This window comes from Luteolibacter sp. (assembly GCF_039920825.1).
GTDB lineage: Bacteria > Verrucomicrobiota > Verrucomicrobiia > Verrucomicrobiales > Akkermansiaceae > Luteolibacter.
The window spans coordinates 1-47,008 of the sequence record NZ_JBDSCX010000037.1 but is presented as its reverse complement, the minus strand read 5'-3'; the positions used below and the strand labels follow the sequence as shown (position 1 = coordinate 47,008).

Genomic DNA, 47,008 nt, shown 5'->3' with positions numbered 1-47,008 from the left:
GAATCGGGTCCCCGGGAGTAGTTAATTCCCGGGTCCCACACCACCCTGCGTACGGCTCCGTACAGGGCGGTTCCAATCAGCTTGGGGCCTGTGCCCCGTAGTGAAGAACGATCCAGATGGCTTCCATGTCCGGAACTCCTTGCTCCTCTAACCAACGATTGTTCAGCGCGTATCGCACAATTTCATTCTGACTCATCCGCCAATAGCCTTTGCGACTCCGCGTCGCCATGTGCACCTTGTCTGGATCGGCACCCAGAGCTAACAAGTTGCGACGACGCGTGCGCGGCTGCTTCCACTGCTTCCAGTAATACAACCTCACCCGCCGCCTGACCCATGCCGACAAGGCTCTGACTTCACCAAAGGTGGAGCTGAGCTGGTAGGGGTTGAGCCAAGCCAGGCCGGATCCGCATCAATCCATTTCGATGCGGTAGCGCTGGATGGAGGGATCGATTTCCCGGCTCCATGCGTCGATTCCGCCTAGCAGGCCGTAAGTTTGGTTGAAGCCGTGGCCGCGGAACCAGGCGACCTGGTCGAGGACATTTTTCCCGCTGTGGTCGTAGAGAAGGATGCGGGTATTGGAATCGCCGGCGAAGAGTTTCTGTTGGAGTTCCTGGGTGAAGAATTCCGACCCGGGAATAACAACAGCTTCGTGTTCCTCACGGGTCCGCAGGTCGATGAGGCGCAGGGAGGAAATTTCCGCCTTAGCGGTGGCGGGCTCCATCCACATGGCGGAATCATGGACGTGGCTGGCGAGGAGATGGGCGAGCACTTCGTCGACGGGGATCTCGGAGCGGGCGCAAAGTTCGGCGAGGGTTTCCTCGTTGGAAAACGCGCAGCTCTGGCAGCCGCCGAGGTGGTAGCGGGCGAAAATGGCGCGACGCGCTCCGGGCAAGGTTTCGAGAATCACTCCCATCGGGGATTCGGCGGTCAGGTCGGCAACTTGCATCGGCGGGACGGTAGCCGCCCTGCCGGGGAAAACAACCATGTGATCCGGGGTCGGCGCGGAGGGTGGCTGTGATGGAGAGGGACACGAGGAGCGGCGATCTCCGAATCGCCGAGGCCCATGGAAAGGCGATGAGATGTGCTTCGCGATGCACTTGATCATTTCACGGGCACGGCGCATCGGAGTCCGCCGATCCTTGGGATTCCTCGTTAGCGGGTTTCCTTGGCGAGGAGGGCGGCTTCTTCTTCGTGCGAGTGGATTTGCAACAAGGCCTGGACGCCGTGGGTTTCGGCCCGCGCTTTAAGGATATTGCGGATGGCGGCGGCGGTGGTGCCGTCCCTGCCGATGAGGGTGGCGACATCCCTTTTCACCATGATGAGCTTGAAGCGCAGGCCGGTGGGACCCATTTCGATGACTTTGATCTGGGCGTGGTTCGGCTCGTCGATGAGGCTCAGGGTGACGAACTGGAGGAAGTTTTTCAGGCTGAGAGTGATCGCCTGCATTTCCTCCGAGCTGATGGTTTTCCGCTCTGGCCGGGGCGCGGGTTTCGGTACGGGTTTGGACTCCGCGGGCAGAACGCTGCGGAAATCCCAGTCCATCACTTTATATTCGGCGGTCCGCTTCAGGAAGCTGACGACATCGACTTCCTGGTTCGCGGTTTTTTTCACCGCAGGCAAGACGGTCCTGAAATCCCAGTCCATGACGTGGAGATTCCCCAACCGCCGCAGGGATTCGGAGATTTCAAGTTCGTTGAGCTCGGTGTTGAGGAGCGCCATGAAATCCCACTCGTTCACTTGGATTTCTCCGAGCTGTTTGAGGGAACTGGCGATTTTAGAAACTCGATTGGCCATGGAAACGTCCGTAATATAAACATATGGAAACCTTCGCTCAAACGAAAAATCCAGACTGATCGCAGGATCGGGTGCCCGGGCGCGGGCCGACACGGGCCGGGAGCGAATTTTTACGCTGTTTCCAAATCCCCTGCCGTGAAATAAGCTCCTGCCATGCCGAGGGAACGCGATCCTGACGAACCGAAAATCTATTTTCTGCCGAACCTGATGACGGCACTGAATCTGGCGTGCGGATTTTTCGCGGTGCTGATGATTTTCAAGGGTCTCATCGAGGTGCAGAAGAATACCGGTGAGTTGCCGCTGTCGGCGAAGGAGTATTACGAAATTTCCCGGCGCTACTACGAATACGCGATCCTGCTGATTTTCGGATCCTGTTTATTCGACCTGCTCGACGGTCGCCTGGCCCGGCTCGGCGGTCAGGAATCGCCGTTCGGGCGTGAGTTCGATTCGCTGGCTGACATCATTTCCTTCGGCATGGCTCCGGCGATGTTGCTTTCGAAGGCGGTGCTTTTCCCGTTGGGCAACGCCGGCTGGGCGATCGCACTGGTTTATCTGGTCTGCGGTGCGATGCGGTTGGCGCGTTTCAACTGTCTCGCGGCCCTGCCGAAAAAGCCGGGTGCCTCGAGCGATTTCCGCGGCCTTCCGATCCCAATGGCGGCGGGGTTCATCGCCTCGCTGACGTTCCTGCTCATCGACCTTTACAAAAGCGACCACGAGCTCCAACTCGGCATCTGGAAATACATCCTTGCAAGCGCGATGCTCGGACTTTCGCTACTGATGATCAGCGACGTGCGCTATCCGAGTTTCAAAAGAGTGGATTGGAAAACGCGCGGGACCTTGGGAGCCATCGTCATCGCGTTGTTGTTGGTATTCGCCACCGTGCAATTCCGCTATGTCATGCCGGTGGTGCTTTTCAGCCTGTTCCTGCTTTACGGTTTCATCCGGCCTTGGGTTTCCCAAAAGCTGCGGAAGGAAATCGAGGTGGAAACGGACGATGAACCGTCGGCAACTCTGCCAGACGAAGAAGTGCGAAAGGAAGTATGAGCATGGCCTTTGCGAAACTCTCCCGCAGGGTCCCCGTTCTGCTAGTGATTCTTCCGCTGTGGTTGTTAGCGTCCGGCGGCGGGGCGATGTGGTATTATTTTCATCGGGAAAAACAGCAGGCGCTGGTGGAGCAGGAGCGGTTCTCGAAAAACGTTTCAGCTCCCCTGCTGGCGGATGATCTGCGGAAAATCGTGGAGGTCATCGGCGAGAGAAACGCATCGTCTGAGACGGCCGCCACGAATCTCTCGCGCACGGCGTCGATGATCGAAGGCGTGCTCGGTCCCTCGAATACCGGCTATCCGGTAAAGAAAACCCACGGCCCTGCGAAGTGGCCGATTCTTCAAGTGACGCTGATCGGGAAAGATCCGGGCGCCGCGCCGGTCTGGGTGGTGACTTCCTACGACAGCCGCCAGGGATCGAAAGGCGCGGAGGCCAATGCCACCGGCCTCGCCGCGACGCTCGCCGCCGCCCAAGCACTGGCTCGCGACAAGCCGAACCATCCGGTGCATTTTATTTTCCTACCACACTCGAACGATGTCGAATCGTCGGTTCTTCAAACCGCCACAAAATTTCACGAACTTGCCAAGCTGACTGGCAAACCCCACGCGCTGCTCTGCGTGGAAGCGATGGGTGCGGGCGAAACGCTGTGGCTGACGTCCCGCGATGTTTCCGCCGCACCGCTCGGCCGGATTTCCGGGCTGGGCGCGGTTTACGGCGCGGAAGTCGTTTGCCTTAGGGATGATACGGATTTAGCGAGCATGCTTTTTGAAATGGATTTGCCCGCCGTCCGGGTGGCAACGCGCGCGCAACTGACTGACGAGGATGAGGATGATCGGCTTCCGTTCGCGCCGACGGTGGCCGCTTCCACCGGGCGTTTGATCGAACTCATCCGCCGCTGCGCTGAAAAATGACGAGGGCCCGGCTAACATTCCCGGTTGCGCAATTCCCGATGCGGTCCAAAATCACAACTTATACGAAGTCGGCGGAACGCTCCCGATGCATTCCCCGATCCCAGCCCCACTTCTAAATGCGCCCCACCGACCTTGACCCCACCTTCATTTCCCATGCCCCCGGCTATTGGTCGGACGACGCCACGGAAAACTGGGATGACCACCGCTGGCAGTTGAGAAACCGCGTGGATTCCCTCGCCGATCTCGAACTCCGACTGAACCTGACCGATGTGGAGCGCGCCGGCGTGCTGCTCGCCGGAACCAAGCTGGCGATGGCGATCACGCCGCACTTTTTCAATCTCATCGACCGCGATGACCCGGATTGCCCGATCCGCCGCCAGGTCATTCCGCGGATCGAGGAAGGCTGGAACGCACCCGAGGAAATGGCCGATCCGTGCGGTGAGGATTCGCACATGCCGGTGCCCGGATTGGTGCACCGCTATCCGGACCGGGTGTTGTTTCTCGTGACCGACCGCTGCGCGTCGTATTGCCGCTATTGCACCCGGTCGCGGGTGGTCTCGGGTGTCGGCGAGCAGCATTTGGAAACGCAATGGGAGCCGGCTTTTAAATACCTCGAAAAGCACACGGAAATCCGCGACGTCCTGCTTTCCGGCGGCGATCCCCTGCTCTTTTCGGACGACAAGCTGGATAAAATCCTGACGCGTCTCCGCTCGATCCCGCACATCCAGTTTATCCGGATCGGCTCGCGGATTCCGATTTTCCTGCCGCAGCGGATCACTCCGGAACTTTGCACGATGTTGAAAAAGCATCATCCGCTTTTCATCTCGATTCACACGAACCACCCGCGCGAACTCACCACCGAAGTCCGCGACGCTCTCGGCCGCCTCGCCGACGCCGGCATCCCGCTCGGCAACCAAAGCGTGATGCTGCGCGGCGTGAACGACAGCGTGGAAGTCCAGAAGGCGCTCGTTCAGAAGCTGCTGATGTGCCGGGTGAAGCCGTATTATCTCTATCAGTGCGATCTTATCAATGGCTCGTCCCACCTCAGAACTCCCGTGGCGGAAGGCGTGGCGATCATCGAAGGCCTGCGCGGCCACACCACCGGTTACGCGATTCCTCAGTTCGTCATCGACGGCCCGGGCGGTGGCGGAAAAATCCCGATCAATCCGAACTACGTCGTCGATACCTCGGAAGGACGCATCACGTTGCGGAACTTCGAGGGAGAAATTTTCGAATACCCGGATCCGACGCCGATCCCGGCTGCGGAGTTGGAAGAGCTGCACCAGAAGGCCGTGTGCCGGTGTTCGTGAATGGAAGATTCCCGGCATTCACTGAAATTTCACGAAAAGAAGCTTTCTCCCACCCCATCCAGCCGTTAGTTGATTGGGGATGCTCCCCGGCCGATGGTTTTACGCCTCCGCGTTCCTGCTGTTCGCACCGTGGTGCGTGGCGGAGGAGTCCGCACCCGTCGATTTTTCCCAAGGCTTCAAACAGCTCGCCGCACTCGGCCTGCCGCCTCTTCCCAGCGGAACGAAATGGTCCGTTCTGCCGGAATCGATGACGGAAAACCAAAGGGAAAACGGACAGTTGCCCAAAGGGATGAAAGGCAACGCGTGGCTCCTTCCACCGACGGCGGAAGGAAAACGCCAGGTGGTATTGTTCGGAACGCTGACCGCGACGGAGTTGCAGTCAGATGCGGAAAAGCCCGCCGAGTCCACCGGGGCCATTGGAAAACTGCTGGGCGGAGGGCCGAAAAAGGAACCGGCCCCCGTGGAGGCGGATCTAGCCAAGGACGTCAAATCACTCCTGCCGGAATTGGAAAAACAAGCGAAGAAAAACAGCCTCAGCGACTACGATTCCTACGACGGACGCCAGAATGGCATGGCTCCCGGGCCTTTGCTGCTTTTCGCCACCCAGATCTATCAGACAGGTGACACCCGGCTCGCCAATGATCTTGCTTCCGCGCTGCTTCAAACCACTCCCGACCGGGAATCCGTCGTCGATGGAGCCATCAACCATCTCGGCCAACAGCAATACAAAAGCGCTGCCGACGCTTTTTTCCAGACCAAGGATTGGAAGGCCTATCACAAGGAGGTCGTCGCGCTGGTGGCGAGATTCCCGCGCGGATGGAATGATCGCGAAGCCGCGGCCCTGCTGGTCGACCCGTTGTCCAAGCGGGCGTCCGGCGCATCGCCGCCACCACTCAAACTCGACGGCGTCGAGCTGGATCCCCGCGCGGTCGAGTCGATCCACTGGATGGTCGAAGAGCCTTCGGCTCAGAAATCAGGCCCATCTATCCCACCGGAGATCGCCAGGCAGCTCGCTGGGATCCCGGCGAGATACCGCGCGGAATATCTCAGGCAGATGTCAATGGAAGATGGGGGTTCGCTCGGCCGGGCGGGCACCTGGCTGTTGGTGAAAAAACCCGCCACTCCCGAAGAAAAGCCTGAAGAAAAATCCGAGGAGAAACCCGACATCACCCAACCCACCCTCCAGCTGGGAACCGCCGCCCTGCCGGTGCTCGCCGCCCTCATCGACGATCCCTACCTGACGATCCACCCCAATCCCGAAGCAAGCGGCTACTCCTACCACGACTCGGACGACAGCCCGGCCGACCGCATCCTGAAGAGCTATCACGACATGAACCGCCCCGCCAGCCGCGGCGACCTTGCCAAAAACCTGTTAGCCTCCACGTTGCCCGATCCTGATGGGGAAATCTCTTCCGCCGACGCCCAGACCATCCGCGACCTGACCCTGGATTTCTGGAAGCAACATCGCGACGATTCGCCGGACGACCTCGCCCTCGCATTTCTGCGGGAAGGGTCGTCCGAACAGAAAAGTGAAGCCGCGGAAATTCTAACTACCTCCGGCAACCCGGAAGTCCTGAAAGCGCTGGAAACCCACATGCTCGAGGACCCCTCCCCGGCCAGCCAGATCACGATCGCCCAATCCTACGTCAAGACCCGCAAGTCCGCCGCGAAGCCGTTTCTCGATCTCTATGTGAAAGCGCTGCGGCAGGAGTTGGGACCAGGCACGGATTGGGACGAAATCCGGGGTCTTCCCTATGACATCCGCAATGCAAAGAACATCGAGCCTTTCATTAAACAACTCGAAAGCCAGGTCTCCGGAAAATCCCCCCAGGCAAGGGCGCGGGAGATCGCGAAAGAAGATCCGAAAGCCGCGACCGCCTCGATTGCGGCGTTCGCCCAAAGCCTGTCGGACGCCCCGCCCCGCCGCCTGCTGCTTGCACTGCTCGCCGGTGCTGTCGCGGCGGAAGATCCCGTCATCCGCGGAACATTCATCTCATACACCATGCGGAGCTCGTATGGACCGGATGAAGAAGATGGAGGAGATGGGAAAAAAACCAACACCATCCGCACGGTTCCCCCCGGAGAGACCAAGGCTTGGCAGACTCTTCTAGCAGACGTGCGCGAGCTGCCGGAAGCCGTCTCACGGCGGAGCACCGGCTCTGGAAAAACACTCGGCGACTACGCGGCCATTGCCTTTGAATCTTCCGTGGATAGCGAACTCCGCGAAAAGCTCGTGCCGGCGGCCGCCGTCACCGGAAAGAGCTACGCCGAAATCGTGATTCCCAGAGGCAGGGCCCGTCTCGCCGGCGAGCCGCTCCCTCCGCTTCCCGACGCCTCTAAGGTTCCCCCGCGGCGTCTCAAGGAAATCGTAGCCACTGCCGCTACCAAGCAGCCTCTGGAAATTCATCCCTATCTGAAAACACTCACCGATGACGAACGGGCGGCCTGGCTCGCCTGGTACGAGGAACCCGGCGAGCTCGCCATTCCCGACGGCGTCCGCCAACCGGCACTGACCGTTATCGGAAGGGACGCGGAACAATACAACCACAAGGACATGCCCGGAGTCATGGGCGTGGATGTCGGTTTTCAAATCAACAAAGAGTCACTCGAAAAGCACCTTCAGCATCTCGCTGGCGATGTTTCCAGGAACAGCCGCTGCTTCATGAATATCAGCCCGTCTCCTTTTCCGCCCGGGCTCGAGGCATTCGCCTTCAAAATGGACCTCCCTGAGAAGAAAGCGAAGCCTGCGGACGGCGATGAGAATGACACTTCCAAGCAGGAGGAAATGTCCGAATCCTATAATTCACCTAAATCGGTTTTCTCCGCCTGCATCCAACTTTTTCAATTCACCGGAGTCCCGGAAAACGCGACCGGCGTCATCTACGGAACCATTTCATCCGACCGCGGTTCCGGAGCGGCCACCGTCTGGTGGATCATCGACGGCAAGGCTGTCCCCGTGAAGCCCGAGAACGATCATCCGGATCTGTTGACGGCATTGGCCCAAAAGGAGGCGGAAAAAACCGCCGTCAGCCTCAATCTCCAGATCCTCTCCCGCGCCGATGCGGATGCCCTCAAAGAGTCCGAGTAACCCTCATTCCAACCACCGCAATTCCATGTCAGAACAAGCCGCCGCCCGCTGGGACCGCCTCCAGGAAACCGTCACCCAAGTCCGCTCGGAAACCGCCCGCGTCATCGTCGGCCAGGACGAGATCGTCGAGCAGCTCCTCACTTCCCTCATCTGCAAAGGACACTGCCTGTTAGTCGGAGTGCCGGGGCTGGCGAAGACGCTGCTGGTTTCCACGCTCGCACGGATCCTAGGGCTCAAGTTCCAGCGCATCCAGTTCACTCCCGATCTCATGCCCACCGACATCGTCGGATCCGAGATCCTCCAGAATTCCCCGGAGGGAGAGCGCTCGTTCAAGTTCGTACCCGGCCCGATTTTCGCCAACCTCATCCTTGCGGATGAAATCAACCGCACGCCGCCGAAGACACAAGCCGCGCTGCTGGAGGCGATGCAGGAAAAACAGGTCACCGTCGCCGGACAGACCCGCAAGCTCGACGAACCGTTCACGGTTTTCGCCACCCAGAACCCGATCGAACACGAAGGCACCTATCCGCTGCCCGAGGCCCAGCTCGACCGCTTTTTCTTCCAGCTCAACATCGGCTACCCGACCATCGAGCAGGAGGCGGAAATCATCCGCCGCACCACCGGCCGGTCGGCGGAGCAACCGGCGATTTTGTTAGATTCTGCCAGGGTGCTCGATCTGCAGGAGGCCGCGGTGGACGTGCCGCTTCCGGAATCGGTCATCCAGACGATTCTCAAGCTCGTTCACTCAACCCGTCCGGATTCGGAACATGCCACTGCGGACGTGAAGAACTACATCGCCTACGGTGCCGGCCCGCGCGCCTCGCAATGCCTTGCCCGCGCCGCCCGAGCGCTCGCCCTGCTGCGCGGGAATTCCTCCGCCTCGACCGACGAGGTCAGGGCGGTCGCCCTCCCCGTCCTGCGCCACCGGATCATTCCCAACTACAATGCGACCGGCGAGGGAATCGGCACGGATGAGATCATCACGAAGCTGCTTGAAAAGATCTAACCGCCGTTACGGCTCATCCCGTTTCATTTCATGCCTTCCTTCAGGTTCCTCGATCCCGCCGACATCCGCCGTCTCAAGAACTACGAGTTCGGAGCCAAGGCGATGGTGGAGGGCTATCTGTCGGGACGCCACCGCTCCCATCAGCGCGGCTCGTCCATCGAGTTCCACGAGTTCCGCCAATACACTCCCGGCGATGATCCGGCGAAGGTCGATTGGCGGGTCTTCGCGCGCAACGACAAGATGTTCCTCCGCACCTACGAGCAGGAGACGAACCTGGAATGCCATGTCTTCCTCGATTGCTCCGCGTCCATGGGATTTCCCGAAAACTCCACGCGCCTTTCCAAGCTCGAATACGCGTCGTTCTACGCCGCCTCCCTCGCGTGGTGGGTCATTTCGAAAAACGACCGCGTTTCCCTAACACTCTTCGACGAGGGCATCCGGAAATTCCTCCCGCCAGGCTCGACCCGCAAGCACCTGCACGACCTGCTCGGGCTGTTGGAGAACAACCGCCCCGGCTCAGGCACCTCGATCACCGAGACCCTCGCCCGCGCCCAGCCGCTGCTCAAGCGCAAGGGAACGCTTGTCGTTCTATCGGATTTTTTCTGCGACCCGGCGGATCTGTTCAAGGCGCTCAATCCCTATCTCCACCGCGGCTTCCGGGTCCATCTGTTCCATCTGTTGGATCCCGACGAACTGAAACTGAAGGATCGCGGCCTGTCGCGCTTCGTGGACATGGAAACCTCCGCCCATCTTACCGCCCATCCCCACTCGATCCGCGAATCCTGGGATGCGGAAATCCTCAGCCACTCCCGCGCCCTCCGCTCGCTGGCCGCCAGCCGCAACGCGGACTACGCTCTCTGCTCGACCACTGACAGCTACTTCACCCTCTTCGATCGCCTCCGCACCCACTGATCGATGAGCCTCTTCTTCCAATACCCCGCGCTGCTCGGCCTCTTCGCACTCGCGGGGCTGCCGTTGCTGGTGCATCTGTTATCTCGGGCGAAACCGCCGGAATACCGCTTTTCCAACATCGACTTCCTGCGGCGCGTCATCCGCCGCACCGCGCGCATCCGCCGCCCGAAGGACCACTTGCTGCTCGCGCTCCGCACGCTGGCCCTCATCGCTCTCGCCGCCGCATTCGTCTCGCCGTTTTTGGTCTCGAAGGATGCGCCACTGCCCGGAGAGAAATCCACTGTCGTCATCATGATCGACCGGTCCGCCTCGATGGTCGCCCGCGAGGGGGCCGGCAGCCGCTTCGAAACCGCCTGCGCGCAGGCCTCGCGTTTCCTCGCGGAGGCGCGGCCCACCGCCGCCAACCTGGTGTGGATCGATGCCGAACCGGATGCGGCGTTCCCCGAGCCAGGTCCGAATCTCGATTTCCTAACAAACCTGCTCAACAAGGCGGTTCCCAAGCCCGAACCCGGCGCGCTGGCCGCCGCCTTCGACCTGGCGCTCCGCCAGCTTGCTTCCGTTCAGGGCCGGCGAGAACTGATCGTTCTATCCGATTTCCAATCGTCCGCATGGAAGGATTTCCAGCCCGCACTACCGCCGGACATCAAACCGAAAACCTTCCGCGTCGCCACCGGAGCGCCGCCGAATCTGGCAGTCACCCGTTTGCTTTCCCAACCGACACAGCCTGTTGCCGGCCAGGAAACCACCCTGCTCGCCAGTGTGAGAAACTTCTCCCCGGATCCCGTCCGCACCCAGCTCACGCTCGATGCCGACGGTTCCCGCCAGTCGCAAGCCCTCGATCTTCCGCCGTGGGGCGAAACCGAAACCGCATTCATCCTCCGCCCCGCCAACCCGGGACCGCTTCCGGTGACCGCTTCCATCGAGGCCGACGCTTTTCCAGGAGACGATTCGCGCCATTCGGTCATCCGGGTTCTCGACGCCATCCGCATCAGCGATTCCCCGCCGGCCGCGGAGGTGATTTCAAAAGTCATCGCCGCATTGCCCTGGCTCGAAGCCATCGACACCCCGGGCCCCGGCGACATCCGCGTCGTTTCCTCATGGACGGATTCCAAATCGCTCAAAGCGGATGCGGAAAGCGGCATCACCGTGCTGGTTCATGATTCCGCGTCCGTTCCCGAAGCCGCACTCCGCGAATTGTTAGCGGAGTCCGCCGGCAACACGCCGACTCTGGAAACCTCCGCCACGGGTTGGCAGATTCTTCCCAACGAGGCGCATCCCGCGATTCAACTTTTTCGTTCGGGGGATTTCGGAAATCCATTCTCCGGCAATTTCCGCGAGCGCCTCCGGCTGCCCGCCTCACTCGCCGAAATCCGGTTGATCGCTTCCTACTCCGACGGAGTTCCCGCCATCTTTGAAATCCCCACCGGACAGGCACCGATCCTCTTTTTCAACCTTTCGTTAGATCCCGCGAAATCCGATTGGCCAACCCAAGGCGGATTCCTTCCGGCCTTCGCGGAAATCATCCTCCGCACCCGTCCGAATTCCGCCGCCGGGCTCCCGCAGGCCCTTCCCGGAGCGCTGCTTTCAAAGGTCTCCACCGACCCCGCGCAAGGCGGCGCGATCAAGCTCATCGGTCCGGATGGCTCTGCCGTGGAAACCATGGAGTCCACCACCACGGACGGGATGCTCCTGCAATCCCGCGTCCCGGCGGTTCCAGGAATCTACCGTTGGGAAATCTCCGGCCAGGCAATCGATCTAACGGCCATCAATTTCCCGGAATCCGAATCCGACCTCCGGCCCATGGAATCGGCACCCGCATTCGGGAACAGCGCCGCACCCGGCGAATCGCTCGCCCGCCAGGCGGCTCTATCTCGCGGCATCCCACTCTGGCCTTGGCTGGCGCTCTCCGCCATTTCCTGCCTGCTCGTCGAGAGCTTCGTCAATCTCCGCTCCAACCGGCCCGTCTCCGCGTGAACCCGATTTTCCCACTTCCGCTGCTGGTTCCGCTCGCGCTCGCCGTCATCGGCTTCGCGGGCTTTGCCGCGTGGCGCGGCTCCGTCGGGTTGCCGGCGGGAACACGATCGCTGCTGGCCGTCCTTCGCTTGTTAGGAATCGCCGCGTTGCTCGCCATCCTGTTCAATCCCGGGAAATGGGTGAATCCGGTCGAGGAACAGGCCCGGCCATGGGTGATCCTAACCGATGTCTCGTCCTCCATGGCGCAGAAGACGGAGGGAAGCGACACCCGCGCGTCGGCGGCCGCCGCCCTCGTCCGCCTAACTGCGGATCGCGCGGAATCGGTGGGAGTTCCGCTGCGGATTCATCCGTTTTCAGATTCCGTAGCCGCCTCCACGTCCGCGGATTCGCTGCCCGCAGCGGATGGCAAGGGCACCCACCTGATTCCCTCCATTTCACAGGTGCTGCAGGATGCCGCGGCCGCAGGTGAATCGCTCGGAGGGATGATCGTCCTCAGCGATGGTCGCGAAACACTCAACTCCTCCCCTGCTGAAATCGACGCCCTCGCCCTCCGCGCCCGCAGCCGGAATACAGCGGTGCACACGGTGGTCATCGGCGCGGGAAGTCCGCCGCCGGATCTGGTTCTCCATCAGTCGCGCGCCACGCTCACCGCATTCCCCGGCCAGCCGCTGCACATCCCGTTCTCCCTGCAATCGATCGGCCTCGATCCGCTGCACGCCGTTGTAACCCTGCGCGACGAAAACGCGGCGGAGCTCAAAAGCCTCACGCTCGACATCCCTCCGGGAAAAACCGTGGCCGCCTCGTTCGATCTAACCGCCCCTTCGGCTTCCGTCCGCTGGACCATCGAAACACCGGCGGTTCCGAACGAAGTCCGCCAGGCGAACAACCGCGCGGCCCTTGCCATCCGCGTGATCCATTCCAAGACACGGGTTTTCCTCGCCGAGGGCGCGCCCTACTGGGATAGCAAATTCCTCGCCCAGTTGCTCCGGCAGCAGCCGCAGATGGATGTCCACTCCGTGCACCGCTTGTCGGAAAAGCGCTATTTCCGGATCGACAGCGGCACGGACGAACCCTCGGAAACCGACCACCCCGTCTTCCCCGCCACGCTTGAGGAACTTTCCCGCTACGACCTGATCATCTTCGGCAAGAATACCGATCCATTCCTAACACCCGAGCGCGCCGAGGCATTGAGAACCTACGTCCGCGACCGCGGCGGCGCGGTCCTGTTCGCCCGCGGCAAGCCGACCACCGGAAATGTTCCTGAGATCGAACCGCTGGAACCGGTCGTCTGGGCGTCCGCCAGCGCCTCGGATTTCCGTTTCATGCCGACGCGCGACGGCGAGGCCGCGGGCCTTTTCGGCGAAGCCCTGCCGGCACCGGATTCAGCGTTGTGGACTTCCCTGCCCACCCTCAGGGACGGGCGGCAGATCTCGCAGGTGAAGCCCTTCACGAGGGTGCTCGCGGAAGGGATGCCGGAAGGAACCACCTCACTATCAGGCAGATTCCCGGCATTGCTTGTCCGGCGGTATGGACAGGGAGTGGCGGGTCTCGTCAACGGCGACGGCCTGTGGAAATGGGATTTCTATCCGGAAGCGCGCGAGCTCGGAAATTGTTATGAGGATTTCTGGACCCAGTTGATCCAGTGGATGGCATCCTACTCGGAGTTCCTTCCGGGGCAGGATTTCTCGCTCCGCCTCCCTTCCTACCGCGGACTGTCGGGCGTGCCGGTGGCGGCGGCCATTTCCTACCGCGGCCAGCGCCCCGTGCCGCAGCCGGTCATGCAGGTCACCTCGCCATCGGGCACGTCCTCCCGCATTCAACCCGCCACCCTAACCGATCCATCCGGCCGGCCGTCGTGGCGGGCATCCTTCACTCCGGACGCTCCCGGCGATTGGAAACTCTCCCTCGTAGATCCGCGGGAAAAAGCACCGCCTGCGCCGGAGGTGACGTTTTCCGTTCCCCTGCCTCCCCGCGAGATCGACGACCTTTCGCCGGATCCGGAGTTCCTCAAATCCATTTCCACGGCCACCGGCGGACAGTCCGTCCTCCCCGCAGACTTCGCCGCATTTCTCAATCGCGAGATGGTCGCGAATCCTCCCGCCAGCCGCGAATCCGGAGCGGTCTGGAAGCCTGTCTGGAATCACGCGATCGTCGCCCTGCTCATCGCCGCCCTGCTCGGCGCGGAATGGTTCTTCCGCCGGAGACAGGGATTGGCTTAAATCGTCCCTCATGTAACTTCATCCACTCTCCATGTCCGACTTTTCCCAACAACTCCGCCGCGTCCGGCTGCTCCTCGGCACGGGTCGCGCCGCGGCCGCCGTGCTGGCGCTTGCCGCCGTCGCGGGATTGTTGTGGCTGATATTCGGACTGGCGGACTGGGCCGCCGGTTTCGAGACGGGCGGACGGAAGGCGATCACGCTTTCCCTCCTGGCACTCACCGGAGCCGCCGGACTAACAGCACTGATCCGCGCCCTGACGGTGGGCTCCGCCGAGGCAGCGGCAAAGGCGGATGCCGCTCTGGCAGATCCACGGGAGCCGGCCGCCGCAGCCCTCTCGCTGGATCCCGCGGCCGCCGCGACACCGCTTGCGGAAATGCTCACCCGCCGCTCGCTGGAAGCAGCGTCAGCCTCGCTCAAGCAACTTCCGTTAGGGAAAATTTTCCCGTGGCGGTTGATTGGCAGGGCGATGGTCGCCCTCGCCATTCCGGTGATCGCCATCGCAATCTTCCGCAGCTCGGCGCCTGCGGCGTTCTCGACGGTTTCCCAGCGTTTGCTGCATCCGGATACGGATATCCCCCCCTACAGTCCGCTGGTTTTTAGAATCGATCCGACCCAACCTTCCGCGGTCTATGGCGGAGACCTTCAGCTCGTCGCGGAAATCACCGGAGGAACGATCGACCATCCGGTGGAATGCCTGATCCGTCGTTCACGAAGTGGAGAGGTGCTGCGCCTGCCGGCATTCCGCGAGTCACCCACACGGTTTTCACGACGGCTGGACGGCCTAACGGAATCCATGGATATCGCGACCGCCTGTGGCAAGGCGCGTTCGCACTGGGTGCCGGTTGAAATCCTGCTGGAGCCTAAAATCCTCTCGGGAGTCGTTAGAACCACTCCTCCCGCCTACACCGGATTGGCCGCCCGCTCCTTCCCGTTGGACACGAATGAAATCGCAGCGATCGAGGGCTCCACGGTTTCACTGGAGCTCACCAGCAACCGTCCGCTGGCATCCGGCAAATTGATTTTCACCCCCGCCGCCGCGCCTGGCGTCGAAGCCGTTCCCCGGACCATCGAGGGCACGATTTCCTCATCCCACCAAGCGACTTTCACCTGGACCGCCACTCTTGCCGGACGGATTTCAGCAACGGTCAGCGACCTCCGCGGGACTCCCGCACCGCAGCCGTTAGACCTCGCCCTGCGGATCCTCCCTGACCGCGCGCCGGTGGTCGAGCTGACGTCGCCACCGCATCAGCTGCTGGCCACACCGAAGTCCGTGATTCCCATCGCGGGAACCGCCGAGGACGATTTCTCACTGTCCCGCCTCCAATTCGTCCGCACCCTTTCCGGCTTCCGGGACCGGGTCCGTGTGGTCGCCCCGGACCTTCACGACAGGAATTATGCGTTCAACGACAAGCTCGACCTCTACGATTTGGGACTCGAAGCCGGGCAGGTCATCGAGTTGATGCTCGAAGCCTCGGATCGCAATCCGTCCCTGCTCGGTCACGGCTCTTCGGGGATCTCCCGCATCAAGATCATTTCCGAGGATCAGTATGCCGAATACATCCGGGCGAAGACCACCATCGCGCAATTCGGCGCGCGCTTCGAAGCCGCCCGCGAGTCCATGGAAAACGCGCGGGAGTCTCTGGAGAAACTTGGCGACGCTCTCGAAAAAGGTGATGCGGAAGGAGCGGCCAAGGCGCTCGAAGAAGCCCGTGACGCGCAGCGGGCCGGAGCGGATCTGTTGGAAAAGATCGCTGGAGATTTTCCGGCGTTCGAACTTGAGAAGCGGCTCGCCGAACTCGCTGAGAAACAGGCGGCGGATCTGCGTGAAAATCTCGACGCGCTGGAAAAGATCGATCCTGCCGGAGGCGAAGGCCAGCAGGCGGCGATTGATGAGATGTTGGAACGCCTCGGCCGGCGGCAGGAGCAGGCGGAACAGCTGGATGAGGATGTCGCCCTCGCGCGGGATGCCGCACGGATTCTGGAAATGGCGGCCAAATTCCGCCAGATTTATGAGAACCAGGTGTCCGTTGCCAAGCGGTTCGGAAGCATCGTAAAGGAGCTCCGTCAGGGAGATAATCAAAACCGCAGGCTTCTGCCCTCGCTGGCCGGGACACAGGAAAAGAACCGTGCGGCGCTCGGTGACTTCAAGACCGAGCTGAAGCTGCGACTGGACTCCGTGAAGGGCGGCGAGCCGATGCTGGCGCCGCTTGTGGATTCCGCATTTCAATTTCTAGCAGATCTCGATGCGGCCGCGCCGGAGACTCTGATGGACGCCGCCGCCACACACGGCAAGGCGGGCCAGGCGAACGACGCCTACACGAACGCCGAACTCGCCCGCGAACTGCTGGAGCGCCTGTTGTCGAAACCCGAACCCTTTCCCGAAGCAGTCATGGGGAAGGCCCCCGCACTGGATCTTCCGAGGCCGGACGTGAATGCCAACATCGAGCAAATGCTCAAAGCCCTGCTGGGACAAAATCCGGGAGACGCGGGGGGCGGCCAGGCTCCGGCCGGAGAACTCGGCATGGGCGGGACCGGACCGCAGGGAGCTCCCACAAGCGGGATTCCGATGGACCTTCCCGTCGTCGGCCCCGAGCGGCTTGAGTTCGAGCCTCTCGCAAGTTCTTCCAAGTCCGGCGACGGCAAGAGCAAGACCGGCCCCGTCGCCCCGCTTCCCGAGACCGCGGAGGCCGGAAAGATCCATCCCACGGAAACCCGCCGGGGCGAATCCTCCACACTTTCCCCGGAATCCATTCCGGAACCCTATCGCGAAGCGGTGAAACGCTTCTTCACTCCCTGAAACCGCCATCCAGCCAACACCATGAAACTGTCATCCATGCTCCTGCTAGCACTGCTGGCGCTCCCTGCGGGCGCCAAGGAAGGTGCCGTCGAATGCGGCAACCTCATCTACGCCGGCACCCGTACTTCGAAGTGCTTCAGCGACGAGTTCCTCACCACCGTCCAACAGAAAACCTCCATCGCCACGGAGCGCCGCTTCAAGGCCGTGAAACTCGCCGACGAGGAACTGTTCAAAATCCCTTTCGTCATCATGACCGGAGAGGCCGATTTCAACCTCACCACCAAGGAGCGTGAGAACCTCAAACGCTATCTCGAAAACGGCGGATTCCTGCTCGCCTCCGCCTCCTGCTCTAACAAACCATGGGGAGCCGCATTCGAGCGGGAAATCAAATCGATTTTCGGAAATGACTCCCTCAAGGACATTCCCGCCGACCACGAGATCTATCGGACGATCTTCGATGTGAAGGACATGAAACTCTCCCACTCCAAGGACGAGTCGATGCTGCGCGGCGTGACCCACAACGGCAAGATCGTGGCCGTGTATTCCGTCGATGGACTCAACGACACTTCCCACACCGAAGGCTGCTGCTGCTGCGGCGGCAACGAAGTCCTGAACTCGATGGAGATCAACGCGAACATCGTCGCCTACGCGCTGCTCCACTGACCCGTCATCCGGACATTTCCGCCCCCGCACCCATTCCCATTTGAAACGCCGCTTCCAGCTCCTTTTCCTGCTCTTCACGCTCGCCTCGCCGATGATGGCCGCGGAGACGCCGGACGCGGCGATGGAGCGTTTCCTCCGTGGCAATTTCGATGTGCCGACCCTGATAGAGATTCTTCCCCGGCTTGCGGACCCCGCGCGGCGGGAGAGTATCCGCAGCACCCTCACCGAATCGAAGAACCCGCCACTTCAGGATCTCGTTTCACTGTTAGGACACCCCATGCTCGCGGTGCGGCTCGGTTCGCTGGAGTTGCTTGAAGAGTTGGCGGGCGGGGATCTTTCCTACAATCCGTGGACGCCGGCCGACTCGCCGGAGAACGCCGCCGCGCTCGTCCGCTGGCGCGCATGGGCGAAGGATCCGGTGAAACCCAAAACCGGTGGGATCTTCTCCGATGAACAACGCCGCGGCTATCTGCAGGACATTCTTGCGGAGGACGCCGACAAGGCCAGCCGCGCCCGCAGAATGCTCGAGGCGGAAGGACTTTCCTCCGTCGGGTTTCTTGAAACATTCCTGAACGACACTCCCACTCTAACCACCGGCCACCGGGCGCGGATCCGCGAGACGCAATACCAAATCACCCTCTCCCGCCAGCTCGGCGACCAGGCTGCGGTCACCGCCCGCCAGCTTGCGTTCGGGAGCAGGGATCAGATCCTCTCCTCGCTGGCGACGGTCCGCGAAGCGGGCTTGCTGGCGCTGCCGATTCTCCGCGATTTCATCACCCACCCGGATCCTCTGGTGCGCGAAAGTGCGATTGACGCGCTGTTGGTCACCGGAGGCGAGCCGGCGGTGGAGATCGTCGCCCCGCTGCTCAAGCAGGAGAGCGATGTCAACGTCATCCATGGCGCGTTGCGGCAGCTCAAGGATGTCCCGGGAAAAGCAACGGCGGAACTGGTCGCTTCGTTTTTAAATCATCCTGACGAGGACCTGCTGATTTCCGCGATCCAAACGAGCCTGACTTTATCAGGTGAAAGCTCGTCCGATGAATTCAGCTCCGGCACGAAGAAACAGCCACCCGTGGCGGCGGACGCCGCCGTGGTCACCGCACTCGGCGACAAGCGCTGGCGGGTTCGCGCCGCGGCCCTTGAATATGTGGCCAAACGCCGGATCTCCGCGGCGAAGGATGCCTGTCTCGCCATGCTGGAGGATCCCGATGACTTCGTGCGCTTCGCCGCCATCAAGGCGATCTCCGCCATGGGAGAAAAGTCGGCCCTCCCGAAGCTCAAGGCGATGTTCATGAAGGATGAGGACATGGCGGGCCCGGTCATCGAAGGATACGGCTCCCTCGGCCAGCAACCCGATGCGGAATTGCTCGCCCGTCTCGAAACCGTTTCCCCGGAAGCCCGGCTGGCTGCGCTGCGGGCCACCGAATCCAACCGCAAGGTCCTGGTGAGTCTGATCCTGCATTTTACCACCGATCCGAACCCCGACGTCGCATGCGCCGCGCTGCGGGAGATCGCTGGCGACGAGGAGCTGATGAAGGACAATCATTATTCGAGTGTGATCGTCTCCGCACTGCGCTCCGGGAATCCGGAAAAGACCGAGGCTGTGATGGAGCGCCTCGCGCTGCCAGCGTCCGGAAGTATCGATCCCCGCGTCATGGAAGCCTTGGATGCCGGGCTGGCCAACAGCGAACCCACCGCGCTCGACAGCTTGTACAACGCCTTCCTTCAATCGGATCGAAAGGCCGAACCGGAGACAGCGATCACCGTCATTCCCAGAGCCCAGGAAGAATTGGTCCACGAACTCACCCGCCGAATCACTCTTGAGAGTCCGCCTGGCGAACGATTTCGCGCCGCGCTGAATCTGGCAAAGGCCGGTTACGCGGATGGATTCACCACCCTACTCAAGGAGCTGCCCGCACTAACCACCGCGCAGAAAACCGCGATCACGGAAAACATTCGAGAACCGTCGGTCCGTGAGGCGCTGCCGCTGCTCGCCGAGCTGATGCGTGATGCGATTCCTGAAATCCGAACCGGTGCCGCGGAAGCCGCTCTATCAAATGACAAGGCACCCGCCTTTGCCGGTCTGGTTCTCGCGGAACTCGCCCGTTCTGGAGCACTCCTCCAGCCCCAGGAAATCTATGGCTACCGGTTTGAATCCGCGGTGCGCTCCGCCAAGCTGAAAAACCTCGTCCGCGACTGGGCTGTCGCCCTCTTGGAATCACCGGCCCCAAGCACTCCCATGCGGGTGCTCGCCACCGTCTGCCTGCGGAATCTGCCATCGCCCGCCACGTTCAGAGCACTGGAGAAATACAAGACCTCGCCGGATCCGTTGCTCCGCCGTGCGGCATGGCATGCGATTTCCACCCTGCGTCCCGCCGATTTCCGGGCGGCGGCCGCAACCATCGCGGCCGATCCGGAAGCCTTTGTCCGGGTGGTCCTCCCCCAAAGCCTGAACGCTGGCCAAACCAACTGGACCCATCAGTTTTCCAACGTCCTCGTGAGTCCCGACGAGCACTGGTATTACGGCGAGGCAAAACCCCGCCTAACGGATGATTTGAAAAAGCAACTCACCCAGCTTGCGGCACAGGATACCTCGCCGCTCGTGCGGTTCGAAGCGGCCTTCACACTCCTGACCCAAGGCTCCACCATCGACATCGACTCGCTGGCCGCGCTCGTCCAACAATTGCCGAAGGAGCTCGATGCCAGAACCCGCATCGGCCACTGGCTTTCGGAAAACGCCGGTCGCGCCACCCCGGGGTTGAGACCGTTGCTTGCCATCATCGATCCATCCCGCATCGGGCCGAAGGAAATGAAGACCCTCAACGAGCGCGTCAATCCGGCGAGGAAGGATGGCTTCGCCACCTTCGCCTCACTGGCACGGGCCGCTCCAGACAACGACGCGAAGGAAAAGGAACTTCTAACCACCGCTCCGGTGGAGGAGACGCCCGCCGCCCGCGCCTCGCTGGAAGTTATCTTCTTTTACAAGCCCGGATGCCCGGAATGTGCCCGCACGAAGGAATATCTCAAAGCAATCCAGGAGGAGTTTCCCCTTCTCAAGCTGAACGAGCACAACATTCTCGAAGCTTCGGGCACGTTGCTGAATCAGGCGCTGTGTCAGAGGTTTTCCGTTCCTTCCGCGAAGCAAACGCTCAGCCCGGCCATTTTCAGCCAGGGCGGATTTCTCGTCCGCGAGGACATTTCTCCGCAGTCACTTGCAGGCCTTTTCTCCAAAACCATGGCCACCGCGCAGGATGACTCCTGGATGGAGATCGGCAAGGCGGAGACCGCCGCCGCCGGAGAAATCGTGGACCGCCGCTATGCGGCATTCACACTTCCCGTCGTCATCGGAGCAGGACTGTTAGACGGAGTCAATCCCTGTGCCTTCGCGACCATCATCTTCTTCCTATCCTATCTGCAAATCGCCCGCCGCACTCCGCGGGAGATGCTGATGGTGGGAGCGGCGTTCATTTCCGCCGTTTTCATCGCCTACCTCGCCGCCGGACTGGTTCTCTATCAGTCGCTGGCCGCGCTCAACGAACGGTTCTCCGGCTTCCAGAAATGGATGAATCTCGGATTCGCGGCCCTGGCGCTGCTTGCCGCCGCCCTGTCGTTCCGCGATGCGTGGCGCGCGCGCGGCGGGAAGCTGGACGAGATGACCCTCCAGCTTCCCGGCTTCATCAAGAACCGTATCCGCGGCGTGATCCGCAGCGGAGCCCGGGCGCGGAATTTCGTGATCGCCGCCTTCATTTCAGGAATCGTCATTTCGCTGCTGGAGCTCGCCTGCACCGGGCAGGTCTATGCGCCGATCATTTATCAAATCCAACAGGGCCGCCTCGACGCGGTGCTCTGGCTGGTGATCTACAATGTCGCCTTCATCATCCCGCTGGTCGTGATTTTCCTTCTGGCCTACAGCGGCCTCCGCAGCGAAAGCCTCGTCGCTTTCCAAAAAAAGCACACCTCCACGGTGAAGATCGGGCTGGGGCTGATTTTCGTGGTTCTGGCCATCATTATTCTGGTGGGCCAAAAATGGTTGGTTGCCCGTTGAAACCGGCGCGCCCCATTCCGCTTGCGCTCCCGGACGGGTGTCCTAGCATCCGGCGCTTTCCAAAGCTCTGCCGCTCACCGCTCCCATGAATCGCATTTTCGTCGAAAAAAAAGCCGCCCACAACGCCGAGGCCAGCCATCTCCTGCACGACCTCCACGAATCACTCGTGCTGCCCGGACTCAAAGGGATCCGGCTGATCCAACGCTACGACATCGACGGGCTTTCCGATGCGGAATTCAGCTCGGCATCGCGCCTGATCCTCTCGGAGCCGCAGGTGGATTCGATTTCAAACGCCCTGACACTGGGTGAAAACGAGACTGCGTTCGCCGTCGAATTCCTGCCCGGACAGTTCGACCAACGCGCCGATTCCGCCGCACAATGCGTCCAGATTCTCACCGGTATGGACCGCCCGCTGGTTGCTTCCGCGAAAGTCATCGTGCTCAGGGGTTCGCTTTCTTTGGACGAAATCAGGAGCATCAAATCGTTCGTCATCAATGCCGTCGATTCCCACGAAGCGGGGATGACCGTGCCGGATTCCTTGAAACCGAAAACCCACGAGCCCGCCGACGTGGCGATCCTCACCGGCTTCATCACGGAATCAGCGACCGCGCTCGCCAGTCGCCGCAGCGGGTTGGGGTTGGCGATGTCGGAAGCCGATTTCGCGTTTTGCCAAACCTATTTCCGCGATGAGGAAAAGCGCGATCCGAGCCTCACCGAGATCCGCATGCTCGACACCTACTGGTCCGATCACTGCCGCCACACGACTTTCCTAACGAAAATCGACGAGGTGACCTTCGGTGAAAACACGGAGCCTGTTCAACGCGCCTGGCAATCCTACCTCGACACCCGCAAGGCGCTCGGCCGCGAGGACAAGCCGGTCACGCTGATGGACATCGCCCTCATCGGCATGCGCGAGCTGCGTGCGTCCGGCGAGCTCGACAACCTCGAAGTTTCCGAGGAGGTGAACGCCGCTTCCATCGTGGTCCCGGTGGAAATATTCCATCCATCAACTATCAACTCTCAACCATCAACTTTCACCGAGGAGTGGTTGGTGATGTTCAAGAACGAGACGCACAACCATCCGACCGAGATCGAGCCATTCGGCGGAGCGGCGACCTGTCTCGGCGGTTGTATCCGCGATCCCCTATCAGGACGCTCCTATGTCTATCAGGCGATGCGCGTCACCGGTGCCGGCGATCCCCGCACGCCGTTTTCCGAAACACTTCCCGGCAAGCTGCCGCAGAAGAAAATCTGTCAGGTCGCAGCCAAAGGTTACTCGTCGTATGGTAACCAGATCGGCCTTGCGACCGGCCAGGTCGCGGAAGTCTATCACCCCGGCTACGTCGCCAAGCGCATGGAAATCGGTGCCGTCGTCGCGGCTGCCCCACGCTCCAATGTTTTCCGCGGATCCCCTGCCCCGGGCGATGTGATCCTCCTCATCGGCGGGCGTACCGGACGCGATGGCGTCGGCGGTGCCACTGGTTCCTCGAAGGAACACACCGACACCGCGCTCGAAAATTCCGCCGAGGTTCAAAAGGGCGACGCTCCGACCGAGCGCAAGATCCAACGGCTTTTCCGCAACGCCGAACTCACCCGCAAGATCAAGATTTGCAACGATTTCGGAGCCGGTGGCGTGTCGGTGGCCATCGGCGAAATCGCGCCCTCACTTGAAATCAACCTCGATGCCGTTCCGAAGAAATACGATGGCCTCGACGGCACGGAACTTTCGATTTCCGAATCCCAGGAGCGCATGGCGGTCTGCGTCGATCCTTCCGAGATCGACTATTTCATCCGCGAAGCCGACAAGGAAAACGTCGAATGCGTCCACGTTGCCAATGTCACCGACAGCGGCCGACTGGTGATGACATGGCGCGGCAAGACCATCGTCAATCTTTCCCGCGCTTTCCTCGACACCAACGGCGTCCAACAGACGGCACGGATCCACGTGGCGGGCACACCTAACAAAGAACCGTTGGAAACGAATCGCGCGGAGTCGCTCGTCTCCCGCCTTTCGAGTCTTAACATCTGTTCACAAAAAGGCCTCGGGGAAATCTTCGATGGATCCGTCGGCGCAGGCACCGTGCTATGGCCCTTCGGCGGCGAACGACAACTCACCCCGCCGGATGCGATGGTGGCGAAGCTGCCGCTGTTGGAAGGTGATACCGATGTTGCCACTTTCATGAGCTGGGGATTCGACCCCGAAATTTCCTCCCGCTCCCCGTTCCATGGCGCGGTCTATGCCGTAACCGAGTCCGTCTGTAAGGCCGTCGCTGCGGGGGCCCGGCTCTCCGACGTCCGGCTTACGCTGCAGGAATATTTCCCGAAACTCGGCAACGACGCCAGCCGCTGGGGCCTACCGTTCGCAGCGTTGTTAGGAGCCTGGCACGCGCAACACTCGCTGCGACTCGCAGCCATCGGCGGCAAGGACTCGATGTCCGGCTCTTTCAACGATCTCGATGTCCCGCCGACACTGGTTTCATTTGCCCTCGCACCGGGCAAGGCGTCGCTCGCACTTTCTCCTGAATTAAAAAAGCCGGGATCGACGATCTCACTCATCGAGGTCTCGCGCGACGCGGACCAGCTTCCGGATTTCATCGAATTGAAGCAGGTGGCCACCGCGCTCTATCAGCTCAATGTCGATGGTAAAATCCTCGCGCTCCATCACATCGGAAGGGCGGGCATCGCCGTGGCGCTTGCGAAAATGGCGTTCGGCAACCACGTCGGCGCGGAAATCAACACCACGCTCGATACGGCCGCCGGCCGCTATTTCGCCTTCCTCATCGAGCACGAAGAACCGCTTCCCGCTGAATTCGGATCGGTCGAACTCGGCAAAACAACGAGTGCCGCCGCTCTGGTCCTGAACAGTGAAGCGCACACCCTCACCGAACTTGAAAACGCCTGGACCTCCACGCTGGAGCCGATTTTCCCAACAACAGTGGAGATTGCGGATCAGGGATCGGAGATTTTGGATATCCCTCTCTACTCCTCATCCACGATCCATCATCCACGATCCACGATCTCCAAACCGAAGGTCCTGATTCCCTCCTTCCCGGGCACCAACAGCGAATACGATTCCGCCAAGGCTTTCCGCGAGGCCGGGGCCGAAGCGGAGATCCTGGTGTTCCGGAATCTATCCGCAAAACACATCGAGGAATCCCTAACCGCCCTCGCCGCGCAAATCCGCCAATCGCAAATCCTAATGTTTCCCGGCGGCTTCAGCGCGGGTGACGAGCCCGATGGCTCGGCGAAATTCATCGCTACGATCATCCGCAACCCACGCGTGGCGGATGCGATCATGGACTTGTTGAAAAACCGCGACGGACTGATTCTCGGCATTTGCAACGGCTTCCAGGCGCTCGTCAAAACCGGCCTCGTGCCTTACGGCGAAATCCGCGACGCCACCGCCGACGCGCCGACGCTGGTTCATAACAGCATCGGCCGCCACATTTCCTGCTACGCCCGCACCCGGATCGTCAGCACGCTTTCTCCCTGGCTCGCTATCAGCCAGACCGGCGACATCCACCGCGTTCCGGTTTCCCATGGCGAAGGAAAATTCCACGCCAGCGACGCCGTCATCGCCGAACTGGCGAAAAGCGGCCAGATCGCCACCCAATACTGCGATGAAAACGGTGTCCCCTCGATGGACATCGTCATCAATCCGAACGGCTCGCTCGCCGCGATCGAAGGCATCACCAGCCCCTGCGGCCGCGTTTTCGGAAAAATGGCCCACACCGAACGCAGCGGCAATCAGGTCGCAAAAAACGTGCCGGGTGACAAGCGTCAGCCGTTGTTCAGCGCGGGCATCGGCTATTTCAAATGAGCACAACCTAGGGCGACAGCTGAAATCCGGCTTGAAAAGCGCCGTCTCCGCCATCAACTTGGCGGCGACGCGGAGGAGTCGAGTGAAGTAGATCCAGCCAAACGCAAGGGATAAAGTTTTGAAAATGGCACAATTTTTGCTTCATTTTTGAAATAAGCGTCATAGGATTTTCAACGGCAAGCAGTTGCCGACAATGCCAGACGTATTTCTCCATCAATCGCTGTCCCAACAGCAGACGCTTGCGCCGCAGATGCGCAAGAGCTTGGAAATCCTCCAAGCGAGCACTCTTGAGCTCACCCAGCTCGTTCAGCAGGCGCTGGAAACCAATCCGGTGCTAGAGGATCTGACGGAAATCATTTCTCTCGACGAGGAAGGCCCGGATCCCGACGAGGCGGATTCGTTGGATTACATGAACGAGACTGACGACGATTGGCGCGACCGCACGATCCTCGAAGGGAAAAGCTCGCCGTGGACCAGCGAGGACGAGGAGCGCCGCCAGCGCGTGTATGACTCCATCGTCGCGCCGGAAACGCTCCAGCAACACCTTCAAAACCAGCTGGATCTGGCGATGGTCGAACCCGAAGTCCGCGAGGCGGCGCAAGCCATTCTGGGCAATCTGGACGACCGTGGATTTCTTGACCTACCGGCGAAGACCCTCGCCCAGAGGATGGAGATCAGGCCTAAGCCGATGGCCGAGGCATTGGCGCTGGTCCAGTCATTTGATCCCGCCGGTATCGGCGCATCGGGAATTCCGGAATCGCTGCTCCTCCAATTGGAGCGCACGACCGGCAAGGACACGATCGAATACAAAATCGTCCGCGATCACCTCGAGGATCTCGCCCGCAAGCGCCACCCGCAGATTGCCCGAGCACTCGGAACCACCGTGGAGCGCATCGCGGAGGCCGCCTCCCGGATCGGCCGACTGACCCCCAACCCCGGCGGAGAATTCGACCCGACGGGAAATCCCTACATCCTTCCGGACGTCGTGATCGAACGAGATGACGATGGAAACTGGTATGCCAGGCTCACCGGCGAGCATTTGCCGAACCTGCGGATCAACGATTTCTACAAGGACATGATCGGGAAAAGCGGCACCGATGCCAAGGCCCGCCAGTTTCTCCGCGATCAGATCCGCGACGGTCGCAGCTTGATTCACGCCATTTCGCTGCGCCAGGAGACCATCCTCGCCATCGCCCACAAGCTGATCGAACACCAACCGTTGTTCCTCACCAAGGGGCCGCGCCATTTGCGGCCGTTGACAATGAACGACATCGCGGACGAGTTGAGCCTCCACGCGACGACCATTTCGCGCGCCGTTGCAGGAAAATATGTCTTCACTCCACACGGACTGATGGAAATGCGGGCGTTTTTCGCCACCGGCTATCAGACCAGCGACGGTGCCGAGGTTTCCAACGCCGGAGTCCGAGAGGCCATCCAACAGCTCGTGGCAGCCGAGAATCCCTCCAAACCGCTCTCGGACGAAGTCCTGATGAAGGCGCTCGATAAACAAGGAATCAAGGTCGCCCGCCGGACCGTCGCCAAATACCGTGAGCAATTGAACATCCTGCCTTCGCATTTGAGGAAGACGTTCTGATTTCTCAGACGGACATTGCAAATCGCCGGATCTGCCCAAGGATAATTCGTATTTCGCACTCCCTAACTCCTTACTCGCAGATTGCGTAAAATCCGAGAAGAATTCGGAAGCTTTGAGATTGCAATGAATCCTGAGTCGAAGAGAAATAGTGTCCATTTCGGCACTTGGATTGCGATCGCTTGCAAAGCTCTTCTTCCGTGCTGAAATAGATTTCCCGTTTCGCAGTTTGGACGGCCCGAAGATAGACTGGAAAAACCCGACGGTCATGATTGCCACGCTTCCTCCTTACAAACCTCATCGAGCGCTGGGACTACTCCCCGCATCGGTCGCCATCGCGCTTGTTCTCTCGCCTGTTGTCATCAAGTTGGGCATGGATCAACGGGAGAGAGTCGCCCGCGCGGGCGAGTATCAATCGAAGCGTTCCCTGATCTTGTCCAGGATCGAAACCGCGGCGAACCGCCATGATCTGGAGACCTTGACCCGGCTCAACGAGAAGTATGCCAACTGCGTTTCCGACGGGACTTTCCGGTCCGCCATCCGCGAGGCAATGGCCAAGGTCGGCGCCCGTGAAGCGGAACTGGAACTCGCCGTTTCCCGACATTTGGATTTGATCAGGAATCAAGAGGAGCTCCCTCTCCATTCGAATCCGCCGAAACAGCAGAATTCGGCCGAAAAACCAGTCGAGGATCAGCCGCTCTCCAAGCTACCCCGTTAGAGGTTCTGGCGATGCACAGTGCACGACGTTTCGTGCAATTCCACAGAAAGTCACCAATCGAGGTCACGAGTCCATCGCAGCGAATCCTTAACTGACAAGGATTGCAGACGATTCCGGGATGCTTGGTGGAGGTGGTCCGCACCCTGCAAAAGCAGATTCCACAACACCAACCATTCCCACAATGAACTTATCCATCAAACCTATTCTCATCGGATCATTCGGACTCGCTCTCGGATCTTTGCTACCGAGTTGCGTAGCGCCCTACCCAGGTCCGGGCCAGCAAGCCACAGCGGTCCGTGTCGGCTACGAAGTCCGGACACTCCCCTCCGGCTACCGGACTGAAGTCGTCGGGGGAAGCCGCTACTTTGTTCACAACGGCACCTATTATCGTTCCCGCTCCGGAAGATATGTCGTGGTGGAAGCGCCGCACGGGCACTATCCGCCCTCACGCGTGGTCTATGTTGATCGCCTGCCATCCGGATACCGCGTCGTCCACTACAGCGGCCGGCAATACTATCAGGTCAACGACCGCTACTACCAGCGGAGTGGAAATAGATATATGATCGTCAGCCGCCCTTACTAACAAGATCAGGCGTCTTCGAGGGACGATCCGCCAACCTCGTCGAAATCCATCTCGCGAACCCGCTTGCGGTCGCGGGTGAGTTCGACCTGTTGGCGGAGCACCTCGCGGAGTTCGGCCCCCCCGGGGACGGCGGGAATGACGAGATTCGGAATCGAGCGGTCAGAGGTATCCAAATGGATCGAGGCGAGTCCGGTGAGCCGCATCCACCAAGGGCGGAACATCTGGGTGTCCTTGACGCGGTAGAGTTCGATTTCATCAATGGTCTGGTTGATGACGCCTGAGGTGACACGGACGCGCTGGCTAGTGATTTCATATGTCCGCGTGCGGACGACCAGATATTTCCAGATCATGTAAGCCAGCGGCAGGACGAGGGCGATGAAAGCCGGAGTAAAAAACACCCCGCCGATGATGACGCCGATCGCAAGAAGAAGCGCCGCGATAAAGGGGCCGAGGTTGAGCCACTGGGAGGAGCTGCCTTTCCAAAGGGAATTTTCGTCGTTCATCGTCGGGATGATGGTTATTTTTTCAGGGTTCCTGCAAGTGGAGAATCGGAATGGGTTTCCAACGGCTTCATCACTTGGTGGTGATCTTCCATTCGCGGACGAGGGAGATCTTGCGGGTGCCACGGCCGTGAGTGGCGAGGTTTCCACGTTCGCCGGAGCTGATCGTCTGGATGGTGTCGGTTTCCTCGCGCAGGATGATCGGATAGATAAGCGATAGCCAGAACTTGCCGGACTGGATGGTAACATCTTCGTCAGTTAGATTACCATCAATGTCCGGAAACTGCTTGCGGCTGTAGTCGCCAGTGACCTTGAAAACTCCGCACGGGTGCCCGTCGACGGCCTCAAAGGACTCCAGGGTGAGATTGAACGATCCGGTGGCCTTGCCGGCGACCAGCATGGGAAGTGTGGCGCCGGTGACCGCGAGTTGGTCACCGATTTTGAACCGACGTTTTCCAAACCAGAGAGTCCGGGGAGCCAGTGCGTTTTCGACGAGGATCTGATCGAACACCGGGGACAACGTCTTGGAGAGGGCGGCTGAGAGGAAGTCGGTTCCATTGGATTTCCACGACGATCCGGATTTGATGAAAACGAGCGGTTTGGAGGCTTTGGCCGCCTGGTGAATGGCCGCCTGCTTGTCTTCTTCGGTGCCTGAATCGATGAACGTGGATTCAAGGTTCGTGTAGCGGATTTGATCGTCCGAACGCTCGAATTTGCCGATTTCGGTCTGGGTCCCTTTGACTTGTTTCGACGTCTTTTCGATGGCCGACGCTTCGGACGATCTGATGGAAACCTCGCTGACGCGGGTAACTTTCGTTTCGATATGGGTTGGAAACGGCAGGTCCTTGCGGAAGACCACGCCTTCGGCCGTTTGATCGACGAGTTTCTGAAGCGCGGGGTCCGGCTTGGTGGATCCGGATTCCCCTTGTTTGGCGATCTCGGAAGCAACGGCGGAGCGAGCCTTGCCGACAAGGCTTTTCGCCTTGTCACAGGACGAGGCGGCAAGGGCGATCAGGGCGAAGGAGAGTAATCGGAATTTCATCATATTAGATATTTCCGCAGCAATCGAGATGCTGGTTCATTTCGATGGCGGGATTTTGCTCGCGGGACACTCCGACGACGACGGCGGGAACACCAGCGACGGTATTGTGCGGCGCGACGTCGTTGAGGACGACGCTGCCGGCGCCAACTTTCGCCCCCGTGCCGATCTCGACGCGGCCGAGGATTTTAGCACCGGCACCTAACAAGACGCCGGAACGGATGATCGGGTGGCGGTTGCCGGACTCCTTGCCGGTACCACCAAGCGTGACCTCGTGAAGGATGGAAACGTCGTCCTCGATGATGGCGGTTTCCCCGACGACAAACGAAGTCGCGTGATCCAGCAGGATGCCGCAGCCGATGCGCGCGGCCGGGTGGATATCCACGGCGAAGACCTCGCTGGCGAGGCTTTGGAAATAAAGCGCGAGCCAGCGCCGCTCATCCACCCAGAGTTGGTGGGAGACGCGATAGGTCGTTAGAGCGAGGAAGCCTTTGAAAAAAAGCAGTGGTTCCAGCGGGGAAAAGCAGGCCGGATCGCGCTCGAACATCGCGAGCAAATCCCGCGACGCCGCATGAACGATTTGCGGATAGGCCTCGAACACCCCGGTGAGCAGCGGCTCCATGCTGACCCGCGGCATGTCCTCGCGGGCAAGCCTGCGGGCCAGCCGGGCACCGAGCGCAGCGGCCAAGGTTTCGCGGGAAAGGATAACGTCGTCGACCAAGTGCCGCAGCGTGGGTTCTTCCTCCACCACACGCTTCGCTTCGCTTCGCAGGTCTTCCCAGACCGTGCGGAGGTCCGTGGCTTTTCCGGCGCAAAGCTTGGCTTTATTCTTGCTCGCCGGAAGAAGTCCGGCCTGTTGAGATTCGCTCATGAAGATTTCACAGAAATTGGAATACGCCTGCCGGGCGATGGCCCAACTGGCGAAATACCATGACGGGCGAACTCTTACACGGCTTGAGGACCTAGCGCAACGCGAAGCAGTGTCCGGAAATTTTCTCGTGCAGATTCTCAACGATTTGCGCCGCGCCGGGCTGATCGAGAGCCGCCGCGGCAAGGCCGGTGGCTACCTTTTGGGCCGCACCGCGAACCTGATCACGCTGCGGCAGGTCGTCGAGGCGGTGGATCCGGCGCTGCTGCAATGCTCGGTCACCCGCGAGGGCGACTCCGGCCAATCCGTCCGGCGCGCTTGGGATCAGGTTTCAAGCGGACTGCAAACCGCTTTGGACGGGATCACCGTGGAAACCCTGGCAAGCAATCAGGGCGATCCGATGTTTTACATTTGAGCGGGAAATTCGCCGAATCCACGCTTTCAGGGCACAAACGCCCTAATTGTCAAGAAAGCTGAAATATTTCGCTGGCTGGGAAAGCCGTTTTCCGGTAAGGAAATGGCGTCTATTCAACCCCTCATCACCCATGGCTGCACCCGGCGAACACACCCACCACATCAAGATCCGCTCGACGCAAATGGAAATGCCCTCCGGCAGCACCGGAATCCGGGACGAGGACTACGATCGCAAGCTGAAGGCCGCGCAGGACGAATTGGACCGCATCCAGCTCCAGCGCGAAGAGCTTGAGCGCAAGAAAAACGAGCTCGAGGAGCTGACCAGTCGCAAGCGCCATTTCCTCACCCAGCAGGTGGAACTCACTGAAAAGCTGACCTCTTCGCTGACGATGATCGATCGGGGACTCTACGAGATGCGCCAGGAGTCCGAGGATCTCGAACAATGCCGCAGCTGTTTCGCGGCCCATCTCGACAAACTCCAGAAGATCAATCCGGAAAGCTGGACGCGCGACAATCTATCCGAAAAACTCGAGAAGTCGTCGATGGCGTTGGACATCGCCGCGGACGAATATGATCAGGCGGCGGCCCATTTCCAAAACGGCCGCAGCGGAACCATCTTCGGCCGGCCGTCGAAGCGCAATCGCCAGGGAAAGCGCACGGGACCCACCTCGGAATTCATGTTGAACCTCCGCAACGGGTTCGCGTTCAATCTGCCGATCGTCGCCCTCGGCGGATTGGCCCTCGTGATCTATCTCCTCAAATAGCCCCTCCTAACCGATGAGCCGCACCACTTTTTTCAAGGAAGACCAGGAACTCCACGAGCTCCGCGCGAGCCAACAGGCCCTGCTCCTTCGGGAAAAGGACGTCGCTGAAATTCCGAAGCGACTCGCCCGGGAACAGCGGGAGCGGGAAAGCACGATGCCCCCGCTGCCGGAAATCGAAGACCGCAGACGTCGGCGCGAACATGAGAACACCGTCTCGCGCGGTGAAGCGAAAAACATCCTGCGCGACCAAAACCGCAGTCTGATGTTGCTTTTCCTGCTGCTCACCGCGACCGCGGCCTTGGTCTGGTGGGGCTTGAAGCTGATGCAGGCTTGATTCGTTAGATCAACGGGGAAAGAGATTCCCTATCACATGAAGGCGGCGGGATCGACCTTGCCTTTGGCGACGAAGGTTACGCCTTCACTGCGGAGGAGTCTTTCCTTGCGGGCGACAAGGGGACCGGCCATTTCCCCGCCAAAGCCACCGATGCGGCCATCGGAACAGATGACGCGATGGCAAGGGATCCCCGGATCGTCAGGAGCGTTGCGCAAGGCAGTCCCGACGGTGCGTGCGCTGCCGCGTCGGATCCACGTGGCGATGCAGGCGTAGCTGGACACCTTTCCCGCTGGAATCAGACGGACGGCTTCGTAAACGGCCCGCTGGAAATCGGTTGCCTGCCAAGCGGGCTCGTTGCGCGGCTTTGCCTTCATCGCGGGAGCAGGATCGACTCAGGCCTTCGCTGCGGTCTTTTTCCCTTTGGCCTTCAATTTCGCCTCCAGTTCCTTCCATTGGCTGCGGCTGACGATGTAGCCGACGCATCCGTCCTTGCCGCAGCGGCAGGGATGATCCTCGTAGCATTCCACGTCGAAGCCGTAGTCAAAGGTGAGTTCGTCACCCGCGTTGATATCGGTTAGGGAGTGGATGAAAATTTTCCGACCTTCGATCCATGCATCGCAGTTCGGGTTGCAGGAATGGTTGATCAGTCGCGCGGTATTCCAAGGGACATTCCCGTCGATGTCGTATTTCCGCGAGAGCGTGAAAATATAGACCGCCGCGTCGCCTGTTTTGAGGGACTTCTCGTGCTGCGAGACTCCGCGTTTGTCACTGGTGTCCTTGTCGATCAACTCGCCGACGTATTCGATGATTTTCGTTTCCTTGGGGATGAAACTCGTCGCGTAAACACCACGGCCGTGGATCTCGGAGCCACGGACTTCGCAGTAAGTGCTTTGCCCGCGGTTCCAAAGCTCGACGAGCTTGCGATGCAGGACGTTGGGATCGGTAGCGGTTTTCTTCTTGGATGCCATGGATGGGATTCTAACGAGATTCGTGTTTTTCAACAGGAGGAAGTTGCATGTCCTGCGGTAAATTGAAGAAAAGTCCGCGCAGGTCGTTCACAGAAATGCCGGAGCCGTCAATGAAGGTCCAGTTGTTCTTGCCCTTGTCGGAAACGGCGACCTGGAAACCGATGCTTTCGATCACCAGGGTTTTCTCGTTCTGGCGGGTGATTCTGAATTTCGTCGCGGTAGGAATCAGCACCATCCATTGATTGAAAACGAGAGTCTCGACATCCTGGCCGTTGACTTTTTCAACCTTCTTCCCGGCACCGACTTCATACGAGCGAGGCTGGCCCTGCGGCTTGAAGGAAATCATGCTGATGCCCTGCTGGACCATCTGTTGGGCGACTCCGGCGAGTTGTTTTTCAAGCGCTTTCATGCCGTCCGGCTCGCTCCGGCTGGCGAGGCGCTTCGCGGTGCGCTCTTTCCACACCGGGTTCATCCGCTCCACGGCGACCTGATAGCGACCGAGCACCACTTCCTCGCCGAGCTTCGCCACCGCGTCCACCGCCGAAGCGACCACGTCGGGAGGAGCCATCGGGGAAGCGGTGTGTGCCGGTTCGGCAACTTGTTTCGGGATCTTTGGAAGCGGAGCCAGAGGCGGCGGTCCTCCTTGGGCAAAAAGATTGCCGGCAACCAGTGCCACAACGGCGATGGATGAAATAAATTTCGTCGGTTTCACGCGGCAATGGATGCCCTCTGCCCCCTGCCCCGTCAAGCTTGCCGGGATTCCGCTTGGATTTCCCCGCGGCTTTGCGTAAAGCTGCCCTCCCCATGGCGAAACAGGCACTCGGAAAAGGACTCGGAGCACTCATTAAAAAAAGTGTGATTCCCGCGGCGGTGGACGCCGCGACCACACCGGAGGATTTCAAACGGGTTCGCGATGTGCCGCTCGACATGATCGTGCCTAGCCCTCTGCAACCGCGGATGCAGTTCGTGGAATCACCGCTGGACGATCTGATGGAGTCGATCCGCCAGCACGGCATCATCCAGCCTCTCATCGTTCGTCCGGTGAATGGCAAGCTCGAACTCATCGCCGGCGAACGCCGCTGGCGTGCCTCGCGGAAACTGGGCCTAACCACCGTGCCGGTCATCGAGCGCGAGGCATCCGACCGCGATGTGTTGGAAATGGCGCTCATCGAAAACCTCCAGCGTGAGGATCTCAACCCGATGGAAGAAGCCGCTGGCTACGTCCGCCTCGCCGATGAATTTTCTCTGAAGCAGGATGAAATCGCCACCCGCGTCGGCAAATCACGCGCCAGCGTGGCGAATGCAATGCGCCTGCTCGGCCTGCACTCGGATGTCCAGATGCTCGTCGCGCAAGCCCGGCTGACCGTCGGCCATGCCAAGGCGATTCTCGCCGTCAAGGATCAGGATTCGCAACTGCTCGTCGCCGATCAGATCATCCGCCGCCAGCTCACCGTCCGCGCGACGGAAAAGCTCGCCCAGTCCTTTCTCAACGGTGATTCACCCGAATCCGGGGATGCCAAGAAGGCCGCCGCTCCTCGCGAAGTGGACATCCACGTCCGCGCCATCACCAACCGCCTCCGCGAGCACCTCGCCACCCACGTCGCGATTCAGCATTCCTCGAAAAAGGGCAAAATCGAAATCGAGTATTACGGCGATGACGATCTCCAGCGGTTGATCGAACTGCTTGGCCTGCCCAATGGCGATTGATGGTCACTAGCACTTGCCCCCCGGCCCTCCACGGGTTAGCTAGCGGCATCAAACGACGTTCATTCAGCTTTCTTCTCGCCCGGCGGTATCTCAATCCCCGCCGTTCCATGCTGTCATCGTTCAGCCTCATTTCGCTGATCGGCGTGATGCTCGGGGTGCTGGTGCTCGTGGTTGTGATGGCGGTTTACGCCGGGCTGGAGCGCAACGTGAAGGACCGCCTGCTCGGCTACACGCCGCACGTCCTGATGAGCAATTTCTCCGGCCCGATCACCGATTGGGAAGATGCGGCGAAACAGGCCAAGGCTCTTCCCCACGTCGAAGCGGCCATGCCATTCGTCTCGGGGTTTGTCTTCCTCGAAACCCAGACCAAGCCACACCCGATTTCCTTCCGTGGCATCGACACGACGGACAAGGAGCAGGTCGAAGGCATCAGGAAAATGTTGGACCTGAAGGAATATCCCACCTCCTCCGCCGATTTGGGGATCGATGACAAGGTCGTCATGTCGTCGATTCTCGCCGAGAACCTCGGCATCCACGTGGGCGACAAGGTGCTGCTCCAGTCCACCAGCAATTTCGACGGTGTGAGACGCGCCTTCAAGACCGCTTCGAATCCACCGCTGCGCGAAGCCTTCGCCGATTCGTGGAATAAGTCCACCCAGACCCTCAAGGCCGGTTGGAAAGCGGATGGGGCAAATTTCACCCTAACCGCGGATGACTACCGCGAAGTCTATCCGGCCCTCGAAGCGTTTCTCGCCGAGGATGTCCGCGAGCCAGAGCTGGATCTGATTTCCAGCATCCTCCTCGCGATGGACGAGTCACAGCCGGACAAGCCCGGTGAGGAAGCCAAGGTCTTTGTCTTCCAAGCCGACACCAAACTAAAAATCGAAAAGGCGATTTCCGATCTCAACACGACCGACGTCGAGAAAATGGATGGAGCCACCCTGAAAAGCTTCAAAACCGCGGTGCTGCCGAAGGAAGCCGTGGTCACCGGAATCTATCAGGCATCGCAGATGACCGTGACACCTGACCTGTTCACCCCGCTGCCGCTCGCACAGGATCTCGCAGGACTCGGCCAGGCGGTGGAAGGCATCTCGCTGCGACTCGACGATCCCTACCTCGCCAATGCCTTCGCCGAGAGTGCAGGTCCGACGCTGGGCCCCGACTGGTCCTTGGTCACCTGGCAGCAGCAATACGGAGCCTTTTTCTCGCTGATCGAACAACAACGAGGGATGATGTATTTCACACTTTCGTTCATCATGCTCATCTCCGCCTTCTCGATGATGGCCGTCATGTTCACCGTCACCATCCAGAAACGCCGTGAAATCGGCGTCATGAAAGCACTCGGCGCGGCGCCTAACCAGATCGTGCGCGTCTTCCTCTATCAGGGCATGATCCTCGGCACGCTCGGCGCCATCCTCGGCGTCGGACTCGGCCGCCTCGTCATCCATTACGTGGCGGAAATCCAGGGAGTCTTCCGGATGCTCGGGTTCGATCCGTTCACCTCCACCTTCACCGGCTTCAACAGTCTTCCAACCCATAACGATCCGGTTGAGCAAGCGGGATTCGCCTTCATGGCCTTCGTCCTCTGTTCCTTGTCCGCCCTCGTCCCCGCCTGGTTCGCTGCCCGCAGTGACGCGGCAAAATCCCTGCGGAATCTCTAACCATGGAGATCTGGATCATTCTGGATGGCGAGAAAATCGGCCCGCTCCACGACTTCGAAATCCGGCGGAAAATCACCACCGGCGAACTTCCCGCGTCCACACCCGCCTGGCACGAAGGCAGCGGCGATTGGAAGCCTCTGATCGAGATTGATCTCTTCAAACGCGAGTTCGAGTTGGTATCCCCGCCGGAGGAAAATCCCTTCACGCCGCCTGCAGTGGATTCACCGCCGGAAAACGGCAACGACCCGTCGCTTCCCACACCACAGGCATGTGGCCGGCGGTTCTGGGCCCGCTGGCTGGATCTCTCGCTCTATTCCGGCGTCTGGTGGCTCGGCATGTGGGCCGCGGGCCAGAACATCGAGGCTGCGACCATCAACCCGTGGATCATGTTTTTCCACTACGTCCCGTGGTTCGCCCTCGAAGCCGTCCTGATCCACCAATACGCCACCACGCCAGGCAAATGGCTGCTCGGCCTACGCGTGCTCAATAACGACAGCTCCCGCCTCGATCTCGGAGACTCCACCCGCCGCTCGATGCGCGTTCTCTTCACCGGCATCGGCTTCGGCTTCAGTTACCTCGCGTTTTTTTGCCAGCTCCTGAGCCTGTTCATGGTGAAGCGCACCGGCTCAACCCTCTGGGACCAATCGGGTGGACACCGCGTCATCGCCAGCCCGCTGCATCCCGTCCGCGTGATGGCCTGCGTCTTCGCATACTTCGTGGCGATGATGATGATGTTCGGCGTCTTTTCCCCTTATATCGTCAAGGAAACCATCCGAAGAAATCCGGAGTATAAGGAATACTTCGAGAAGAATCCCCCTTGGGGCCTCCCCCCGCGGAACTGACTTTCTGACAAAGAGTCCCGCAGTTGCCTGAAAATCAAGAAATCGCCGGATTTCTCCAAAAATCAGCTTGCCAATCCCGCGATCTGCTCCTAATTGTCCCGCCCCGCGCACGCGGGTATGAAGGCGAGGATAGCTCAGTTGGTAGAGCAGTTGGCTTTTAATCAATTGGTCCTGGGTTCGAGTCCCAGTCCTCGTACTTCCTTTTATATTCAGCCACTTACGAAGCCAAGTCTCATGAGAAATGGGTGTTTGGGAACGAAAGTGAGAACAAGCCGCCCTGATTTGCGGGTTCCGTGAAGCACGGGTTCCCATGCTGTCGTTACTGCAGTTACTGTCGCCCAAATCAGCTCCACGTTCAGTCTTTTGGCACTATACCGCAACGCGAGAGTGATTTTGCTGCCGTTGCGTCAATCCCAGCACCATCGGCGACTTCTTCATCGTGGGTATGTTTCTAAGCGCTTTTTTCACCTGTCGCTTGTTTCACCCTGCACCTACCGAATTCCTACCCGGATTGGCACTGCGCCTGAGCGAATCCTGGAATTACCTTCCCTTGTCCGGCCCCGCTGCGGCCGCAGGCTCTTTCCACCCTGGATAAGATCGTGTAATGATTCGCGAGCCACCCGGTGCTCCAAGCAGTCCGGGAAATTCCGAAGGTCTGCCTCTGCTGCAAACAAGCGGGATTGTTGAATTCGAAAGCCCACGATCCGATCAAAGGAACGTGGTGTGATGGTTGAGAGTTGTCTTGGCGGCTTGCAGCGAAAGATCCCAACGTCCCAAGAACGGCGGGCGCAAGCCCGGTGCCAACCCGGTTATCCGGGCCAAACCCTGTCACCAAAGCCGCCGCCCGACATCACGGTGACCGTGCCACTCGACACCTGCCCAGAGTGCGGCAGCGAACTGCGCGATCAATCCGCTTGCAGTGAGGAAATCCGCCAGGTTTTCGACCTGCCGCCCATCAAGATGCAAATCACCGAATACCGGTCGCAACGCAAGACGTGCCCGAATTTGGCTCCAGCTTTACCGCCGGATTTCCCGCCGACGTGTGCGCCCCGACCCAATAGGGCCCGGGCATGCAAACCGTCATGAGCTATCCCAACGTTCGCCAAGTCATCCCCGCGAGCGCACAGCAAAATCTACCAAGATCTGTTCGGACACCGCCCCAGCGCGGGCAGTGTCGTGCAAGCCTTCGTCCGGTGCGCCGAGAGGCTAGCCCCCGCCGTGGCTCTAATCCGCGAAATCCTCATCGAGTCCCCCATTCTTCACAGCGACGAGACAGGCATCCGCCGCATTGGCAAAGCCACTGGTTGCATGTCGCGAGCACCGCCAGCTACTCTGCAGTTACAGTCCGAAACGCGGTGTCGAAGGCTTCGCCGCCGCCGACATCCTGCCGGATTATCAAGGAACCCTCATTCACGACTTTTGGGGTCAGCCTTTCTGGCTTCTGGCGAACTGCCCGTGATAACTGAAAGGGGCACCATGGTATAGGCGGCCCTTCTTTCTGTCGTCGCTCCCTTGGCTGGAGCCCTGCCGTTCCGCCAAGGGGTTCAACAGGCTGCGGACCCGTCTTATCTGGCGGTCACGATGACGATCCAACTCCTTCAGCTGGGATGGATCGTAAGGGGCTTGCCACAGGGCCTGGTATCCATTGGCCCAGCACATGGGCATGATGTCGTCGCCACAAGAGGGTAGCGGCTGGCCGAATGTGCGGCGGCCGACGGACATCGCGATGAGCTTCATTTCGAGGCAATGCAGGATCTGGCGACTGTCCATGCGCAATCCCGGGGCATAGACAGGAATTCCATCCTTGGTTTTCCTGCCCGGATTAATGGCTCCGATCAGCTTATCCGCTTCATCACTCATCTTCCTTCGTTGTTTTTCCAACGATTTCTCGCGAATCCTGACGAGCCCGTCATGCCGGATCTCGAAACCAACAAACTGAATCCAAGGAATGCCGCTGTCACCAGGCCGTGACCACAGATATGGCTTTTTTGATCTGAGGTTCGAGTAACCCGGCTTGGGCTTACCATCCCGCTGGAACACGTCCACCGGCTCATGCACAGGCAACATCTTGCATCCGACCGCCCGTTGATAAGCGGTCATCGCCTCCTGGCACGCGGCCCTGTCGCTGGAAAGGATCAGCATGTCGTCGCAATACCGCAGGTATAGGATCTCGCAACCGCCGGGGATGGTGAGTCTTTCGACGGCCATGTCCACATCGTGCAGCATGACATTGGTGATGAAGCAAGAAATAGCACCTCCCTGGGGAATGCCGATCCCACCTAGTTCCCCGTCCTTGCGCATTTTCCGCAGGACATCTTCCGGCCTGGTGAAAACCGCCTTGGCGTCCCTTTCCATCAGCATTTCAAGACCCCGGCCAAGGACGTCACGTGTGAAATCGTAGCTGGCGAGATAGGCGTCGTGGATCTGAATGGCTCTTGGATCGATTTCCAAATCCGGGCTCAGTGCCTTGCCCTGACGGATCACCGCATGCAATGACTCGCGAGCCAGTTGATGGTCGACGCAATCCATGAAATTGCGCAGGTCAGCTTCCGCCACGAAGACCCTCGAATGACGCCTTCGGAATTCGGTGATCAGGCGCAGGGCGGTGTCACGGTTGATAGCCGGCTCCCGTCTGCGGCGATAGGCCAGTGAGGATGATGAAAAACAGAAATCAAGTCTATCATTCAAGTACCTTGCCGTGAGCTTTTGCAGGATTTTATCGTTCGTACCATACAGGGATATTGGCCGGTATTCGTGCGTGTCCGGATCTTTAAGATCCCCGGTAACCCGTGGTGGCGCAAACTCAGTGTTAGGTCCATCCAGAGCCCGGAACCTGATTTCGGATGCCCTTTCACGAAGCCTCCTCGCCCACGGCAATCCGGGGTTCTTCCGCATCAGATTGTGGACAGCCCTCCGTAAGGCATTCCCATTGACGGCATGCGCGTCCTCAGCGAGTCGGTCTTTGCGCTTGGATCGGAACCTTGCCCATTGACGTCTTGGAGGAAATAGCCCTTTCAGGTCAGCGTCCATATCAGGACGAGCATTCTCCGCAGACGGATGATCCCCGGATACCCGATGAAGAAAGACATTCCTGTGCCGCGAGCCCGCAAGCTTCATTCGCTCGCTGCAGAGCTCGCTTATGATCGAGTTCTCCGAAAAGTATTCAGTGAAGTTTTTCATGGGATCAAGGGGAATGTGACGGGTCCGCGTTGTGGTAAGTTATGTGAGTTGTGTCTTTCTGTTAACCATCAAGACACCGATCATACCGACGGCGGATTCCTCGATGCGGCAGACGCAGCGATCGATGGCGCTTGCTACAGTGCGAGCGAAGGGCCGTCTCAATGCAGACCCTTGAGATCTCACGACACAGACCCGTCACAAAATGGAAAAAAGTTGACATTGATTTTACTGATGCTTTTCAAGAAGGAGATTCCCGGATTCTAGATATTCGACGATTGAAATGAGGTCATAGAGTCGTTTCGCCCGGATGGCAGGTGGATCTCCGTCCTCCTTTCGATCTTCTTCCGGCGGATGGCTCTTGATCAATTCATCCTCCCTGAGGCCGTTCAGAACACCCCTCTTGATCCCGAAGATCTCCTCGACCCGCTTGGCATCACCCCACCGAGCGTTCCCAAGGACAGAATTGTAGTCCTTCGGCTTCGTGGGTACAACGGGCTTATCCAGGGAGCCGGAGTATCGCCGCATGATTCCCAAGCGATCTTCGTCAGCGGCTGGGATTGCTCCTTGCTGACAAGGCTCGTGAAGGCGTTGAGGAGTTGGAAATCGGTTTGAGAACTCAGATCCGGTTCTTCCGGAGCTGGCCCTCTCTTGGAAATGGCCATGGCGGTCCGTGGGTCCTACGCCCGACACGCACGTCGGGCGCTACCCGCTCGGCCTGTCTGACGTGGCCACGGAGACTACCTCCATGTGCCGTTAATTGACTTGTTCCGGGCCATATCCCGCTGGACCAGCCGGTCGCTTTTGCGACCTCTTCCCGAGACTCAGTGCTAGTCTCGTGTTGAATTCTGCCGACCCCCCCTGGTAATTTGTTGGTGGTGATAAAACACGCCCGATCTGAACAAGCGTCCGCTCTGACACCCGAAACTCTTGGTTTCGTTGCCGCAGACAGTTCATGGTTGGTCACGCGCTTTATCACGGCTACATTGATAATCCCCGCAGCGAAAAGATTGCAAGTGAATATTTAGGGGTTCTTACGATCATTTCCCAATTCGTCGCAGCAAAGCAACATCTTCCCCGTCAGCAAATACACGCAGTTCTTTTTCTTTTAGCGAGTTACAGAACCCCGTCCCATTTCACTTCGACGTGATCCAACACTTCAGGAAGAACCCTCTTCAGTCGCCGAAGTTGTTGGCGAACTGCATCGGGAGTGATTTTGAGGCAGTGCGCGGCTTGAGCAACAGAGAGATTTTCGTCTCACAACATGTCAACAATGCTCGCGTTGCCAGCGCTAAATTGTGCTTCGCTAACGGACAGGCGTACACTTTCTATCACAATATTTTCTTTTCACCAAAGCGAGGAAAGCCGCCTCCTACTCTCTTGCCATCGGCTAGTCGGAGCATCCCAACCGTATTGCCCCACCCGAAGATTGCTCCAACGGAGGCCCCTCGGAATCTCACAGCACCTCAACCCATTTGCTAATCTCGGGAATCACCTTCTGCACGCGCTTCAGTTGTAGATAAACGGCCTTGGGAGTGATTTTGAGAACGCGCGCGATCTCACTTACGGGGAGGTTCTGATAGCACCTCATGGCAACGATGCCTGCGTTCGCCAAGCTCAAACGTCCTCCTTGGACGGCCAGGTCAACGCTCTTCTTCACCACTGCCGCGATCGCGTCCACCGGCCAGTCCGACGGTTGCATTTCGGAGAGGTGTTTGCAAAAACCGCCGTGATATTCTTGAAGCTGAACGTGACGCGACGTAGGAGTCAACTCACGGATGATCTCCAACTTGCTGTAGCGCAGCGTAATAGCAGCACAACGTTCCATCGCAACCGCGATGGCATTTTCGTCTTTCGATTTCAAGGCTTGGATATATCCGGGGTTTTGTTGGAGAAACCCTCCGACTGCCATGATCAACGCTTGCTGGCGGATTTCAGGCTCCCTGCCCGCCAGGTTTCCGCTGCTGATCTTGCCGCTTGGCAGATGTCTGCGACAAATCACGTCCATTTCGACGGCAATTCTCTCCAAGTCATCCAGAGGATTGAGTTTTACCTTGGTCAGGCTTGTTTGTTGATTACGATTATTCTTATTATGTTTAGTGCTCATTTGCACCCGAAGCTCTCGTTTCCACGCCTGTGCGCGGCGACAGCCGCCTCGGGACGGAATCCTCAAACGCGGTTTGAACCGCCAATCAATGAATCGTTTGTAACCCATTGAGAGCAGGAAAGCCCGGCTGCGCCCCTGCAACTCGGATTTCTACATTGTCCGATTGAAACCTACTATAACAGTGACTATGTCCTGAATATACAATGACCTGCCGCGAGGCGAAGCTCCGTGTCCGTGAGATACCAATGATCGCATTTCCCGCGGCACGGTTAGAAAAAAACGGTTGACGCTCCCATTGACAATAAGAGCCCTGATGCCGCAGGGCCTGGGTACATGGGGGAACGTGGGTGGCCAACAAAACGGTTTCAAATTGCTGGAGCGCCGCAGGCAAAACGCGACGGAAATAGTCGGCGGATTGGACGCCGAGATCCCGCAGTTTCTGAAAATACTGAGCCTTGTTCAGATTCTTAAAATCGTCGATGTGGTAACGATCCGCGCTGCCTACCCTGGTTCGCGCTCCGGCACCAGCCTGCCCGTCAAACCAACCTCGATGACCGATCAGAGCGGTTTGCGGACTCAATTGGATGATTTCCCCATAACCAAGTGGAATAAGGTTTTGATGGCGTCCACAGAGTTCCGCCACCTCGCGATCCACCATCTCAAACGATGATCCAAAATAGTCGTGGTTACCTAACACAAACATGACGGGAGTGCTTCCAGCAGCCCGGGAAATCTTTCCCAAATCTCTAGCGAGATTTATTGCCGTTGTGATGTCACCTGTAATCAAGAGCGCGTCGCAGCGGGAAGTTTCCAACTTGTCAAAGAAGCGTCGCTTTTCTTCATCTTGAGCCTGATCGAGATGAATATCGGAAATCCAAAGTAATTGTCTGGTCGGAAGAGTTCGTGAGTGGGTTGTCATAGGACTGGTGGAGGACAGCCTTCCACCCTGTATAGGCAGTCAACCCGAGTAATTTGTAGTCGCGATCGCAAAAATAGTTAAAATTGGCAGCTTCTGATGGTCGCTGAACAAATTTCCCAGAAAAAGAACCTCGCCACCTTCAAAGTGATGCGGTTCCACGTCTTTAGTAGTTGATGGACCACTTTTTTGACTTCCTTGGTCGCGGCGACAGAATGATCGATCGCGATAAATACTTCCAGTTGCAACCCGATCCGGGGGCCGTTCTGCTTCTCACTTTCCCCTGCGGTCAAACTGAGTTCGCAATTGGCTATGCCCGTTCAGCAATCGTGGAAAAATGGGGCTGCTATTGTTTCGGTTCATTCCGCCGGGTTTCTGACGTATCCCTCAAACGCTCATGGGCGGAGCCGCATGAAGCCGACTTGATGATTTTCCGAGCGGTTTCGGTCTATTTGACGAAGGAAGAACCTTGGATGCGACTTTCCTGCTGAGGAGTAATCCCGGAATGGTCGATTTCCAGTTTTTCACTCGAAGTCACAGTTTTTACTATTCAGTAAAAATGGTTTATTCCAATGAAATTCCTTGCGTTTTCACTGCTTTGAACCATTCTTACCGCACAGTAAAGAACATGACATCCAGTAAATCCAGCGCGATTCGGCACGGAAGCGAGTTGGTCCTCCATTTTCGGGATCTCCTTCAAGGTGATCCCGATTTACGATGGCTGTTGCCCGAGCATTCCTCCGGCCAACCGCTCGACCACGTGGATCTCGAATTCGACGGCCGCCAGATTCGCTTCACGCCGGTTTACGAACTCAAGCCAAGTATCCCTTGGTTGGAGGGGCTTCCTGCGCGGCAGGATCCACCTCCTCTGCTGGTCACCCCCGAGCTTTCCTCCCGCGTCTTCGATTTTTGCAAGTCCCACCACATTTCCGCCATCGACCTCAATGGCCGTGCTTGGCTACGGGCACCGGGACTGCTTGTGGACCGCCGCCCCCTGCCGGGACGCTCCTTCTCTTACGAACTGGAACCGCGCAACATCTTTGTCGGCAAGAGCGCCCGTATCATCCGTTGCCTGCTTACAGACCGCGACCGCGTTTGGACACAAGGTGAAATCGTTCCCCGCGCCGGGGCCAGTTCGGGTCTTGTTTCCCGGATCGTCCAGCACCTCATCAGCCAAGGCTTTGCGGAAAAAACCAGCGCGCGCGAATTCCGCCTGCGCGATCCCCTTTCCCTCCTCGATGCTTGGGTGGATTCTGACCAGTTCGCCCGGCGCAACCTCACCCACCGCTATGCCGGTTTCATCGGCTCACCCGTCGAACTCGCGCAGCGAGTACAGGAGTGGGCCGTGAGCAAAGGCGTCAACATTGTCTTTACCCAATGGATCGCCGCATGGCAACGCCATCCCTACACCGAACCCGCCGTCACCTCGGCATATGTGTCCCGATTGCCGGATGCCGCCGATCTGGATCAACTCGGCCTCCGCCCGGTCACCGAAGGTGGCAAGCTCTGGCTGCACCTTCCCGATGACGAGGGACTGCTGACCGAAACCCAGACCGCTGGACCGCTAAATCTTGCCACCGACGCGCAAATTTACCTCGATCTCCAACGCACCGGCCTGCGAGGTCCGGATGCCGCCACCGCCCTGCGTGAATGGGAGGGCTTCTGCCGACCATGAAATACGAGACTTATCGCGAATATGATCCTCACCATTCCGCCTTGGCCGAAAGCGCGTTCCTGACCGTCTGGGCCGGGCTCGGCCAATGGCATGAATCCCTCGTTCTCATCGGCGGTATGGTTCCCAAGTATCTATGTGGCGACCTTTCCGGAACCCGATCCTTGCCACGTCCGGCCACGCTGGATGTGGATCTTGGCATCGCTTTGGCCACCGATTCCGGCCAATACGGCAATCTGTTCTGGGAGCTGAGCGGGCAAGGTTTCAAACCGAACAAGGATCACCCATCCCGCTTCGAGAAAATCATCGGCGACTTCACCGTGCCTCTGGATTTCCTCGTTGAAAAACCGCCACTCACCAGCGGCACCACCCAACTGGAGGACATCACTGCTGGCGTTTTACCAGGCGTTGATCGCGCTCTCGCCACCGCTAGACGCATCACGGTTCAAGGCATTGACCTCCACGGCGCTGAGCAAAAACTCACCGCCCGCGTCTGCGAAGTAGGTCCATTCCTCGCGCTCAAGCTCCGCGCCTTCTGCAATCGTCAACAGCCCAAGGATGCCTTCGACATTATTTACACCCTTCTCCATTACGATGGCGGCAGCGCCGCCGCCATCGCGGCCTTTGCCGAGGAAGTCCGCCTGGAAAACCCCGCCTGCCCGGATGCACTGCGCACTCTGCGCGAACACTTCTCCAGTGAAACCTCACCCGGTCCAGTGAAAGCCAGCCACTTCGTTCTGGGCGAATTCGCACCGGGGGAATCCGAAGATGTTCGTTTCGAACGCACCACCATCCGGCAGGACATGGTGGATGCCGCTGAACGGCTGCTCAAAGCCGCAGCTAAATAACGCCCTACCCATTGACATCAACCTAACACTTATCAACAGGATCTCCCCCCACTCCCCGGGGGGACGGGAGGGGCGAAAAAAGTCTCCGTGACAGGAGATTTAGAGGAGACTCTGTATGCGGTGGAGCTGGCAGCAGCTCCGCGGGGTTTGGGGTGGCAATCCCATGGAATCGATGTGCCAAAATCAGGCATCAGCTATCAGATCGGCGAAGTGCTGATCAATCGCTTCCTGCGCATGGTGTTCTTCACACCAGGCAAGCGCCTCCAAACGAGACATCGGGATGATTTTCTCGCCTTCCGAGCTATGACCATCTTGGTGATCCGCATACAGTGTCATGCCTCCTCCACGCCCGAAAAGAAACCAGCTTCCCTTTGCGGTGAGGTAGAGCGCTTCCGCCCACCATTGGAAGTCTCCTGTCCCGATAACGCTTTCGTCCCCGGCAACCAAGGTTGCTGTGTCGATGTCATATACTTTACGATTAATTGTTGATTTCATTATTATTTGTTATTTGTTATTTATTATTTTTTATTCTTTCTTCCCTGCGGCGAAGGCAGAAAGGATGTCTGTAGTTCAGACAAATTACCTGATGTTTGAGCCGGTCCCCGGAATTCGGGCCAAGGGTTAAGCTATGATTGTGGTGTGTGGGTGCGGACTGTAAACCGAACCAAACACACACGAAATGAAAGGCAAACGCAGAAGACACGACCCCGAATTCA

37 protein-coding genes and 1 tRNA gene are annotated in these 47,008 nt (G+C 59.3%); 25 read left to right on the top strand and 13 right to left on the bottom strand.

The genetic code is table 11. The annotated features are described in order from the left end of the window. Positions 1-409 precede the first annotated feature (409 nt). Both ABIQ96_RS09110 and ABIQ96_RS09105 read right to left on the bottom strand, forming a co-directional pair. A complete protein-coding gene (locus tag ABIQ96_RS09110; RefSeq protein WP_348214260.1) occupies positions 410-946 on the bottom strand; it encodes a rhodanese-like domain-containing protein in 537 nt (178 codons plus the stop codon). Positions 947-1,152: 206 nt separating this feature from the next. Beyond that, a complete protein-coding gene (locus ABIQ96_RS09105; RefSeq protein WP_348214259.1) occupies positions 1,153-1,794 on the bottom strand; it encodes a KH domain-containing protein in 642 nt (213 codons plus the stop codon). A gap of 153 nt (positions 1,795-1,947) precedes the next feature. Here ABIQ96_RS09105 and pssA point away from each other — a divergent pair, with 153 nt between their 5' ends. The 15 genes from pssA to ABIQ96_RS09030 all read left to right on the top strand — a co-directional run bounded on the left by pssA (position 1,948) and on the right by ABIQ96_RS09030 (position 28,475). Next, positions 1,948-2,838, top strand: a complete 891-nt coding sequence (pssA, locus tag ABIQ96_RS09100) for a CDP-diacylglycerol--serine O-phosphatidyltransferase (protein ID WP_348214258.1) — start codon at positions 1,948-1,950, stop codon at positions 2,836-2,838. 2 nt (positions 2,839-2,840) lie between these two features. Next, positions 2,841-3,749, top strand: a complete 909-nt coding sequence (locus ABIQ96_RS09095) for a M28 family peptidase (protein ID WP_348214257.1) — start codon at positions 2,841-2,843, stop codon at positions 3,747-3,749. A 116-nt stretch (positions 3,750-3,865) separates the two neighbouring features. Continuing rightward, positions 3,866-5,059 carry a KamA family radical SAM protein gene (locus ABIQ96_RS09090; protein ID WP_348214256.1) on the top strand — a complete coding sequence of 398 codons (1,194 nt, stop codon included), beginning with the start codon at positions 3,866-3,868 and terminating at the stop codon, positions 5,057-5,059. Positions 5,060-5,138: 79 nt separating this feature from the next. Further along, complete coding sequence (locus tag ABIQ96_RS09085) at positions 5,139-8,147, top strand: hypothetical protein (RefSeq protein ID WP_348214255.1); 3,009 nt, start codon at positions 5,139-5,141, stop codon at positions 8,145-8,147. Positions 8,148-8,172: 25 nt separating this feature from the next. Beyond that, positions 8,173-9,153: an AAA family ATPase gene (locus ABIQ96_RS09080; protein WP_348214254.1), complete on the top strand. Its 981-nt coding sequence runs from the start codon at positions 8,173-8,175 to the stop codon at positions 9,151-9,153. 30 nt (positions 9,154-9,183) lie between these two features. After that, positions 9,184-10,065, top strand: coding sequence for a DUF58 domain-containing protein (locus ABIQ96_RS09075; protein WP_348214253.1), 882 nt, complete (start codon positions 9,184-9,186; stop codon positions 10,063-10,065). Between the two features lie 3 nt (positions 10,066-10,068). Further along, positions 10,069-12,039, top strand: a complete 1,971-nt coding sequence (locus ABIQ96_RS09070) for a VWA domain-containing protein (protein ID WP_348214252.1) — start codon at positions 10,069-10,071, stop codon at positions 12,037-12,039. Then, entirely contained in the window at positions 12,036-14,258 is a 2,223-nt protein-coding gene (locus tag ABIQ96_RS09065) for a hypothetical protein (RefSeq protein ID WP_348214251.1), read from the top strand. The genes ABIQ96_RS09070 and ABIQ96_RS09065 overlap by 4 nt, the downstream gene beginning before the upstream one ends. 31 nt (positions 14,259-14,289) lie before the next feature. Further along, positions 14,290-17,055 (top strand): hypothetical protein, encoded by a 2,766-nt coding sequence (locus ABIQ96_RS09060; protein ID WP_348214250.1) that lies wholly within the window; start codon positions 14,290-14,292, stop codon positions 17,053-17,055. A gap of 21 nt (positions 17,056-17,076) precedes the next feature. Further along, the gene (locus ABIQ96_RS09055; RefSeq protein ID WP_348214249.1) at positions 17,077-17,718 is read left to right on the top strand and encodes a DUF4159 domain-containing protein; all 642 of its coding nucleotides are present in this window, start codon (positions 17,077-17,079) and stop codon (positions 17,716-17,718) included. A 40-nt stretch (positions 17,719-17,758) separates the two neighbouring features. Further along, the gene (locus tag ABIQ96_RS09050; RefSeq protein ID WP_348214248.1) at positions 17,759-21,763 is read left to right on the top strand and encodes a HEAT repeat domain-containing protein; all 4,005 of its coding nucleotides are present in this window, start codon (positions 17,759-17,761) and stop codon (positions 21,761-21,763) included. Between the two features lie 85 nt (positions 21,764-21,848). Continuing rightward, entirely contained in the window at positions 21,849-25,583 is a 3,735-nt protein-coding gene (locus tag ABIQ96_RS09045) for a phosphoribosylformylglycinamidine synthase (protein ID WP_348214247.1), read from the top strand. A 193-nt stretch (positions 25,584-25,776) separates the two neighbouring features. Continuing rightward, positions 25,777-27,177, top strand: a complete 1,401-nt coding sequence (rpoN, locus tag ABIQ96_RS09040) for an RNA polymerase factor sigma-54 (protein WP_348214246.1) — start codon at positions 25,777-25,779, stop codon at positions 27,175-27,177. Positions 27,178-27,442: 265 nt separating this feature from the next. Continuing rightward, positions 27,443-27,892 (top strand): hypothetical protein, encoded by a 450-nt coding sequence (locus ABIQ96_RS09035; protein WP_348214245.1) that lies wholly within the window; start codon positions 27,443-27,445, stop codon positions 27,890-27,892. Between the two features lie 181 nt (positions 27,893-28,073). Beyond that, complete coding sequence (locus ABIQ96_RS09030) at positions 28,074-28,475, top strand: DUF6515 family protein (protein WP_348214244.1); 402 nt, start codon at positions 28,074-28,076, stop codon at positions 28,473-28,475. A 5-nt stretch (positions 28,476-28,480) separates the two neighbouring features. Here ABIQ96_RS09030 and ABIQ96_RS09025 read toward each other — a convergent pair whose 3' ends face one another. The 3 genes from ABIQ96_RS09025 to cysE form a co-directional block, all read right to left on the bottom strand. Next, positions 28,481-28,978: a PH domain-containing protein gene (locus ABIQ96_RS09025; protein WP_348214243.1), complete on the bottom strand. Its 498-nt coding sequence runs from the start codon at positions 28,976-28,978 to the stop codon at positions 28,481-28,483. Positions 28,979-29,048: 70 nt separating this feature from the next. Continuing rightward, complete coding sequence (locus ABIQ96_RS09020) at positions 29,049-30,020, bottom strand: hypothetical protein (RefSeq protein WP_348214242.1); 972 nt, start codon at positions 30,018-30,020, stop codon at positions 29,049-29,051. A gap of 1 nt (position 30,021) precedes the next feature. Then, positions 30,022-30,885 carry a serine O-acetyltransferase gene (gene cysE / locus ABIQ96_RS09015; RefSeq protein WP_348214241.1) on the bottom strand — a complete coding sequence of 288 codons (864 nt, stop codon included), beginning with the start codon at positions 30,883-30,885 and terminating at the stop codon, positions 30,022-30,024. Here cysE and ABIQ96_RS09010 point away from each other — a divergent pair. The 3 genes from ABIQ96_RS09010 to ABIQ96_RS09000 all read left to right on the top strand — a co-directional run bounded on the left by ABIQ96_RS09010 (position 30,884) and on the right by ABIQ96_RS09000 (position 32,394). Next, the gene (locus ABIQ96_RS09010; RefSeq protein WP_348214240.1) at positions 30,884-31,297 is read left to right on the top strand and encodes an Rrf2 family transcriptional regulator; all 414 of its coding nucleotides are present in this window, start codon (positions 30,884-30,886) and stop codon (positions 31,295-31,297) included. The two genes, cysE and ABIQ96_RS09010, sit on opposite strands and share 2 nt — an antisense overlap. Positions 31,298-31,427: 130 nt before the next feature. Continuing rightward, on the top strand, positions 31,428-32,060 hold the full coding sequence (locus ABIQ96_RS09005; RefSeq protein ID WP_348214239.1) for a hypothetical protein: 633 nt from the start codon (positions 31,428-31,430) through the stop codon (positions 32,058-32,060). Between the two features lie 13 nt (positions 32,061-32,073). Beyond that, positions 32,074-32,394: a hypothetical protein gene (locus tag ABIQ96_RS09000; protein ID WP_348214238.1), complete on the top strand. Its 321-nt coding sequence runs from the start codon at positions 32,074-32,076 to the stop codon at positions 32,392-32,394. A gap of 32 nt (positions 32,395-32,426) precedes the next feature. Here ABIQ96_RS09000 and ABIQ96_RS08995 read toward each other — a convergent pair whose 3' ends face one another. Genes ABIQ96_RS08995 through ABIQ96_RS08985 form a run of 3 tightly spaced genes read right to left on the bottom strand, consistent with a single transcriptional unit; the run spans position 32,427 to position 33,930 of the window. Then, positions 32,427-32,768, bottom strand: a complete 342-nt coding sequence (locus tag ABIQ96_RS08995; RefSeq protein WP_348214237.1) for an MGMT family protein — start codon at positions 32,766-32,768, stop codon at positions 32,427-32,429. Between the two features lie 18 nt (positions 32,769-32,786). Beyond that, complete coding sequence (locus ABIQ96_RS08990; RefSeq protein ID WP_348214236.1) at positions 32,787-33,362, bottom strand: SET domain-containing protein-lysine N-methyltransferase; 576 nt, start codon at positions 33,360-33,362, stop codon at positions 32,787-32,789. 10 nt (positions 33,363-33,372) lie between these two features. After that, positions 33,373-33,930, bottom strand: a complete 558-nt coding sequence (locus ABIQ96_RS08985; RefSeq protein WP_348214235.1) for a hypothetical protein — start codon at positions 33,928-33,930, stop codon at positions 33,373-33,375. Positions 33,931-34,166: 236 nt separating this feature from the next. Here ABIQ96_RS08985 and ABIQ96_RS08980 point away from each other — a divergent pair, with 236 nt between their 5' ends. From ABIQ96_RS08980 to ABIQ96_RS08965, 4 genes are all read left to right on the top strand, one after another. Then, positions 34,167-35,069, top strand: a complete 903-nt coding sequence (locus ABIQ96_RS08980) for a ParB/RepB/Spo0J family partition protein (RefSeq protein ID WP_348214234.1) — start codon at positions 34,167-34,169, stop codon at positions 35,067-35,069. Between the two features lie 107 nt (positions 35,070-35,176). Then, positions 35,177-36,730 (top strand): FtsX-like permease family protein, encoded by a 1,554-nt coding sequence (locus ABIQ96_RS08975; RefSeq protein ID WP_348214233.1) that lies wholly within the window; start codon positions 35,177-35,179, stop codon positions 36,728-36,730. 2 nt (positions 36,731-36,732) lie between these two features. Beyond that, on the top strand, positions 36,733-37,572 hold the full coding sequence (locus tag ABIQ96_RS08970; protein ID WP_348214232.1) for an RDD family protein: 840 nt from the start codon (positions 36,733-36,735) through the stop codon (positions 37,570-37,572). 123 nt (positions 37,573-37,695) lie between these two features. Then, a tRNA-Lys gene (locus ABIQ96_RS08965) sits at positions 37,696-37,768 on the top strand. 1,229 nt (positions 37,769-38,997) lie between these two features. Here the strand turns inward: ABIQ96_RS08965 and ABIQ96_RS08960 are convergent. The 4 genes from ABIQ96_RS08960 to ABIQ96_RS08945 all read right to left on the bottom strand — a co-directional run bounded on the left by ABIQ96_RS08960 (position 38,998) and on the right by ABIQ96_RS08945 (position 43,775). Beyond that, entirely contained in the window at positions 38,998-40,752 is a 1,755-nt protein-coding gene (locus ABIQ96_RS08960) for a hypothetical protein (RefSeq protein ID WP_348214231.1), read from the bottom strand. A gap of 225 nt (positions 40,753-40,977) precedes the next feature. Beyond that, positions 40,978-41,277 carry a hypothetical protein gene (locus ABIQ96_RS08955; protein WP_348214230.1) on the bottom strand — a complete coding sequence of 100 codons (300 nt, stop codon included), beginning with the start codon at positions 41,275-41,277 and terminating at the stop codon, positions 40,978-40,980. 928 nt (positions 41,278-42,205) lie between these two features. Continuing rightward, a complete protein-coding gene (locus ABIQ96_RS08950; protein WP_348214229.1) occupies positions 42,206-42,856 on the bottom strand; it encodes a hypothetical protein in 651 nt (216 codons plus the stop codon). Positions 42,857-42,941: 85 nt separating this feature from the next. Beyond that, the gene (locus ABIQ96_RS08945; protein WP_348214228.1) at positions 42,942-43,775 is read right to left on the bottom strand and encodes a metallophosphoesterase; all 834 of its coding nucleotides are present in this window, start codon (positions 43,773-43,775) and stop codon (positions 42,942-42,944) included. A gap of 173 nt (positions 43,776-43,948) precedes the next feature. On the opposite strand from ABIQ96_RS08945, the gene ABIQ96_RS08940 reads away from it, so the two are divergent. The 3 genes from ABIQ96_RS08940 (at position 43,949) to ABIQ96_RS08930 (ending at position 46,292) form a co-directional block, all read left to right on the top strand. After that, complete coding sequence (locus ABIQ96_RS08940) at positions 43,949-44,263, top strand: hypothetical protein (RefSeq protein WP_348214227.1); 315 nt, start codon at positions 43,949-43,951, stop codon at positions 44,261-44,263. Positions 44,264-44,400: 137 nt separating this feature from the next. Continuing rightward, on the top strand, positions 44,401-45,447 hold the full coding sequence (locus ABIQ96_RS08935; RefSeq protein ID WP_348214226.1) for a hypothetical protein: 1,047 nt from the start codon (positions 44,401-44,403) through the stop codon (positions 45,445-45,447). After that, positions 45,444-46,292, top strand: a complete 849-nt coding sequence (locus ABIQ96_RS08930; RefSeq protein WP_348214225.1) for a hypothetical protein — start codon at positions 45,444-45,446, stop codon at positions 46,290-46,292. The genes ABIQ96_RS08935 and ABIQ96_RS08930 overlap by 4 nt, the downstream gene beginning before the upstream one ends. A 183-nt stretch (positions 46,293-46,475) precedes the next feature. On the opposite strand, the gene ABIQ96_RS08925 is transcribed toward ABIQ96_RS08930, so the two are convergent. Next, the gene (locus tag ABIQ96_RS08925; RefSeq protein ID WP_348214224.1) at positions 46,476-46,787 is read right to left on the bottom strand and encodes a hypothetical protein; all 312 of its coding nucleotides are present in this window, start codon (positions 46,785-46,787) and stop codon (positions 46,476-46,478) included. Positions 46,788-47,008: the final 221 nt, after the last annotated feature.

Coding starts and splice junctions, on each gene's coding strand:
- ABIQ96_RS09110 (WP_348214260.1), bottom strand. CDS start 946: ATGCAAGTTGCCGACCTGACCGCCGAATCCCCGATGGGAGTGATTCTC.
- ABIQ96_RS09105 (WP_348214259.1), bottom strand. CDS start 1,794: ATGGCCAATCGAGTTTCTAAAATCGCCAGTTCCCTCAAACAGCTCGGA.
- pssA (WP_348214258.1), top strand. CDS start 1,948: ATGCCGAGGGAACGCGATCCTGACGAACCGAAAATCTATTTTCTGCCG.
- ABIQ96_RS09095 (WP_348214257.1), top strand. CDS start 2,841: ATGGCCTTTGCGAAACTCTCCCGCAGGGTCCCCGTTCTGCTAGTGATT.
- ABIQ96_RS09090 (WP_348214256.1), top strand. CDS start 3,866: ATGCGCCCCACCGACCTTGACCCCACCTTCATTTCCCATGCCCCCGGC.
- ABIQ96_RS09085 (WP_348214255.1), top strand. CDS start 5,139: ATGCTCCCCGGCCGATGGTTTTACGCCTCCGCGTTCCTGCTGTTCGCA.
- ABIQ96_RS09080 (WP_348214254.1), top strand. CDS start 8,173: ATGTCAGAACAAGCCGCCGCCCGCTGGGACCGCCTCCAGGAAACCGTC.
- ABIQ96_RS09075 (WP_348214253.1), top strand. CDS start 9,184: ATGCCTTCCTTCAGGTTCCTCGATCCCGCCGACATCCGCCGTCTCAAG.
- ABIQ96_RS09070 (WP_348214252.1), top strand. CDS start 10,069: ATGAGCCTCTTCTTCCAATACCCCGCGCTGCTCGGCCTCTTCGCACTC.
- ABIQ96_RS09060 (WP_348214250.1), top strand. CDS start 14,290: ATGTCCGACTTTTCCCAACAACTCCGCCGCGTCCGGCTGCTCCTCGGC.
- ABIQ96_RS09055 (WP_348214249.1), top strand. CDS start 17,077: ATGAAACTGTCATCCATGCTCCTGCTAGCACTGCTGGCGCTCCCTGCG.
- ABIQ96_RS09045 (WP_348214247.1), top strand. CDS start 21,849: ATGAATCGCATTTTCGTCGAAAAAAAAGCCGCCCACAACGCCGAGGCC.
- rpoN (WP_348214246.1), top strand. CDS start 25,777: ATGCCAGACGTATTTCTCCATCAATCGCTGTCCCAACAGCAGACGCTT.
- ABIQ96_RS09035 (WP_348214245.1), top strand. CDS start 27,443: ATGATTGCCACGCTTCCTCCTTACAAACCTCATCGAGCGCTGGGACTA.
- ABIQ96_RS09030 (WP_348214244.1), top strand. CDS start 28,074: ATGAACTTATCCATCAAACCTATTCTCATCGGATCATTCGGACTCGCT.
- ABIQ96_RS09025 (WP_348214243.1), bottom strand. CDS start 28,978: ATGAACGACGAAAATTCCCTTTGGAAAGGCAGCTCCTCCCAGTGGCTC.
- ABIQ96_RS09020 (WP_348214242.1), bottom strand. CDS start 30,020: ATGATGAAATTCCGATTACTCTCCTTCGCCCTGATCGCCCTTGCCGCC.
- ABIQ96_RS09010 (WP_348214240.1), top strand. CDS start 30,884: ATGAAGATTTCACAGAAATTGGAATACGCCTGCCGGGCGATGGCCCAA.
- cysE (WP_348214241.1), bottom strand. CDS start 30,885: ATGAGCGAATCTCAACAGGCCGGACTTCTTCCGGCGAGCAAGAATAAA.
- ABIQ96_RS09005 (WP_348214239.1), top strand. CDS start 31,428: ATGGCTGCACCCGGCGAACACACCCACCACATCAAGATCCGCTCGACG.
- ABIQ96_RS09000 (WP_348214238.1), top strand. CDS start 32,074: ATGAGCCGCACCACTTTTTTCAAGGAAGACCAGGAACTCCACGAGCTC.
- ABIQ96_RS08995 (WP_348214237.1), bottom strand. CDS start 32,768: ATGAAGGCAAAGCCGCGCAACGAGCCCGCTTGGCAGGCAACCGATTTC.
- ABIQ96_RS08990 (WP_348214236.1), bottom strand. CDS start 33,362: ATGGCATCCAAGAAGAAAACCGCTACCGATCCCAACGTCCTGCATCGC.
- ABIQ96_RS08985 (WP_348214235.1), bottom strand. CDS start 33,930: ATGGCTCCTCCCGACGTGGTCGCTTCGGCGGTGGACGCGGTGGCGAAG.
- ABIQ96_RS08980 (WP_348214234.1), top strand. CDS start 34,167: ATGGCGAAACAGGCACTCGGAAAAGGACTCGGAGCACTCATTAAAAAA.
- ABIQ96_RS08975 (WP_348214233.1), top strand. CDS start 35,177: ATGCTGTCATCGTTCAGCCTCATTTCGCTGATCGGCGTGATGCTCGGG.
- ABIQ96_RS08970 (WP_348214232.1), top strand. CDS start 36,733: ATGGAGATCTGGATCATTCTGGATGGCGAGAAAATCGGCCCGCTCCAC.
- ABIQ96_RS08960 (WP_348214231.1), bottom strand. CDS start 40,752: ATGAAAAACTTCACTGAATACTTTTCGGAGAACTCGATCATAAGCGAG.
- ABIQ96_RS08955 (WP_348214230.1), bottom strand. CDS start 41,277: ATGCGGCGATACTCCGGCTCCCTGGATAAGCCCGTTGTACCCACGAAG.
- ABIQ96_RS08950 (WP_348214229.1), bottom strand. CDS start 42,856: ATGAGCACTAAACATAATAAGAATAATCGTAATCAACAAACAAGCCTG.
- ABIQ96_RS08945 (WP_348214228.1), bottom strand. CDS start 43,775: ATGACAACCCACTCACGAACTCTTCCGACCAGACAATTACTTTGGATT.
- ABIQ96_RS08940 (WP_348214227.1), top strand. CDS start 43,949: ATGGACCACTTTTTTGACTTCCTTGGTCGCGGCGACAGAATGATCGAT.
- ABIQ96_RS08935 (WP_348214226.1), top strand. CDS start 44,401: ATGACATCCAGTAAATCCAGCGCGATTCGGCACGGAAGCGAGTTGGTC.
- ABIQ96_RS08930 (WP_348214225.1), top strand. CDS start 45,444: ATGAAATACGAGACTTATCGCGAATATGATCCTCACCATTCCGCCTTG.
- ABIQ96_RS08925 (WP_348214224.1), bottom strand. CDS start 46,787: ATGAAATCAACAATTAATCGTAAAGTATATGACATCGACACAGCAACC.